Origin of the sequence: Rhizobium album (genome assembly GCF_003122325.1) — a bacterium.
Lineage (GTDB): Bacteria > Pseudomonadota > Alphaproteobacteria > Rhizobiales > Rhizobiaceae > Metarhizobium > Metarhizobium album.
Window position 1 is genome coordinate 110189 of sequence record NZ_QFBC01000004.1, and the last position, 55960, is coordinate 166148.

Here is a 55960-nt window from a genome sequence, read left to right on the forward strand (position 1 = left end):
CGTGCCCATGAAGATGATGCGAAGAGACATGCTATCCCCCCTGTTGACGATCAGCCGCCTTCAAACGGGTTTACGAGCCGAAGATCAAGCCCCTGGAAGTCTTTTGTGTTGCGCGTCGCCAGCGTGGCGTCGTTGACGAGGCAGATTGCGGCGATCATGGCGTCCTGGACGGAGATGGGGCGGCCCTGCACCTGACGCTCCGCCCGCACGCGCCCTGTTCTGAGGCCGAAGGATGATCGAAGCCCAGAATCCTGCCATGAAAACTGACGAGCAGTTGTGAGAGAATTTGCAGGTATCGATCCGAACGCGTCTGCCGCCAGAAACGTTCGGCCCCGAACGATTGCTCCATGACGACCACGTCGCACAGATAAAGATCCGTATGCGCATGATGCCGCATCCACATCACGACCTCGGGGATGACCCGCGGCTTTACAAGTTCGGAAACGACATTCGTGTCGAGCACGATCACTCGATATCCTCGAGCGGGCGGCCGAAATCACGTTTCCGCTCCGCTTCGATCTCATCCATGATGCGTGCATATTCTTCAGCTTCCGCCGGATCGATATCGGCCAGGATGGCGCGCATGGCCGTCCATGGCGACAGTTCCGGCTGCGGCTCCGGCCGCTTGCCCGCCATCGCCTCGCCGATCAGGGCCTTGGCTTCGTCGGACAGGCTGCGGCCGTTGGTCTGCGCCAGCTCGATGATGCCGCGCTTCAATGCCTCGTCGATGTTGCGGATCAGCAGGTCGCCCATCGCCACCTCCTCAGGATATCGGCGATATCATAGGCAGACGGCGACCGATTTTCAACAATCGGCCATCAGACGGCCTTGCCCTTGGCGGCCTTGGTGAACTTCTTCACCACCATTTCCCGCTTCAGCCGCGAGATGTGGTCGATGAACAGCACGCCGTTGAGATGATCGATCTCGTGCTGCAGGCAGGTGGCGAGCAGGCCGTCGGCCTTGACGGTCTTGTCCTTGCCATCACGGTCGAGATATTGGACCTCGATCTCCGCCGGACGCTCCACCTCCGCATAATAATCAGGAATGGAAAGGCAGCCTTCCTCATAGACCGAACGCGCATCGGAAGAGGACAGGATCTGCGGATTGATGAAGACCTGCGGCTGTTTTTCCTCGCCTTCCTTGGCAAGGTCGATCACCAGCAGGCGCCGCGGCACGCCGATCTGGATTGCGGCAAGGCCGATGCCCGGCGCATCGTACATGGTTTCCAGCATGTCGTCCGCAAGCTGCGTCAGTTCGGCATCGACGCGCTCCACCGGCGCGGAAACCTGTCGGAGAAGGGGATCGGGCAGGATGATGAGGGGCTTGATCGTCATGCGCCCTCCATAACCCATCTTGTTTCGCGAGGGAATTCTCCGCACGCGGCATCATGGCGTTTTTTTGACGACGCCGCCGCTGTCCCCGTTCTTCATCGGCATATTCAGGAAATGTTCACGATTTGATCTTCTCAATGGTTTTTGTTCTGGTAGGATCTTGGAATGGAGAGACCCCTGTTTTCGCACCCTGTTTTCGAAATTGTCACTTCGAGCGGCACGATCCCTGTCAGCCCGCTGGTGCTCGTTTCGGTCCTGCTCGTCATCGCGGCCGTGCTGGTCCTCCTGTTTCGGCGCCGTGGTGGCACCGATGCCGAGGCGCACGCCTTCGAAACGGAAACCCGGCTGGCCGAACTCCTGCGCATCCAGTCCGAGATGCAGGGACGCATGGCGGCGATGGCCGAGGTGTTCGGATCGCGGCAATCCGAGCTGAACCAGGCGATCAGCCAGCGGCTGGACGGCATGAGCCACCGGATCGGCGCGACGCTGACGGAGCAGTCGAAACACACGCATGAAAACCTGCGCCGCCTGCAGGAACGCCTGGCGGTGATCGACGCGGCGCAGAACAATATCCAGTCGCTGGCCAAGGACGTCGTCGGGCTGCAGGCGATCCTGTCCGACAAGCAGACCCGCGGCGCCTTCGGCCAGTCGCGCATGGAAACCATCATCGCCGACGGGCTGGCGCAGGGCGCCTACGCCTTCCAGCCGACGCTGTCCAACGGCGCGCGGCCGGACTGCACCATTCGCATGCCGAACGGCGTGCCGCCGCTTGTCATCGATGCCAAATTTCCGCTGGAGGCATGGAATGCCGCCCGCAAGGCGCAAACGCCGGAAGCCGCCAAGGCGGCGGCACAGCAATTCCGCCGCGATCTCGACGTCCATATACGCGACATTGCCGAAAAATACCTGATCGCCGGCGAAACCCAGGACATCGCCTTCCTGTTCGTGCCGTCGGAATCGATCTTTGCCGGCATTCACGAGCACCATGAGGCGATCGTGCAGAAGGCCCACCGGCTGCGGGTGGTGATCGTTTCGCCGTCGCTGCTGATGCTTTCCATCCAGGTCATCCAGTCGGTGCTGAAGGACCAGCGCATGCGCGAGCAGGCACATGTCATCCAGGGCGAGGTGGCGCACCTGCTCGACGACCTGCTGCGCCTCGACGAGCGGGTGGTGAAACTGCAGTCGCATTTTTCGGCGGCCCAGAAGGATGTGGAGATGATCGCGACATCGAGCGGCAAGATCGCCAGGCGTGGCGCAAAGATCGGTGCGCTCGACTTCACCGAGCCTGCTGAAGAACCCAGCCGCGCCGCTGAAACAGAAGTGCCGGTGCGTGCCGTCGAAAGTCGGACCGGCTTTCTGAAGCTCAGGGTGGTTGACGAGGATTGATGCGGTCGGGCAGTGTCGCGCAAAACCATCGGGAAACGGGAAACGACTTCACATGATCACGGTCTTCGGCTCCATCAACATGGATCTCATCGCCACGACGGAACGGCTGCCGAAGCCGGGTGAAACCGTGGCGGGCAACGGCTTTTCCACCGCCGCCGGCGGCAAGGGCGCCAACCAGGCGCTGGCCGCCCGGCGCGCCGGTTCGGTCGTGCGCATGGTCGGCGCCGTCGGGCGGGATGAATTTGCCGGGCCGGCGCTGGCGCTGCTCAAGGAGGCGGGAACGGATCTTTCGGGAGCCAAACCCGTCGACGGTCCGACCGGCATTGCCCTGATCCTCGTCGGCGGCGACGGCGAAAACGTCATTGCCGTCGTGCCCGGCGCCAACGGCACGTTGACGGCCGCGGATGCCGATGCCGCGCTGGCTCCGATGAAGGCCGGCGACATCCTGATGCTACAGTTCGAAATCCCGGTGCCGGCGGTCGAGCATGCCCTCCTAAGGGCAAAGGAGAAAGGCGTCGTCACAATCCTCAACATCGCCCCGCTGATTGCCGAGGCGCCCCGGCTCGGACGCCTCGCCGACGTCGTCATCGCCAACGAAACGGAATTCGAGCGCCTGGCCGGAGAGAACGGCATGGACGATGCGCGGCGCGAGGCGGCGATGCAGGCCCTGCATGCGCAAACGGGTCAGACGCTGATCGTCACGCTCGGCGCCGATGGTGTGATCGCCATCCGCGACGGCGCCGTTTCCCGCAGTGCCGGCCTGGTCATCGATCCGGTCGACACCGTCGGCGCCGGCGATACCTTCTGCGGTTATTTCGCCGCAGGGCTGGATGCCGGGCTGGATTTTGCCACCGCCCTGCGCAGAGCCGCGGTCGCAGGTTCGCTTGCCTGCCTGGAACCGGGCGCCCAGCCGTCCATTCCTGTCAGCGGCGAGGTCAGCCGTCGACTGTAACGATTCCGGATGCCGTGTAAGCCATGAAATTGCTGCAACGCAAGGAAAACGGGTAGATTTTTAGTCAAATTTAACCGGTTATTTCGTAGGGTTGGGCTCATACGCCGCGACGAACCGTCTCACCTGACGGAGCGATGGCGGTGCGCCCCATGATAGGGCAGTTCCCCATTCATCCCCCGGCGCCGGATCGGCTCCGGCCTTCCCTGCTTTGAGGCGACAATGTCTATTTTCCAAGTGAAGTCACTTGCGGCCAAGCTAATGGCGGTCAGCGGCTTGGCCATCGCACTGGTCCTGCTGGTTTCCAACCTCCTGTTGATCTCGCAATCGCGCGAGCGTGTGCAGACATTGACCATGGCCCAGGCGGATGCAGAAGCCAAGGCGATCGCCAACCAGATCGCCGCCAAGGTCGGCGAACTGTCGGGTGCAGCCCGCTCGATGGCCGGCGTCGTCGGCCGCGCCCACGAGGGCAAGGCACTGGAGCGGCAGGGCGTCATCAATATCCTGAAGGCGAATGTCGAAAAGAACGCCTTCGCCTTCGGCAGCTGGTTCTGCGAAGAGCCCACCGCCTTCGACGGCCGCAAGGACGAGGTCGCCAACAACACGGAGCTGGGTGCCAACAAGAACGGCATCTTTGCTCCGTACTGGACCAAGACGGCATCCGGCGGCTTCGAGTTCTCGACGTTCAACGACGATTACACCGCGCCCTGGTATGCGACCTCGGCGAAATCCATGAAGGGTGGCATGACCCCGCCCTACAAGGCGCAGGAGATCACCGTCCCCACCGCCATGACCTCGATCAGCTATCCGGTGGTATCGGACGGCAAGCTGATCGGCGTTTCCGGCATCGATATTTCGCTCGCAGCACTTTATGACGACCTCAAGGTCCTGCATCCCTTCGGTTCCGGCCGCGTCATGCTGCTGTCGCAGAACGCCCAATGGATCGTCGCGCCGACTATCGAGATGGTCATGACCGATTATGCCGATGCCGGCGGCGACGCGATCAAGAGCGCCCTTGCCACCAGCAAAGGCAGCGTGATCGAAGGCCTCAAGAATACCGACGGCGAAGGTTTCAGCCGCGTCGTCTATCCGTTCGCACTGCCCGACCTCAACACCAGCTGGGTCGTGATCGTCGACGTGCCGTATTCCGCCATTGCCGCTCCGGTACAGGCGCAGACCTACATGATGGTGATCGGCGGTATCCTCGTGCTGGCAGCCGTGATGCTGGCGCTGTATTTCGCCACCCGCTTCTTCATCCAGCTGCCGCTCAAGGCGCTGCTGCGCGATGTCACCCGTCTCAGCGAAAACAAGTATGACGAACCGGTCACCGGCCAGGATCGCGCCGACGAAATCGGCCTCGTCGCCAAGTCGCTGGAAGGCTTCCGCCACGCGCTTGCCGATACCCAGCGGCTGCAGGCCGATGCGGAAATGCAGCGCAGCGCCGCCGAAAACGAGCGCCAGCGCTCCGAGACGGAACGCAATGGTGCAGCCTCGCTGCAGCGCCACATCGTGTCGACCGTGGGTGAGGGCCTGGCGCAGCTGTCGAACGGCAACCTCGCCTACCGCATCGAGGAGGATTTCCCGGGCGACTACGCAGCCCTGAAGCGCGATTTCAACGCCGCCCTCTCCAGCATCGAAGAGACGAGCAACACGCTGAACAGCACGGTGCACAGCATCGGCGGCGGCACCGGCGAAATCAGCCGCAGCGCCTCCGACCTTGCCCGCCGCACCGAGCAGCAGGCGGCCAGCCTGGAAGAAACCGCAGCGGCGCTCAACGAGCTGACCGCACAGGTAAACTCCAGTGCCGACAACGCCCGCTCCGCCGCCGTCAGCGTCAACACCGCCTGTGAGGACGCCGAGCGGTCCGGTGAAGTGGTGCAGAAGGCCATCGCTTCGATGCGGGGCATCGAGCAGTCGTCTCAGGAAGTCTCGCGCATCATCGGCGTCATCGACGAGATCGCCTTCCAGACAAACCTTCTCGCCCTCAATGCCGGCGTCGAAGCCGCCCGCGCCGGGGAAGCCGGCAAGGGTTTCGCCGTCGTCGCCCAGGAAGTTCGCGAACTCGCCCAGCGCTCGGCCAACGCCGCCAAGGAGATCAAGACCCTGATCAACGCCTCGGCCGGCCAGGTGCAGGACGGTGTCGCCCTCGTCGGCCGCGCCGGCAACGCGCTGGACAAGATCGCCGGCCAGGTCATGGAGATCAACGGCCTGATCCGGCAGATTTCCGCCTCCGCCAGCGAGCAGGCTGTCGGGCTGAAGGAAATCAACTCGGCAATGAACCAGATGGACCAGGTGACGCAGCAGAACGCCGCGATGGTGGAAGAGCAGACCGCCGCCAGCATGACGCTGAAGGAAGAGGCCGACGTGCTGAAGTCGCTCGTCGCCCGCTTCCGCACCGGAGGCGTCAATCACGCCGCCGCCCTGCGCCAGACCGCCCAGGACATGCGTGCTCCGGCCCGCGCCCCCACGGCAGCCGCAAGGGCTCCCGCCCGCCGCAGCGTGCCACAGAGCCAGGGCTCGGCCGCCCTCGCCGCCAAGGACGACTGGGAAGAATTCTGAGAGGCGAATTCGACCGCTGAATGACAAGGCTGCCGGATACGCTCCGGCGGCCTTTTTCGTTCGAGCAGGGAAAAGCCTGCCGGCGTCAGAGACGGGCAAACCGTTCGGTCAGCAGGGCGAAGAAACCGTCGGCATCCACCTGGCGCATGACCTTGGCATTGTGCTTGCGATCGGTCACCTGCCACCAGTCGACGACGGTCATGCCCACCGTCAGCGGCGATTGCAGTTCGATCTCGACATTGCAGTCGCGACCGCCGAACAGCTCCGGCTTCAGCAGATAGGCGATGACGGTCGGATCGTGCAGCGGCCCGCCGTCGGAACCGTACTTCTCGACGTCGAACCGCTCGAAGAACTCCAGCATTTCCACCATGGCGATGGCCGGGCGGCTACCGATGGCGCGCATGCGCTCGACGCGGCTTTTCAGCGTCAGCAGCTGGTGCGTGACATCGAGCGGCATCATGACGATCGGGATGCCGGAAGCGAAGACGGCGGCAGCCGCTTCGGGATCGACATAGATATTGAACTCGGCGGCCGGTGTGATGTTGCCGCCTTCGAAGAAACCGCCGCCCATCATCACCAGCTCGCGAACGCGCGGCGCGATATCCGGCGCCTTCTCCAGGGCGAGTGCGATATTGGTCAGCGGGCCGAGGGTGCACAGCGTCACGCTGCCTTCCGGCTCGCGCCGAAGGGTTTCAATGATGAAATCGACGGCATGGCCGCTTTCGAGCGCCATCGTCGGCTCGGCCAGTTCCGGGCCGTCGAGACCGGTCTTGCCGTGCACGTGCTCGGCGGTGACCAGCGGTCGGCTGACCGGCTTGTCGGCGCCGGCGAAAATCTTGATGTCGCGTCGGTCGCAGAGTTCACAGATGATGCGGGCGTTGCGCGCCGTCAGTGCCAGCGGCACGTTGCCGGCAACGGTGGTGATGCCGAGCACCTCCAGCTCATCGGCGCTGCCGAGCGCCAGAAAGATGGCGGCGGCATCGTCCTGCCCCGGATCCGTGTCGATGATGATCTTGCGTGGCGCCATGTCTTGTTCCCCAGAAAATGTGACAAGGGTTGATGGGCGTCCGCCACCCGATTTGTCAAGCTGTGCCTGTCATGGTTTTGCCGGCTTTTCCGACCGTTGCGTCGGAGGGTTCTTGCGCTTGGACGGCCCGGCTCCCATATTAAGGCGCGCTGGATGCTTCAGGAGAAGGTCCGGCGAAGTCGCTTGACCTCGCAAGGACTGTGAAAATGAGCCGGATAACACCCTTCGCCAGCCCGCTGCTGCTGGGCTTCGACACGATGGAAAAGACGCTGGAGCGCATCGCCAAGGCGAGCGACGGCTATCCGCCCTACAATATCGAGCGCATCCGCGCCAATGTCGCCGCCGAGGCGCCGGAAAGGCTGAGGATAACGCTCGCCGTTGCCGGTTTCTCTGAAGAGGAACTGGATGTGACGGTGGAGGAAAACCAGCTGGTGATTCGCGGCCGTCAGGCAGATCCCGGCGAAAGGGACTATCTTTATCGCGGAATCGCCGCCCGGCAGTTCCAGCGCATGTTCGTTCTGGCCGAGGGAATGCATGTTCTTGGCGCCACCTTGAGGAACGGCCTGCTTTCCGTCGACCTTGTTCGCCCCGAACCCGAACGCATGGTGAAGAAAATTAACATTTCGGTCTCACAGTAGGACAACGGCAATGCTGCCGTGACTCCCTCAGTTGTGGAGAACTGCGAATGTTGATGAAAGAAGCCACCGCGCGTCTGACCCTTTCCGAACTCGCCCATCTGGGCGCCGGTGAAGTCGGTTATATCCGCAAGATGCGTTACGACGAGATCAATCGGTGCTTTCCCGAAGCCCCCGAAATCGATCCCAGCCTGGACCTCTGGGCGCTTTTCGGCGCCGACGGCACGCCGCTCTTGCTGACCGACAACCGCTCCAGCACCTTTTTCAAGGCTGCCGAAGACGAGCTCAGAACCGTCAGTCTTCATTAAAAAGGGCTTCACTGAAAACGGACGGGATCAGACCCGTCTGAACGTCAGATAGGCGGAAGACCGCCCCTCGCGCTTGGCCTTGGCTTCGTATCGTGTGCCGGGCCAGCCCGCGAAAGGGGTCAACCAGTCCGCGGCGTTTTTCGCCGTCCATTCGAAGCCGCCATGGTCGCGGCATTTGAGCAGCGTCCAGTTGACATAGGTGTCGATGTCGGATGCGAAGCAGAACAGGCCGCCGGGCTTCAGGACCCGATGGAAGCGATCGAGATTGACCCTCGAGACGAAGCGGCGCTTCCAGTGTTTTTTCTTCGGCCACGGATCGGGATACAAGAGGTCGATCTGGTCGACCGATGCGGCCGGCAGCCAGTCCAGCACCTGTGTGGCATCCTCGTCATAGACCCGCACATTGCTCAGGCCCAGTTCACCGACGCGCGACAACAGCTTCGCCATGGAATTGACGAAGGGCTCGACGCCGATGAAACCGGTCGAGGGCACTTCGCCGGCGCGGTGCAGCAGATGCTCGCCGCCGCCGAAACCGATCTCCAGCCGGATACGCCCGACCGACGATGAAAAGAGCTGCGCCAGATCTTCCGGCGCAGGCTCGGCGAGGTCGATCTTCAGAGAGGAAAGCCCCGTCTTCAACGCTTCCGCCTGCTGGCTTCGCAGAGTCTTGCCCTTGCGTCGTCCAAAAAAGGCTTCCGTGGCGCGGGCGCGGCGTTCCGTCTCCGTCATGGGATCGATCAGTCCTTCACTGCTTCTTTCAATGCCTTGGCAAGGTCGACCTTCTCCCAGGAGAAAGAGCCGTCGCGGCCGGCCTTGCGGCCGAAATGGCCATAGGCCGAGGTCTTGGCATAGATCGGCTTGTTGAGGTCGAGGTGGCGGCGGATGCCCGACGGCGACAGGTCCATGACCTTGCGGATGGCGTCTTCCACCTGGTCTTCCCTCACCTTGCCGGTGCCGTGCAGGTCGACATAGACCGACAGCGGCTGGGCGACGCCGATGGCGTAGGAAAGCTGGATGGTGCAACGGTCGGCGAGGCCGGCGGCAACGACGTTCTTGGCGAGATAACGGGCGGCGTAGGCGGCCGAACGGTCGACCTTGGTCGTGTCCTTGCCGGAAAAGGCGCCGCCGCCGTGCGGGGCAGCGCCGCCGTAGGTGTCGACGATGATCTTGCGGCCGGTGAGGCCGGCGTCGCCATCGGGGCCGCCGATGACGAATTTGCCGGTGGGATTGATGTACCAGTTGCAATCGTCGGCGATCTTGAGATCGGCCAGCGCTTCGCGGATGTAGGGTTCGACGACCGAGCGGACCTTGGCCGAATCCCAGCTTTCGTCGAGATGCTGGGTGGAGAGCACGATGGAGGTCGCTTCGGCCGGCTTGCCGTCGACGTAGCGCACGGTCACCTGGCTCTTGGCATCCGGGCCGAGCTTGCCGACATCGCCCTCGCCCTTCTTGCGGGCGGCGGCGAGCAGCGCCAGGATGCGGTGCGAATAATAGATCGGCGCCGGCATCAGTTCCGGGGTTTCGCGGCAGGCGTAGCCGAACATGATGCCCTGGTCGCCGGCCCCCTCGTCGCCCTGCTTGTCGGCGGCGCTGTCGACGCCCTGGGCGATGTCGGCCGACTGCGAATGCAGGAGCACGTCGATCTTGGCGGTCTTCCAGTGGAAACCGGCCTGTTCGTAGCCGATGTCGCGGATGGCCTTGCGCGCCGCGGACTTGAACTTGGAGGGGTTGATGACGCTGTTGCCGTCCTTATCGGCCTTGAGCAGGCTCGGCGGCAGGCGGACTTCACCGGCGATCACCACGCGGTTGGTGGTTGCCAGCGTTTCGCAGGCGATACGGACGCTCCACGGATCGACACCGGTCTTGGCAGCTTCACGGTAGACCAGATCGACGATCTCGTCGGAAATACGGTCACAAACCTTGTCCGGGTGACCTTCGGCAACAGACTCACTGGTGAACAGATAATTAGCGCGCATGCGGGATTCCCCTCAAAGAATAGGCCTTGCAGTTGTTAGTCAGTTCGACGTCGAAAGACAAGAACAGAAGGACATAAATATATCTTTATATGCGCTGAAATTTAGCAAAAAACCGCATAAAAACGCAAACAGCGGCCAAAATCGACCGCTGCGCGTCGGGACGGAAATTCGGCTTATTCGGAATCGGCTTCCGCGGCCAGGGTCTTGACCAGATCGACGAGCTTGCGGCGGATCTTCGGGTCGGCGATCTTGACGAAGGCGCGATTGAGCTGCAGCCCTTCCGAGGAGGACAGGAAATCGACCACGTAGTTCGGGCTCGACGCTTCCGCCAAGCCGCCCGGAGACGTCTGCTGCTCGCCGGGAGCATCCTCGAAGAAGAAGGCGACCGGCACGTTGAGGATGCTGGAAATGTTCTGCAGACGGCTCGCACCGACGCGGTTCGTGCCCTTTTCATATTTCTGGATCTGCTGGAAGGTGATGCCCAGGCTTTCACCCAGCTTCTCCTGGCTCATGCCCAGCATTGTGCGCCGGAGACGAATCCTGCTCCCGACATGGATATCAATCGGGTTCGGCTTCTTTTTATTCTCGATCATTAGATTTTCCTAAAAAAGTTCCCACGGCCAAAACTCCGGTCGCCCCCCAGGAGGCCCTAACGCCCGTCGCACATAGAATACAATCGCCTGCAGCACGCGATATCGATACCGGTCGCCGGCACTATGCAATTCTAGGGGTTTTTGGTCAATTCACTGCCCTTGATAAAACCTTGACGCGAGATTCCTGCAATCAAGGTAGCACCAAAGATTATCAACCAAAAGTTATTCTTTCTCGAACCGGCATCGAAGGAACTCGCCACCTTGCCACCCATGGTAGCTTCAATTGTGGCTTTTTGATTGAAGTCCAATCCGGCGACGATATGCCCCCGGGCATCGATGACGGCGGAAATTCCGCTGTTGGCGCTGCGAATCAACGGCACCCCTTCTTCCACCGCCCTGATCCGGGCCTGCTGGAAATGCTGGTAGGGGCCGGGCGTATCACCGAACCAGGCGTCGTTGGTGACATTGAGGATGGCGCTGGCCTTGCCGATCTCGGGGGTGATTTCTTCCGGGAAAATCGCCTCGTAGCAGATCAGCGGGTAAAAACTGAGGCCATCCGGCAGCGTCAGCAGCCTGCGGCGCGCGGCCGCCGAAAAGCCGCCAGGCATGTCCGCGATCGCCTTGTCGACGCCGAGACTGCGCCACAGATCCTCGAAGGGCAGGTATTCGCCGAAGGGAACCAGGTGCACCTTGTCGGATGCGCTGACGATCTGGCCCTTGTCATCGATGGCATAGACGGAATTGTAATAGCGTGGCTCGAGGCCCGGACCCATGTCTTCGGCGCGCACGGCGCCGGCAATCAGCACCTGTCCGTCCTGCAGCGTATCGGCGATCCGGGTCAGTGCATCCTCGTTTTCGGTGAGGATGAACGGCACGGAGGTTTCCGGCCAGACGATGATATCGGGGCGCTTCTCACCCTCCTTGAGCGGCGAGACCGACAGGGCCAGGTGTTCCTCGAAGATCGAATCGCGTTCGGTATCGTCGATCTTCTTCGCCTGGTCGATCATCGGCTGCACCAGGCGCACGGTGACCGCCGGCTCCGGGTTCTGCGGCTCCGGCTGGTTCAGCACATAGGCACCGTAACCGAAATGGGCGATAAACAGCAGGGCTGCGAGGCCGATGCCCGGCACAAGGCCGCGCCGCGTTCCCAAAAGCGCCGGTGCCGCAAAGACGAACACCGCCAGCGTCGAGACGCCGAAGAGCCCGATGACATGCACAGACTGCATCATCACCGGCACCGGCATCGCGCCATAACCCACCGCATTCCAGGGAAAACCGGTGGCCAGGAAGCTGCGCAGCCATTCGGCCAGGCCGAAACCGAGCGCCAGCGCCGCAATGCGCCCCATGCCGTCCGACCAGAGAATACGGGCGATGACGGCGGCCAGGCCGTAATAGAGCGCCAGGAAGGCGGGCAGGCCGAACACGGCGAGCGGCAGCGCCCAGGCAAACTCCTCCGCGTCGATCATCAGCGCATGGCCGAGCCACCAGAGACCGGCGACAAAATAGCCGAAGCCGAACAGCCAGCCGGTCCAGAAGGCCGAACGAAGCCGGCTGAAGATACTGCCCGCCGGATTGCCCGTCGCGCCGTCGATCAGCCAGACGAGCAGGGTGAAAGACACGAAGAGGGCGGCAAAGACATTGAATGGCGGCAATGCCAGCACGCCGAATGCCCCCGCCGCCAATGCCAGAAGGGCGCGCCTGACGCCCCAGAGAAGCATGATCCTGCCTGCCAGCCGCTGCACACTCTACCCCGAATTTGATTGTCCCGAATCAGTTCGCAGGCAGTCTTTCAAAATCCGGAGCTTTTGTCGTGAGGGCTGACGTCAATCCCGGATCTCTCAGAGCTCCGGGGGACGTGGTGTCGCCGCATGCGGATCGGCAATCGACGGTGGCGTGTCGAGGATGCCGCCGATGCCCTCCTCCTCGCCGACCTTTTCACGACGGCGGGCGGCGGCGCGCTTGCGGGTGATGCGGACGCGCTTGATGCGGCGCGGATCGGCATCCATGATGTGGAACTCGAAGCCGGGCACCGCCTGCACCACCTCGCCACGAACCGGGATGCGGCCGAGTTCGGAAAAGATCAGCCCGCCCAGCGTATCGACATCCTCGATCTGCTCGTGAACGTCGAAATCCGATCCGATCGCCTCGGCGATCTCTTCCAGTTCGATGCGGGCATCGGCAAGGAAAACGTCGTCGGAAAGGCGCGTGAAGCGCGCCTGCTCGTCGTCATGCTCGTCCTCGATGTCGCCGACCACCATTTCGACGATGTCCTCATGCGAGACGAGGCCGTCGGTGCCGCCGTATTCGTCGATGACCAGGGCCATCTGGGTGCGGTTGGCCTGCATGCGCTGCAGCAGTTCCGACGCCAGCATCGACGGCGGCACGAAGAGGATCTTGCGGATGATGCCTGCTTCCGCCACCGGCTTATCGAGATCGACGCGGCCGAGATCGAAAGCCGCCCTGGGTGTGCGTGCCGGCTTTTCGGCCTTCTCGGCCCCCGGAGGGGCGGCGCTGGCCACAGGACGGCCCGAGCGGCGCTTGTTGCGCGCCTGCTTGGCGACGTAAGACATCAGGTCACGGATATGCACCATGCCGCGCGGGTCGTCGAGCGTATCGGCATAGACCGGCATGCGCGAACGGCCGGATTCCTCGAAGAGGATCATCAGTTCGCCGATGGTGATCGTCTGGTCCACCGCCTCGATATCGGCCCGCGGCACCATGACGTCCTCGACGCGCACCTCGCGGAAGCGCAGGATATTGTGCAGCATCGCCCGCTCCTCGGGCGAAAACACGTCGTTGCTGACCGCGTCGGTCATCAACGCATCGGCGATGTCCTCGCGCAATCGCGAAGCCTGCGCCGGACGCAGCAGGCGCGCCGCACGCGCCCAGAAGGAGGTGGTTGTTTTCTGGCTCGTTTCCGCTCGCTGCGGACTGTGGCCTTCGTCAGACGAGGAGGCGTCCCCGTCATCTTTGGCCTCTCGGGCCGGTCTTATCGAAAAATCGCTCATCGTTCCAAACTGTCAAACCGGGTCCTGACCCGCATAGGGGTCAGATAGGCCCAGAGACGCCAAAATGCGAGTCTCCAGGGCTTCCATTGCTTCTGCTTCTTCCGTCTCCAGGTGGTCGTACCCGAAGAGATGCAGGAAACCGTGCACCAGCAGATGCGTCAGATGTTCCTCGAAACTCTTCTCCAGGTCAACTGCTTCCCGCTCGACGGTTTCACGGGCGACGACGATGTCGCCGAGCATCGGCCCCGGCCTGCCGCTGGGAACCAGCGGAAAAGCCGGGAAAGACAAGACGTTGGTCGGCTTGTCCTTGTCCCGCCATTCCGAATTGATTTCGCGGATGGCCGCATCATTGGTGAAGACGAGCGAGACTTCCGGCGGCATTTTCGGGAAGGGCTGCATCTCTTCCCGCGCCAAAAACTGCGCCGCAGCCCCCAGAACGCGGGCGCAGAGCGCTTCCAGCACGGCCTCATCAGGCCATGCCTCGTCTTCGATGCTGATCTGTATGTCGAGTTGCGGCATGGTGTCTGGAGCCGGCATCACCGCTCCATCTGCTCGCTCTCTTCGACGACGGCATATTCCGCGTCGTAGGCCTTGACGATGCGCGCCACCAGCGGATGGCGCACGACGTCGACGTCCTTGAAGCGGATCACCGAGACGCCTTCGACACCCTTGAGGATCTGCAGCGCCTCGACCAGGCCCGACTTGACGCCGCGCGGCAGGTCGATCTGGCTCGGATCGCCGGTGATGATCATCCGGCTGTTTTCGCCGAGACGCGTCAGGAACATCTTCATCTGCATCGACGTGGTGTTCTGCGCCTCGTCGAGGATGACCGCCGCATTCGCCAGCGTGCGGCCGCGCATGAAGGCGAGCGGCGCGATTTCGATGACGCCGGCGGTAATCGCCCGCTCCACCTTGTCGCCGGGCATCATGTCGTAGAGCGCGTCGTAGAGCGGCCGGAGGTAGGGATCGACCTTTTCCTTCATGTCGCCCGGCAGGAAGCCAAGACGCTCGCCAGCCTCGACGGCGGGACGCGACAGGATGATCTTTTCGACCGCGCCGCGCTCCAGCAACTGCGCGGCATGGGCGACCGCCAGATAGGTCTTGCCTGTGCCGGCCGGGCCGACGCCGAACACCAGCTCCAGCCGCTCCAGCGCCCGCATATAGGCATCCTGTGTCGGGGTGCGGGCGGAAATGGTCTTCTTGCGCGTCGAGATCTGCGCCATGGTGAGCTTGGCCTTGCGCTCCATCGTCGGCAGCGTCAGTTGGTCGTCGGCGGCCTGCGCCATGCGGATGGCGCCCTCGACATCGGACAATTCGACGGAGCCGCCATTCTGCAGCCGGTCATAGAGGAAATCGAGCGCCCGGCGCGCATGGTTGGTGGCGAGCACGTCACCGGAAATGGCGACGGAGTTGCCGCGGGCGGTAGCGGTGATCTGGAGTTTTGCTTCCAGGAGCTTCAGATTCTGGTCGAACTGACCGAAGAGCTCGCTGGCAAGCCGGTTGTTCTCGAACGTCAGGACGAAGTGATTGGCGTCTGTCGCGGGCGGGCGGGACTGGCGCGATGAAGAAGTAACCAATTCGTGTCCGTTCAAGCGGTACGGCTCCTTTGATCTCGGTTCCTGAAAGGTAGTCCTCGCCCGACCGTTTGTGAAGGTGTTGCAGCGCAATCCCCTCATATTTCGCCGTTGCGAGGCCCTTTCACCCCGCGACCAGTTCGGAAAACAAACTGTTCGGACCGGTCCCGGTGATTCGTACCTTGATAATGTCACCGATTTGCGATGCTTTTGCATCAACATTCACAGACTGCAGCCAGGGCGAACGACCGATGAGCTGTCCCGGCATGCGGCCGGGCTTTTCGAGCAGGATGTCGATCTCCTTGTCCATGCAGCCTTCGTTGAAGGCGCGCTGCTGCTCGAAAAGCAGCGCCTGCAGCCGCTCCAGCCGCTCGGTCTTGACCGCGTCGTCCACCTGGTCGCCTAGTTCGGCGCCGGGCGTGCCGGGACGCGTCGAATATTTGAACGAGAAGGCCTGGGCGTAGTGCACGGTCTTGATCAACGCCATGGTCGCCTCGAAATCGGCGTCGGTCTCGCCCGGGAAACCGACGATAAAATCGCCCGACATGGCGATATCGGGCCGCACGGCGCGGATGCGCTCGATCAGCGTCAGGTATTCCGCCGCGGTGTGCCTTCGGTTCATGGCCTTGAGGATGCGGTCGGAACCGGCCTGAACCGGCAAGTGCAGGTAAGGCATCAGCACGCGCAGGTCGCGATGCGCCTCGATCAGCCGGTCGTCCATGTCGCGCGGGTGGCTGGTGGTGTAGCGCAGCCGGGCGATGCCGGGAACGGTTGCCAGCTCGTAGAGCAGGTCGCCGAGTGTCAGGCTCTCGCCGTTGCGGCCCTGGCCATGCCAGGCATTGACGTTCTGGCCGAGCAGGGTGATTTCGCGCACGCCGCCGTCCGCCAGCTTCTTCGCCTCGTCGAGGATCTGCGCCAGCGGCCGCGACACTTCCGAGCCGCGGGTATAAGGCACGACGCAGAAGGTGCAGAACTTGTCGCAGCCTTCCTGGACGGTGAGGAAGGCCGTGACGCCGCGGGCGCGGATCTTCGCCTTGTCGGTCGCCGGCAGGTGCTCGAACTTGTCCTCGACGGCATAATCCGTCTCCACCACGCGGTCGCCGGCGCGGGCGCGCTTCAGCGCCTCCGGCAGGCGGTGATAGGTCTGCGGCCCGATGACGACATCCACCGCCGGCGCCCGGCGCAGGATCTCCTCGCCTTCCGCCTGGGCGACGCAGCCGGCGACGCCGATCATGAACTCCCGGCCTTCGGCCGCACGCTCCTTCTTCATGTCGCGCAGGCGCCCGAGGGCGGAATAGACCTTTTCCGCCGCCTTCTCGCGGATATGACAGGTGTTGAGCAGCACCAGGTCGGCATCCTGCATGTCTTCGGTCTGCACATAGCCGTCGCGGGCGAGTGCATCGGCCATGCGGCCGGAATCGTAGACGTTCATCTGACAGCCGTAGGTCTTGACGAAAACCTTGCGGCTGTTGCTGCCGTCACGGACGGGAAGGTCCGGGGCGTCGAGGGAGGCGATATCCTGGGTCATGGCCGCTATTTAGTGGCTTTTCTGCGAAGTGAAAACGAAAAAATGCCCGGAAACCGGCTGATCTGCGGCGTCACGCGCCCGGACGGCCACGCAGAGAGGCGGAGAGCATACGGCGGATGCGTTTTTCGACGGTTGCCGAGACATGCTTGCGATTGCTTTCGGCCGTGTAGTCGATGCTCTCGCCGAAGCTGACATCGACCTCGATCGCCGCAGCCTTCATCAGGTCGAGAAGGTGCGGCACCAGTTCCACATCACCCGGCCAGGCCGAAATCGGCCGGGAATAACGGCCCATCGGCATGCCGTGGATGCCGGTATAGGCAATGGCGACGGGCTGCACATGCACCATGCCGGTCGGAGAACCGGGCACGGCGGAGGCGGCCGCACCGAAAAGCGAGGACTTCACCTCGAGCAGCCGATTGCCGTCCGAGGTCGTGCCTTCCGGAAACAGCACGACGATTTCCCCGCCCGCCATGCGGTCGCCGATTTCCCTGGCCTGATCGCCGGTGCGGCGCTTGTCCTCGCGCACCACGAAGACGCTCTGCTGCCAGCGCGCCAAGGTGCCGAAGACCGGCCAGGACTTCACCTCGGACTTGGCGATGAAAACAACGTCGGCGATCGACGAGAGCACCAGGATATCCTGCCAGGAGGCATGGTTGGCGGCGAGCATCAGCGGCCGGCGACGGTCGATCCGGCCATGCACCCGCACGCGGATGCCGAGCACCCAGCAGGCGACCTTGTGCCAGATCCGCGGAATGCGGCGGCTGACCCTCCAGCCGAAACGGATGGCGAGGAGATGGACCGGCAGCAGCACCAGCGTGACAAGGCCGAGCACGAGGAGCGAAAACCCGATCCGCAGCCAGTTGATCAAGCCCGATTCCCGCATCCCGGCACCACGACCGTCACCGGTCGTCCTTCTTCAGCGGCACGCCGTAGAGTTCCAGCCGGTGATCGACGAGCTTGAAACCATGCTCGCGGGCGATACGCTCCTGCAGCGCCTCGATCTCCGGCGAGCGGAACTCGATGACGACGCCGGTCTTGAGGTCGATCAGGTGATCGTGATGTTCTTCCGGCACCGTCTCGTAGCGCGAGCGGCCGTCGCGAAAATCGTGCCTGGCGATGATGCCGGCATCCTCGAACAGCTTGACCGTGCGGTAGACCGTCGAGATCGAAATCTTCGCGTCCACCTGCACCGAGCGGCGGTACAGTTCCTCGACATCGGGATGATCTTCGGATTCTTCGAGAATCCGGGCAATCACCCGGCGCTGGTCGGTCATGCGCATGCCACGTTCGGCGCAAAGCTCTTCGAGCGATTTTGAGACGTCTGTCATGGCCTGGAGCCTTGCCTTATCCATCGATCCGAACACAGGCAGGGTTTTTCCGGTGAAAGCGGATCACCTCGAAAGCCCTATCTCTTTGTTTTTACGCAATTCCGGACGCAAGATCGCTCCGCGTTCCTGCTCGGATTGCTCTAGCGAAGATCGCGCTTCATGACAAGCGCCGTTGTCCGCACACCGTTCTTGTCGGTGTAATAGGCCGGCCGTTCGCCGACCTTCTGGAAACCCAGCTTGCGATAAAGGCCAAGGGCTGCATGATTGCCGTCATCGACTTCGAGAAAAAGGCTCTCGCCGCCGCGGGCGCGAACCTCGCGGATCGCCGCCTGCATCAGCCGCCAGCCGAGACCGAAGCGGGCGGCCTTGAGATGGACGGCAATGGTCAGGATTTCCGCCTCGCCGGCCACCTCGCGGGTCAATACGAAGCCGGCCAGCGGCGGCTTGAAGAAGCCGTTGAGCTGGCGCGCCACGAAACCGAAGACGTTCGGCTGCATCAGCAGGCTGTGGAATTCCCCGTCGTTCCACGGCCGCGGAAAACGCTCGCCATGCAACGTCGAGACGAGGCGACAATCCTCGCTTTCCATCTGGACGATTTCGAATTCGGGCTTGCGGGTGAGATAGGCTTCCAGCACGTCGTCTTACACTCGGGAAAGGGCAAATCCCGACTGCGGCTTGGCATCGGGAGCGCGGAGATAGAGCGGCCTTGGTCTTTCCGCCCCTGCGGGTATCTCTGCCGCGAGTCGCGCCACAAGAGCAATAGGAAAATTGTCCGGTTCTCCGCCAGCCGCCTCACCCCGAAGCAATGGCGCGCCGGAACCGGTGGTGTCCGCGCCGTATTTTCCAGGCAGGCCGGCGGCATCGGCGATCGCCAGTTCCGCAGCATCGGTCAGCGCACGGCCATCCGGCGCAAACACCTGGGCATAGACTTCGCCCCGCTTGGCATCCATGGCAACGACCACGTTTCGGCCAGGCGCCGCCTGCAGATGCCGGGCGGCAAGGGCGGCCAGCGTCGTCACACCGACAGCCTCGATGCCGAGCGAGAGGGCAAAGCCGCGCGCCGCGGCCACGCCGACCCGGATGCCGGTAAAGGAACCCGGACCGATGGTCACGGCGACGCGCTGCAACTGCTGCAGATCGAGGCCGGCGGCGGCTAGGGCATCATCAACGATCGCCATCAGGCGTTCGGCATGCCCCTTGCCGATGGTTTCGACCACCTCGGCCAGAACCGTCCCGGTCGTGCTGTCATAAATGGCGGCGGAGCAATTCACCCCCGCCGTATCGAGGGCGAGCACGATCATCCGCGCCGTTCCGGCAGAAACGGCATCAGACGGCTTCCACTTCCCGGACTTCCGGCACGAAATGGCGCAGCAGGTTCTGGACGCCGTGCTTCAGCGTCGCCGTCGAGGACGGGCAGCCGGCACAGGAACCCTTCATGTTGAGGAAAACGGTGCCATCGCGGAAGCCGCGGAAGGTGATGTCGCCGCCATCCTGGGCGACGGCCGGGCGGACCCGCGTTTCCAGAAGCTCCTTGATGGTCTCGACGATGGTCTCGTCGCCGTCGTCGAAAAACTCCTCGCCGTCGGCGAGATCGGCAGCGGCCTGCGCACCGGCACCCATGACCGGCGCGCCGGACATGAAGTGTTCCATGATCGTGCCGAGGATCGCCGGCTTCAGGTGCTGCCACTCGGCGCCGTCCTTGCTGACGGTGATGAAATCATAACCGAAGAACACGCCGGTGACGCCCGGAACGGCAAACAGCCGGGTTGCCAGTGGCGAGGCCACCGCATCGTTCGGATTGCGGAAATCCGCCGTGCCCTCGTCCATCACCACCTTGCCGGGCAGGAACTTGAGCGTCGAAGGATTTGGGGTCGCTTCGGTCTGAATGAACATTTTTCTCTCCATGCGGACCGGTTCAAGGCGCGGCCGCCGTGTTTTATGTGAAGCACGATCGTTTCGGCCTCGTTTCGCTCCGGCCGGATCGTGCTCTAGAATTCTTCAAAAATAAGACGTTCGGCATTTGGCTTCAAGCCCGCATCCGGCATTTGTGGCCGGCCTGCGTCAGCAAAGCGCGTCGATTTCCTCATTTGTCAGAGAATCCGGCAGGATCGTCACCGGAATGGGGAAAGCCGAACCACGCCCTGCAACCGACGAGACCAGCGGTCCCGGCCCTTCCTTGGCAGAACCGGCGGCGAGCACGAGGATGGCGATATCCCTGTCTTCCTCGATCAGGCCGACGATCTGCACCGCGGCGCTACCTTCACGGATGACCATTTCCGGCTCGATGCCGATGGTTTCGCGTACGGTCTGCGCCGCCTTGGCAAGGGTGGCTTCCGCTTCCTCGCGCGCCTCGGCGCGCATGATCTCCTCGACACCCAGCCATTGCTGGAAATCGCCCTCCGGGATCACGTAGAGGAGGATGAGACCGCCATTGGAATTCTTGGCGCGGCGCCCGGCATAATGCACCGCGCGCTGACATTCGGGCGTGCCGTCGATGACGGCCATGAACTTGCGCCTGTGACCTTCCAGACGCGAAAGACGTGTAGATACCATGCTGCAAACTTTGCCACCGGACGGGGGCGGATTGCAATATCCGATTTGGGCAGGCGCCGGCGGCCTGCCCAAACGGTTCGGACATTACTGCAGGAAGCCGATGATGTCGCGTACTTCCTTCATGGTTTTTTCGGCGCGGGCGCGGGCACGCTCGCCGCCGTCGCGCAGGATGGCATCGATATGCGAGGTATCGTCCATCAGGCGGCGCATCTCGCCGGTGATCGGCGACAGCACGTTGACCGCAAGGTCGATCAGCGCCGGCTTGAAGACGGAGAACTGCTGCCCGCCGAATTCGGCCAGCACATCCGCCTTCGACTTGTCGGCAAGCGCGGCATAGATGCCGACGAGGTTGTCGGCTTCCGGGCGGCCCTTCAGGCCTTCGGCTTCGCTCGGCAAGCCGTCCGGATCGGTCTTCGCCTTGCGGATCTTCTTCGAGATCGCGTCCTCGTCGTCCATCAGGTTGATGCGCGACAGGTCCGACGGGTCGGACTTCGACATCTTCTTGGTGCCGTCGCGCAGGCTCATGACGCGCGGCGCCGGACCGTCAATCAGCGGTTCGACCATCGGGAAATAGGCATGCACCGGCTCGTCGCCGACGGAGATATCCGTGCCGTAGCCGGCCTTGCGGATATGCGCCTGGTAGTCGAGGTTGAACTTCATGGCGATGTCGCGGGCAAGCTCCAGATGTTGCTTCTGGTCGTCGCCGACGGGCACGTGCGTGCCGCGATAGACGAGGATGTCGGCGGCCATCAGGCTGGGATAGGCGAGCAGGCCGAGCGAGGCGTTCTCGCGGTCCTTGCCGGCCTTGTCCTTGAACTGCGTCATGCGGTTCATCCAGCCGATGCGGGCGACGCAATTGAAGATCCAGGCGAGTTCTGCATGCTGCGGCACGGCCGACTGGTTGAAGACGATGTGCTTCACCGGATCGATGCCCGAGGCGATGAAGGCGGCGGCAATCGAGCGGATCTGGCCGGGCAGGTCCTCGTGGACGAGCTGCGCGGTGATCGAATGCAGGTCGACGACGCAATAGATGCAGTCGTTGCCGTCCTGCAGGGCGACGAACTTGCGGATCGCGCCGAGATAGTTGCCGAGATGGAGATTGCCGGTCGGTTGTACGCCGGAGAAGACGAGCTTCTGGAATTCACCCATGATCTAGATGTCCTCGATTAGGCTGGTGGAGGGCCTCTTACTGCGTCGCGCGTCCCCCGGACGCGCAAAGGACGCAGTAACACTCTTGAGACTGCGCACAAACCTTTCCGCAAGCCTCTTTCTTGCGGAAAGGTTTGTGCGCGGGCCAACGGCCCATGTTGCTAACGTGGCGGCTTATGCACGGCGGCACGTTAGCAATCAAGGGGCGGCACGGAGCCACTGGAAATAAAAGGGTTTGGCTTATTCCGCAGCGGCTGCAGGCTCGATCAGATCCCAGAGGTTGCCGTACGGATCGGCAAAGACGGCGACCGTGCCGTAGACTTCCTTTCGCGGCATTTCGCGAAATTCCACGCCTTTGGCGACCATCCTTGCATGGTCGCGGGCAAAATCCTGCGTTTCCAGAAAGAAGCCGACCCGGCCACCGGTCTGGTTGCCGATGGCCGCCTGTTGCCTGCCACCCTCGGCCTTAGCGAGCAATAACCCGGCGCCGGCAGCGCCCGGCGGGCGGACGACCACCCAGCGCTTGCCTTCCGGCTGCTCGGCATCGGCGACGCAATCGAAACCCAGCGCGCCGCAATAAAAGGCGAGTGCCCGGTCGTAGTCGTCGACCACGAGGCTGACAAGGAAAACGCCGGCAGGAGCCGAAGAGGTCTTATTCATCGCTGGCGGCCTCCGGTACCGGTTTTGCGCCCTTGCGCTTGAGGTTGCGGCGGACCATGCCGAGATTGGCGCCGCCGCTGGCAAAGGCGATGCCGAAATAGACGACCATGGCCGCCGCGATCAGCGCCGCAAGCGTGCCGGCACGAACCGAAAGGGGGGCTGCGCCGGACAACGGATAGGCCAGCCAGTCGATGGCGAAATGGATGGCCGCCGCCATCACCGCGGCCGCAAGTACCAGGCGGGGAATGCGGGTCAAAAGCGGAATATCCCGCCCCCAGTGGCCGCGCCAGACCAGCGTGCCAAACAGCAGCACCGCATTCACCCATCCGGCAACGACTTCGGCGATGGCGATGCCGGCGCCGCCCAGTCGCGGGAACAGGGTGAGCGCCAGGGTGACGTTGGCGGCAACGGAAATACCGGCAAAAATCATTGGCGTGCGGGTGTCTTCGCGGGCGAAGAAGCCGGGGATGAAGGCTTTGATCAGCACGAAAGCCGGCAAGCCGAGGCCGTATATGCCGAGGATATGCGAGACGATCATCGTCGATTCCGGCGTGAACCGGCCACGCTCGAAAACGAGGCGGACGATCGGCTCGGCCATCACCAGAAGGGCAGCGGCAGCCGGCAAAGTGAGGAACAGGGTGAATTCCACCGAGCGGTTCTGCAGATTGTCGGCTTCCTGGCGGTGGCCGCCGCGCAAGGCGCGTGCCAATTCCGGCAGGAGCACGGTCGCGACCGCGATGCCGACGACGCCGAGCGGCAGCTGGTAGATGCGGTCGGCATAGACCAGCGAGGAGACCGCTCCTTCCTTGCCGGAAGCGATGTTGGTGTTGATCAGGAGGTTGATCTGGGTGATGCCACCGGTGATCGCCGCCGGCAAGGCAAGCACCAGCAGGCGCCGGACGTTGGCGGTAAAGCGCGGCCGGCGGAAACCGATCTTGATGCCGGCATTGCGCACCGCGATCCAGACGATGGCCAGTTGCACGAAACCCGAGGCCATGACGCCCCAGGCCAGCGCATGGCCGACCGTGACGGCATCCATGCCGCGATACCAGGCATAAGCGAGCACGGCGATCAGGATGATGTTGAGGAAGACCGGTGCGATCGCCGCGGCGAAATAGCGGTGCAACGAGTTCAGCATGCCGCCCATCATCGAGGCCAGCGACATGCAGGCGAGATAGGGGAACATAATGGTGGCAAGCGACACCGTGTTCTCGAATTTCAGCGGATCGCTCAGGAAGCCCGGCGCGACGACGGTGCGCACCAGGAACGGCATGGACAGTTCCATGGCGATGGTCAGCACCATCAGCACCGTGAACAGGACGCCGAATACCTCTTCGGAGAAGCGCCGGGCACCATCCATACCCTGCTGCTCGATCTCCTTGGCGAAGAGCGGCACGAAGGCGGAATTGAAGGCACCTTCGGCAAACAGGCGCCGGAAGGTGTTGGGGAAGCGGAAGGCGGCGTTGAAGGCATCGGCCATCGGCCCGGTGCCCAGCGCCGCCGCCATCAGGCTTTCACGGACAAAACCGAAGATGCGACTGCCCAGCGTCGCGCCGCCGACGGTTGCGAATTTCTTGACCAGGCTCATGCGTCGGATTTCGCCTTCTTTGCCACGGGAGCGGACCGCACCACCGTCGGGGCGATGATGCCGGACGGCATACGTGCCCTCGCCTCGTCCTCCTGCTCGCTCATGACCGCTTTCAGGCGGGCGATGACGTTGGCCCGCTTGTTCTCGTTGACGATCTTCTGGCCGACGAGGTCGGTGACATAGAAGGTGTCGATGACCTTTTCACCAAAGGTCGTGATGCGGGCCGAATGGATGTCGAGCGACAGATCGGAGAGCACGGCGGTGATCTCCGACAGCAGGCCGGGCCTGTCCAGGCACTCCACCTCGACGACGGAAAACTTGTTCGACAGCGTGTTGGAGATGACCGCCGAGGGCGGGATGACGAAGGCACGGTTCTTCTTGCGGTTCCTGGTGCGGGTGGCGATGACTTCGGGCAGGCGCTTGGCGCCGGACAGCACGTCCTCGATCATCTTGCCGATGGTGGCGGCGCGGCGCATCTCGTCCTCGTCGTTGGGAAACTCACGGTTGATGAGGATGGTATCGAGGGCGCGGCCATCGGAGGTGGTGAAGATCTGCGCATCGGCGATGTTGGCGCCGGCCGCCGCACAAGCGCCGGCGATGACGGCGAGCAGACGTGGATGGTCGGGCGAAAGCACGGTGATTTCGGTGATCGCATGGAAGGAATGGGTGCGCACCATGGTCGCCAGCGCCTTGCCCGCCTTGTCGGCCTCGCGAATGAACTGCGCGTGGCGCACCTGGTCTTCCAGCGGCACCGAGAGCAAATATGGCTGGTAATGCAGCTTCGAATAGGTCTTGCGGTCCTTCTGGCTCCAGTCGCCCAGCGCATTGTAGAGGTCTTCGGCCGCCGCCTTGGCGCGCTCCTTGCGCGAGACTTCGGAGAAGCCGCCGGCGAGCAGCAGTTCGGTCTCGTAGTAGAGCGTGCGCAACAACTGGCCCTTCCAGCCGTTCCAGACGCCGGGCCCGACGGCGCGGATATCGCAGACGGTCAGCACCAGAAGCATCTTCAGCCGATCCAGCGATTGCACCCGTTCGGCGAAATCGGTGATCGTCTTGCGGTCGTTCAGGTCGCGGGTCTGCGCCACCATCGACATGGTCAGGTGTTCCTCGACCAGCCAGACCACCATTTCCGTCTGCTTCGGGTTGAGGCCGAAGCGCGGCGCGAGCTTGCGGCAGACACGGGCGCCGGCTATCGAATGATCCTCCTGCCGGCCCTTGGCGATGTCGTGCAGCAGCACCGCGACATACAGCGTCTCGCGGTCCTCGATGCCCGGCATCAGCTTGGTGATCAGCGGATGGATGTCATCCGCCCTGCCCTTCTCGATCTCCGACAGCACCTCGACGGTGCGCAGCAGGTGCTCGTCCACCGTATAGTGATGATACATGTTAAACTGCATCATCGAGACGATCTTGCCGAATTCCGGGATGAAGCGGCCGAGCACGCCCGCCTCGTTCATCCGCCGCAGGATCAATGCCGGGTCGCGCGGCGACGTCAGGATCGACAGGAACAGCCGGTTGGCCTCCTCGTTCTCGCGCAATGCATTGTCGATCAGCGAGAAGGAGCGGGTGAGCCGCCGCAGCGCATCCGGATGGAACTCCAGACCGTGGATATCGGCGACATGGAACAGCCGGATGATGCTGACCGGGTCCTTCTTGAAGACATCCGGATTGGCAAGCGCGATGCGGCCGCGATCCTCGACGAACTCGAGGGTGCCGGGGATCTTGCGGCTGCGGTGGGCAAAGCGGCTGATCATGCCGGTCAGCCCCGGCGTCGCCTTCGCCTGCTGCTCTTCGAGAGCGGCGCAGAAGATGCGGGTGAGATCGCCGACGTCCTTGGCGACCAGGAAATAGTGCTTCATGAAGCGCTCGACGGCCGAAAGGCCGGGGCGCGAATGATAACCCAGCGCCTCGGCAATCTCCCGCTGGATGTCGAAGGACAGGCGCTCCTCCGATTTGCCGGTGAGGAAATGCATGTGGCAGCGCACCGCCCAGAGGAAATCCTCCGACTTGAGGAACAGCGACAATTCCTGCTTCGACAGCACGCCCAGCTTCACGAGGTCGGCGGCATCACGCACGTGGTAATAATATTTGGCGATCCAGAACAGCGTGTGCAGGTCGCGCAGGCCGCCCTTGCCTTCCTTGACATTCGGCTCGACGAGATAGCGGGTGTCGCCGGCCTTGCGATGACGGGCATCGCGTTCGGCCAGCTTGGCAGCGATGAATTCCGGGCCGGTGCCGGCGGTGACTTCCTTGTCGAAGCGGGTTTCGAGTTCCTTCACCAGCGCCGCCGCGCCGCAGATATAGCGGGTCTCGAGGATCGCCGTGCGGATCGTCATGTCTTCCTTGGACAGCCGGATGCATTCCTCGATGGTGCGCGAGGAATGGCCGACCTTGAAGCCCATGTCCCAGAGAATGTAGAGCATGAACTCCACCGCCTTGCGCATCGCATCGGTGGGTTTCGGCGGGAAGAGGAACAGGAGGTCGATGTCGGAGCCCGGCGCCAGCGTATCGCGGCCATAACCGCCGACGGCGCTGACGGCGATGTCATCGGCCTTCAGCGGCTGGATGTGGGTGATGACGAAGCCGTAAAGGATGGAAATCAACTGGTCCTGCAGCCAGGAAATGCGATAGGCGCAGTTGAGGCCGCTGCCCTCCTGCAGGAAAAACTGCTTGGCCTTTTCCCGCCCCTCGGTGCTCGCCTTCTTCAGCGTCGAAAGCAGTGCCGAACGCAAGGCATCCGATTTCGGCGGATGTTTTTGCGTCAGCGCTTCACATTCGGCCCTGAGCGCCTCGACGTCGAGAATGGCGGGCCGGCCGGCCTCCTGATTGCCGATCGCAGCCAGGACCTGGCGCGAGGTACGTTGCGTCTGCATGCTGATAGCGCCTCATTGTGGCTGTTGGCGGGCTCGCCCCGAGGATAGTGCGCAAGCCTTGCCAACTCGTTTCCTATATAGGCCGCGCCGCTGCCTTATCACAACCGCTTGCCGCTTGCACGCCACTGGCGCGGGCTGACACCGGTGACGCGCCGGAATTCGCGGTTGAAGTTGGATTTGGTGCCGAAACCGGCGGCGAACATGATGTCCGTCATCGGCGACGACGTGTCCCGCAGCAGCCGGCAAGCCTCCGCAACACGCCGGTTGTTGACGAATTGCGAGACGTTGATGCCCGCCGCGCGATTGATGACGGCGGAAACATCGCGCGACGGCATGCCGGCCCGGCGGGCAAGCTTGGCGAGGCTGAGGTTTTCGTCCTTGTAGAGATCGCTTTCATCCAGCGCCGCCGCGACACGCGCCAGCAGCATCTGGTCGGCATCGCTGACATGGTCCACGGGTGCCGGGACGGGCGTGGCCGGCGGGAGGAATTCGCCGGAAAGATAATAGACCAGCAGCCCGGCGACGACGGCGAGGTTGATCAGCCCCACGGCGGCGGGCACGTCGCTGTTGCCGTAACGGACGGTGTAAAGCGCCAGGCCGGCATCGCTGACGGCAAAGAACAGCATCAGGCCTGCCGTCAGCCGCGCCGCCCGCAGCACCGGAGCGGCCCGATGGAAAGGCGCCGCCACCATGGCGCCGTCGGCAACCAGCGTCAGGCGAAGGAGCGAAATGCCGTAGAAGGAAAAGAGGACAAGCAGCAGCAGGTCCACCCAGTTGGTGTTGACCGCCAGGGCAAGCACCAACGCCAGCGGCCCGATCACATGCAGCCATGGCTTTTGCGGCGGTGGTTCGGCCAGCGCCCGGAAGGCGAGAAAGGCGAGCGGCGGCATGATCGACGCCGTGACCGGCTGCACCGGCTCCAGCACATGGATGCCGTAGCCGAAACGCAGTCCGACGATCATGCCCTGCAGCGCATAGAGCAACAGGAAGGCGGTGAAATAGGCACGCGAGCCCGGCGCCTCGACACCCTTCAGGCTGCGATAGAGCGTCAGCGCCACGGCAAGGCCGACGATGAAGGGCAAGGGAACGGAAAGCACGCAAGGAACCCGCAAAAAGGACGACCGACATCATGATCCGGGAGACCTCTATCACGTTCGAGGTCGAAAAAACTGCCAGCGCGGCATTTTCTCGCGGACATCTTCAACCGCACAAGGTACCACGCAATGCTCCATACCCTCGTCATCTCGGTGTTTACCGCCGCCACGACGCTGATCGATGCCTTGACCCCGGCCGCCGCCTTCGAGGCCGGCACGCAGTGGATCACCATCACCCCGCCCCATCGTTCAGCCACCGAAGCCGTGCTGATCACCTACCCCGCCAAGGCAGACGGCGATGCCTATACGCTCGGTGCCGACGACCTCTGGACCGGCGTGCCGGCCCGGCGCAACGCAACGCCGGTGGCCGAGAAATTTCCGCTGGTGATCCTCAGCCATGGCTCCGGCGGCAACGCCGCTTCGCTTGGCTGGCTGACGACCGAGCTTGCCCGCAACGGCTTCATCGTTGCCGCACCCAACCACCTGCACAGCACGTCGGGCGATTCCATTCCGGTGGAAAGTTTCAAGATCTGGGAGCGGCCGCAGGATATCTCCGCCCTGATCGATAGGCTGCTTGCCGATCCGGACTGGTCCAGGATAATCGACAAGGACCGCATCGGCGGCATCGGCTTTTCGCTCGGCGGCACCAGCATGATGCTGGCGGCCGGCGCCCAGACCTCGCTCGGTGCCTTCGACGACTATTGCCAGGCGGCGGACGGCAAGGATGGCGGCTGTAACTGGTTCCTGCGCGGCGGCGTCGATCTCTCGAAGGTGGACCGCACGGCGTTCGAGGGCAGCTACCGAGACCCGCGCCTTTCCGCCCTCGTCGCCGTCGACCCCGGCTTCGCCATGGCCTACCAGCCCGACAGCCTGAAGGCGATGGCCCTGCCGACGCTCGTGATCAATCTCGGCGAAGGCGACGGTATCCTGCCGGGCGTTCGTTCCGATGCTTTGGTGAAGCAGATTCCGGGCGCCGGATACGCGGCCATTCCCGCCGCCACGCACTTCACCTTCCTCGGTGTGTGCAATCCGAACGGCGCCGAGGTGCTGAAGCGCTACGGCGAGGAGGAGCCGATATGCGAGGACGGCGGCGATGTTTCGCGCGTCGAACTGCACAAGCAGATCTTCTTCCAAGCCGCCGTCTTCCTGCGCAAGGCGCTGGTGGAGAAATAAAAGATAGCAGTTCAAGATAGTTGAGTGAGAGACCTCTCATCCCCTGCCGGCACTGTCTCCCTTTTTGGCCAGGGTTATCGCAGAGGGGCCGCAGGCCGCAGCGGGATGAGGAGATGTCACACGGCAAAACCTGCACTCCTGGCTCCCCCTCATCCGACCCTTCGGGCCACCTTCTGCCCGCCGGGGAGAAGGGGAAAAGGCGACGTCACGCCAAAAGCGACGGCACTGCCGTTTTGACGGGGAGAGTCAGGGTGAGGGGCAAGCACCGGAGCGTTACTACCGCTTCTCCGTATCGAGCTGCTTCTTCAGGTCATACAGCGCATCCAGCGCCTCACGTGGCGTCATGTCGTCGAGTGCCAGGTCCTTCAACGCCTCCTCGACCTTCGAGGGGCCGGCGCGTTTCTGTTCCTCGCGGCGCACGGCCACCTGGAACAGCGGCAGGTCGTCGATCAGCTGGCTGGCCGGGTTCTTGCGGTCGGCATCCTCCAGCTTGGTCAGCACGTCGCGGGCACGCGCCACGACCGAGGCCGGCAGGCCGGCGAGGCGGGCTACCTGGATGCCGTAGGAGCGATCCGCCGCCCCCGGCCCGACCTCGTGCAGGAAAATGACGTCGCCATGCCATTCCTTCACCCGCATCGTCGCATTCGAGAGGCGCGAGAGCTTTTCCGACAGCACGGTCAGCTCGTGGAAATGCGTGGCGAACAGGCCACGGCAGCGGTTGATCTCGTGCAGGTGCTCCACCGCCGCCCAGGCGATCGACAGGCCGTCGAAGGTGGCGGTACCTCTACCGATCTCGTCGAGGATGACCAGCGAGCGCTCGGTCGCCTGGTTGAGGATCGCCGCCGTCTCGACCATCTCGACCATGAAGGTCGAGCGGCCGCGGGCAAGATCGTCGGAAGCGCCGACGCGGGAAAACAGCCGGTCGACGACGCCGATATGCGCCGAGGCCGCCGGCACGAAGGACCCCATCTGCGCCAGGATGGCGATCAGCGCGTTCTGGCGCAGGAAGGTCGATTTACCGCCCATGTTCGGGCCGGTCAGCAGCCAGATGGCGCCCAGCGCCTCGCCGTGTTTCGGTGAAAGGTCGCAATTGTTTGCGACGAAAGGATTGGCCGATTGACGTCTCAGCGCCTGCTCGACCACCGGATGGCGCCCGCCCGAGATGGCGAACATCGTCGAGGCATCGACCACGGGACGGCAATAATTCTGCTCTTCGGCCAGCAGCGCCAGCCCTGCGCCGACATCGATGACGGCCAGCGCCCGGGCACCGGCCTTGATCCTCTCCGCCTCGCCGACGACGGCTTTGACCATCTCGTCGAAGGCGGCCAGCTCGATCGTCAGCGCCCGGTCGGCGGCGTTGGCGATACGGCTTTCCAGGTCGGCAAGCTCGGTGGTGGTGAAACGCATGGCGCTTGCCATCGTCTGGCGATGGATGAAGCGGGCCTTGGCCTCCGGCGTATCGGTCATCGTGCCGGCATTGCCGGCAGTGACCTCGATGAAATAACCGAGCACGTTGTTGTGCTTGATCTTCAGCGACTTGATGCCGGTCTCTTCGGCATATTGCAGTTGCAGGCCAGCGATGACGCGGCGGGATTCGTCGCGCAACGCCCGCACCTCGTCGAGTTCCGGATTGGCGCCCTTGGCGAGAAAACCGCCGTCACGCTTCAAAAGCGGCAACTCTTCGGCCAGCATACCGCCCAGCCAGGCTTCGAGCCCGGCCGGCAAGGCGGCAAGGCCGGCCAGCGCCTGCTGCAACTCTTCCGGCAGCAGCCGTTCGCCGAGGAACCGCGCCACCTGCGCGGCGGCGCCAAGCCCGTAGCGGATGGCGCCGAGATCGCGCGGGCCGCCGCGGTCGAGCGCCAGCCGCGACAAGGCACGCGGCATGTCCGGCACATGTTTCAGCGCATCGCGCAGGTCGCTGCAGAGCGAAGGTTCGCTCATCAGGAAGCCGATGGAATCCAGCCTCTGGCCGATCGCTTCCGCATCGGTGAGCGGCGACATCAGCCGTTCGGCGAGCAGACGCGCCCCGCCGCCGGTCACCGTCCGGTCGATCGCCTTCAGGAGCGAGCCGTTGCGGTCGCCGGCAAGCGTGCGGGTCAGCTCCAGGTTGGCGCGGGTGGCCGGGTCGATGAACAGGGTGGAGGCGGCACTTTCGCGCTCCGGCCGGCCGAGCGGCGGGCGCTCGGCGATCTGAGTCTTCTCCACGTAAGCGACGGCCGCCGCCGCCGCCGCATGTTCGGCGCGTGAAAAACTGCCGAAACCGTCGAGCGTGCCGACATTGTAATAGCGGGCGATGCGGGTTTCCGCCGTGGCGCTGTCGAAGAGCACGGCCGGTTGCGGCACGACGACGCGGCCGAGCACGTCGAAGGCGGGTTTCAGCTCAAGATCGTGGAACAGCGTGTCGGCGACGATCAGTTCGCGCGGATCGATGCGCAGGATATCGGCGAGCAGGCGGCTTGGCTCCGTCTCCGCCAAGCGGAAGACGCCGGTGGAAATGTCGATCCAGGCCAGCGCCATCACCGCGCCGCTGCCGCCGCGGATGCGGGCCAGCGCCATCAGGTAATTGGATTCCGAGGGCGAAAGCAGCTTCTCCTCGGTGATCGTGCCCGGCGTCACCAGCCGCACGACATCGCGGCGGACGACGGATTTCGAGCCGCGTTTCTTCGCTTCGGCCGGATCTTCCACCTGCTCGCAGACGGCGACGCGAAAACCGAGCGAAATCAGCTTCTGCAGGTAGTCGTCGGCGGCATGCACCGGCACGCCGCACATCGGAATGTCCTGGCCGAGATGCTGCCCCCTCTTGGTCAGCGTGATGCCGAGCGCCCGCGAGGCATCGACCGCATCCTCGAAGAACAGCTCGTAGAAATCACCCATCCGGTAGAACAGCAGCGAGCCGGGATTGTTGGCCTTGATCTCGATATACTGCTCCATCATCGGCGTCGCCGATGCCCGGCTTTCGTCGGAGGCGAGCGTCGTTGCCGTCAACGGCTCCGCAATGGGGGAAAAACTGTTTGTCACGATCTAGCTGTTTTCATGTCGGGAAAGTCATGCAACATAACGGCCCGAGCGGAACGAACACAATAAGAAGGACGGCCGATCAAGCGGCTGCCCACAGTTAGGTAGAGGAAATATGTCGGAAGCAGACAAGGGCCGGCGGACACGCGCCATCGTGACGGAACAGGAAGCTCTGGATTTTCATTCCCAGGGTCGGCCCGGCAAACTGGAGATAACGCCCACCAAGCCGATGGCGACGCAGCGCGACCTGTCGCTCGCCTATTCCCCCGGCGTCGCCGTTCCGGTCAAGGCGATCGCCGCCGATCCGGCCACCGCCTACGACTACACGACGCGCGGCAACATGGTGGCCGTCATTTCCAACGGCACGGCGATCCTCGGCCTCGGCAATCTCGGCGCGCTCGCCTCCAAGCCGGTGATGGAGGGCAAATCCGTGCTCTTCAAGCGCTTTGCCGACGTCGATTCCATCGACCTCGAAGTCGACACGGAAAATGTCGACGAGTTCATCAACTGCGTGCGTTACCTCGGCCCCTCCTTCGGCGGCATCAACCTCGAGGATATCAAGGCGCCGGAATGTTTCATCATCGAGACCCGCCTGCGCGAGCTGATGGACATCCCGGTCTTCCATGACGACCAGCACGGCACCGCGATCATCGCCGCCGCCGGCCTGATCAACGCGCTGGAGCTGACCGGCCGCGACCTGAAGACCACACGGCTCGTCTGCAACGGCGCGGGTGCCGCGGCCATCGCCTGCGTCGAACTGATCAAGTCGATGGGCTTCAACCCGGAAAACATCATCCTCTGCGACACCAAGGGCGTCATCTACCAGGGCCGCACCGAGGGCATGAACCAGTGGAAATCGGCGCATGCGGTGAAGACCGACCGCCGCTCGCTGGAAGAAGCGATGAACGGCGCCGACGTCGTCTTCGGCCTGTCGCAGAAGGGCGCCTTCACCGAAGACATGATACGCTCCATGGCACCGAGGCCGATCATTTTCGCCATGGCCAATCCCGATCCGGAAATCACCCCCGAGGAAGTGTCGCGTATCCGCGACGACGCGATCATGGCGACCGGCCGTTCGGACTATCCGAACCAGGTCAACAACGTGCTCGGCTTCCCCTATATCTTCCGCGGCGCGCTGGACGTGCGCGCCTCGACGATCAACGACGCGATGAAGATCGCCGCCGCCCGGGCCTTGGCGAGCCTTGCCCGCGAAGACGTGCCGGACGATGTCGCCGCCGCCTACCAGGGCGTGCGCCCGCGTTTCGGGCCGCAATACATCATCCCCGTGCCGTTCGATCCGCGGCTGATTTCGGCGATCCCGGTCGCCGTGGCGAAAGCGGCCATCGACAGCGGCGTTGCGCGCCGGGATATTCCGAGCCTGGAGGGTTATGCCCGCGAACTCTCCGCAAGGCGCGATCCGATCGCCTCGACGCTGCAGCGTCTCTATGAGCGCGTGCGCCGCCATCCCAAGCGTGTCGTCTTCGCCGAGGCGGAGGAGGAACAGGTCATGCGTGCGGCCGTGTCCTACGCCAACCAGCAGCTCGGCACCGCCGTCCTGCTCGGTCGCGAGGACCTGATCCGCGCCACCGCGGAACGGGCCGGCATCGAGCTCGACCGTCCGGGCCTCGAAATCGTCAACGCCCGTATCTCGACGCGGGTCGAGGCCTATACGGACTATCTTTATGCCCGGCTTCAACGAAAGGGCTACCTGCACCGCGACGTGCAGCGGCTGATCAAGACCGACCGCAACCACTTCGCCGCCTGCATGGTGGCGCTCGGCGATGCCGACGCCATGGTGACCGGCACGACGCGCAACTATTCCACCGCTCTGGAAGAAGTGCGCCGTTGTATCGACGCCAAGCCGGGGCACCGGGTGATCGGCGTTTCGCTGGCGTTGACCCGCGGACGCACGGTCTTCGTCGCCGATACCGCGGTTCACGACATGCCGTCTGCGGAAGAACTGGCCGACATCGCCGAAGAGGCCGCCGGCATCGCACGGCGCATGGGTTACGAGCCGCGCGTGGCGATGCTTGCCTATTCCACCTTCGGCCATCCGACAGGCGAGCGCTCGGAACGCGTCCGCGAAGCCGTCAAGATCCTCGACCGCCGGCGGGTGGACTTCGAATATGACGGCGAAATGGCTGCCGACGTGGCGCTGAACGGCAAGGTGATGGAGCAATATCCGTTCTGCCGGCTCTCCGGCACGGCCAACGTGCTCGTCATGCCCGCCTTCCACTCCGCCTCGATCTCGACGAAGATGCTGCAGGAACTGGGCGGCTCCACCGTCATCGGCCCGCTGCTCGTCGGCCTCGACAAGTCGGTCCAGATCACCTCGATGGGGGCGAAAGACAGCGACATCGTCAACATGGCCGCCATCGCCGCCTACAATGCCGGGACGTGATCGTTCTTGAGACATCCCGTCAAAACCGCTGTACGGTTTTGACGGGATGGCAGAAAAGTAAAAGATGGAGAATGCCGCCGTTCAGACGACGGCGGCTTTTCAATCTCAGCTCGCAAACCGGCCGGCGTCGGCGCCGTAATAATTGATGTAGCGGTCCGAGATCGAGGCGATCGGCAGGACGATCAGCACGTCGGTGGTGTTGAAGGCGTGGTCGATGACCGCTCCTTGGCCGACCATGGCGCCGAGGCGCAGATATCCCTTGATCAGCGGCGGCATGGCCGCCAGCGCCTTGCGGCCATTGATGCCTTCGGTCGGCATCAGGTCCATGTTGTGGTAGAGTTCCGGACGCGCCCTGACGGCCCATTCATCGCGGGCGGCGACATTGTGGTGCAGGAAGGAGAGCGCCAGCGCATGCTCTTCCGGAAACACGCCGTGGAAGGAGGCGCAGCCGAACATGGCGCTCATGCCATGCTTCAGCGCATAGGCCCAGTTGCCCTGCCACAAAAGCTCCACCGTGCGCTTGGTGCGGTAGTCCGGCAGCACGCAGGAGCGGCCAAGTTCCATGAACCGCTTGTCGGGATGGTTTTCGATCAGCTGATCGATCATGAATTCCGATGCGGAATAAAAACCGCCCTTGGCCAGCGCTATTTCCTGGCGCAGCAGGCGATAGGTGCCGACGATCTGGTCCTCGATGTCGCCTTCGATGGCGTTGTCGACCACCAGCAGATGGTCGCAGATCAGATCCCAACCGTCGAAATCGCGGCGCAGACGCATGGCATCGGGGGACAGCGTGGCGTTCATCTCCTCGACGAACACCTTGTAACGGATCCGCTGGGCAGCCTCGATTTCACGATCGTTGCGGGCAAGACGCGTCTCAAGGGTGCCAATGCGGCCGAAGACATCCGCGCCTGCCGGTTTTCCGGCGGTGCCAGCCTGGGCTTGATCGGCCGGTATGTCGCGGTTCAAAAGCTCTAGGGTCATGGCGATTCATCCGCTACCATTTCATTCAGCGTCATAAACCACTTCTATGCGACAATAAAGTGACATCCGGTCGCAAAGCGACCGGCTCCGTCATTTCGCCTCGGTCCAGACCGTGCGCATCGGGCCGAGCGCCTGCACCTCGTCCAGCAGGCGAACCGGGTCGATCGGCTTAGTGAACATCCGGTTGGCGCCGTTGAGCAAGGCCAGGCGCCGCACCTCCTCGCGCCCGTCCGCCGAGAGCACGATGACCGGAACGGCACCATGGCCCTGCTGGCGTTCGGCGGCGCGGATGCGCGCCAGCGCCTCCATGCCGTCGCCGCCCGGCATGTTGAGATCGGTGATGATCAGATCAGGAAATTCCGCTTCGCCGACGGCTTCGAGCAGGCTTGGAAAATCCTGCACCAGCCGGACCGTGTGGCCGCCCTTTTCCAGGGTCGCCCGCACCAGCATGGCGTTGATCGGATCGTCTTCTGCCAGCAGGATCGACAGGCCGGGCGCCGGCTTCTGCACCACCGGCAGCCCGAAGCCAGGCTGGTTGTCGTTCAGCGCGTCGCGCTTTTCCATGCCCCGCATGCGGCCGCGCAGGACATCGACCAGCGAACGCTCGCGTAGCGGCCGGATGAGCCAGGCATCGAAAACGCCCTGCGGCTGGGAATTGCGCTCCTCCGGATTGACCAGGAAGATCGACCGCAGGCGTGCCACATCGGCGCGGCCGGAAACATGGTCGTAGAAAACGGTCGCCAGGCGATGGTCGACGATGACATCGGTAAAGGGCGCGCCGGATTGCTCCGCCTGCAGCAGGGCTTCTTCCGTGGCGGCCAGGCCTGAAGCCAGGACCACCCGTCCGCCGAGCGCTTCGACGGTCGTCACGATCGCGCGGCTGGCGGGGCCGGTCGGCGCCATGACCAGGACGGCGTTGCCGCGCAATTCGCTCTCGCGGATCGAGCGGTTGCGGTTTTCGCCCTTGAGCTGGTGCGGCAGGCGGATGCTGAATGTGCTGCCCCTGCCCTTTTCGCTGACGGCGCTGAGCGAGCCGCCGAATTCGCGCATGATGCGGGCCGAAATCGACAGGCCGAGGCCGGTTCCGGCGCTCTTGTCGCTGGCGTTGCCGGCCTGTTCGAATTCGCCGAAGATGCGGGCCTGTTCTTCCGCCGTCATGCCGGCGCCGGTGTCTTCGACGGTGATCACCAGGTGCCGGCCGTCGAGGGCAGCCGTGACGAGCACGCCGCCGGCATGGGTAAACTTCACGGCGTTGCCGATGACGTTAAACAGCACCTGCCGCAGTCGGGCCGGATCGAAATTCAGGACGTCGGGAATATCGGGCGAGACCGCCGAGGCGATCTCGATTTCCTTTTCGTGGGCACGGTGCGACAACATCTCGACAACACCCTCGATCAGGTGGCGCACCGATTCCGCCCGCGGATGCAGATGGAAGCGGCCGACCTCGATGGTCGAGAAATCGAGCAGGTCCTGTACGAGTTGCGACAGCGCCTGGCCGGATTCGCGGATGCCGTTCAAATAATTCGCCTGCTCGGCGGTCAGCTTGGTCTGGCCAAGCAGATGGCCCATGCCGAGAATACCGCTGAGCGGCGTGCGGATCTCGTGGCTGACGGTGGCGAGGAGACGGGATTTTGCAGCCGAGGTGTTTTCCGCCTTGATACGGGCAGCCTCGCGGGTCTTCGATGCCTGCCGCTCCTCGGTGACATCGCGGGCGATGCTGCGGATCTTGAGCTGGCCGGTGGAAGCATCGCGGGCGATGACGTCGTGCCAGACGAAAATGCGCTGGCCGAAGGGCGTGGCGATCTCGACATCGAAACGATAGGGCTCCGCCTCGGGGCGGAAGGCGAGGCCGATTTCTTCGCAACTGCGCCCTTCGGGCACGGCGCAGCCGGTCAGCGCGCGGAACGTGTCGTTGGCATAGATGATGCGGCGGCTCATGTCGCGCACCACGGCGATATCGCCGAGCGCATCATGGATAGCGCCGAGCAGGCCGACATTTTCGTCCTGTTCCCAGCGCTGGTCCTGCCAGATTTCTTCCTGGCGCTTCGTCGCAGCCGCGGCGGCCGGCTTTTCAGCCCAGGGGACGATGACGGGCGACGGGCGCTGCAGAACATAGATCAGTGCCGAGCCGAACAGGACAGCGCCAAGCGCGCCGCACAAGGTGTAAAAGCCGGTTCCCAGCCCCATGGCCAGGATGAATGCCGCCACCAGCATGCCGCCGCCGCCGAGCCAGAGACGGGCCACCCCGTCGCCATCGCCTTCGGCGACCGCCGGTGTCACGGGATCGGCTTCGGCCGCATGCACTTCGTCATAGCGGGCGAAGGCCGAGGAGATGGCCGCGTCTTCGTGGGTGGAGGAAACATGCGAAGCGGCAGCGGGCCCGAAGGCCGCAGCAAGGCGTTTTTGAAGCTGTGCCAGGTTGCTCATGCATCCTGGCTAACATGCCTCTCGTTCCCATAGGCTTCAGGAGAATGGTAAAATTTTAGTTTTTCTTCGCTTTTGGCCGTACGAATTCGTCGATGACCACCAGGCAGGCGCCGATGGTGATGAAACTGTCGGCGAGATTGAAGACGGCGAAAGACCACGATCCGGTGTGGAACAGCACATAATCGATGACATGGCCATAGAGAAACCGGTCGAGCAGATTGCCGAGCGCGCCGGCGATGATCATGGCAAAACCGGTATGCGCAAACCGGTGGTCGGCGGGCGTGCGCCGCCACAGCCAGACGACAAAGACGACGATGAGCATGCGCATGCCGACGATGAACCAGCCGTCCATGCCCGACAGCATCGAAAAGGCGACACCGAGATTGTAGGTGCGGTAGAGGTACAGGAACGGCACGACCGGCACCGCCTCCTGCATCGGCAGATAGGTATCGACCGCGATCTTGATCGCCTGATCGAGCACGACGGCGATCAGGATGAAGATGAGGATCGGCAGGGGGCGGGCAAACAGGAAGGGTTTCGATCCATTCATGCCGGCGCATCCAGCGTCAGGAGGTGGCGCCGGGCCTCGAAGATCATCACCGCCGTTGCGACAGCGAGATTGAGCGAATCGGCGCGGCCGGCCTGCGGAATGCGGGCAAGCGCATCCGCCTCCTTCGCCAGCGCCTCCGGCAGGCCCGATTGCTCGTTGCCCATCAGAAGCACCACCGGTTTCTTCTTGTAGTTGATCGTGCGGTAATCGACCGCACCGGCCAGATGCGTGCCCACGACCTGCGCGCCCGAGGTCTTCTTCCAGCTCAGGAATTCTTCCGGAGTGGCACGGGCGAGCGGGACGGCGAAAACCGACCCCATGGTGGCGCGCACCGTTTCCAGCGAGAAGGGATCGGTGCTTTCGCCGACGAGGATGACACCGGAGGCGCCGGAGGCATCGGCCGTGCGAATGATCGTGCCGAGATTGCCGGGATCGCGGACGCGGTCCAGCGCCACGTAGGTTTCGCCGTCCTGCGGCCTGATCGCCTTCAGCGCCGTCCAGCGCTGTTCGAAGATGCCGACGACCATCTGCGGGTTGTCGCGGCGCGTCACGGAAGACAAAACCTTTTCCGAGACTTCCAGCACCAGGCCGCCGGAAGCGACGGTTTTCACCGCGACCTGTTCGACCGCCGGCTTGCCCTTGGCCGCCTTGGAATAGATCAGCGTGCGGATCGTCCAGCCGAGCTCCAGCGCGTCGATAACCAGCTTCAGGCCCTCGGCCATGAAGGATTTCGTCTCGTCGCGGCTCTTTTTCTGGGAAAGCGCCTTGATGTCCTTGATGATCGGATTGGAAAGGCTGGTGACTTCCTTCACCTGTCCGACGCGGCGCACGCCGCCGTCACGAAAATCATTGTTCATTTCGGCACCCAGCGGCTGAAGAGCGATGTGGAAAGCGCGCGGCCGGGCGTCTTGCCGTCGAGCCCCGCCTCGCGGATGACGAGTTCGCCCGATTCCACCACACCGCCGCGGCCGCGCATGGTTTCGCGCATCAGCTCGTGGATGGAATAGAAACTCGCCCGGATGGAATAGGCGGTCAGCACCAGGCCGTGCGCCTTCGGCGACAGGATCTCGCGGCAGATGTCAAGCATCAGCGGCAGGTGCTCGAACAGGTGCCAGACCTCGCCATTCGGCCCGCGGCCGAATTTCGGCGGATCGGTGAGGATGATGTCGTAGCGGTTGCCGCGGCGTTCCTCGCGCTGGATGAACTTCATCGCATCCTCGCAGATCCAGCGGATCGGCAGCTTGTCGAGCCGGCCGAGCGACTGGTTTTCGCGCGCCCAGCCGATCGCCTTCTTCGAGGCATCGACATGCGTCACCTCGGCACCGGCGGCGGCGGCCACCAGCGAGGCGACACCGGTGTAACCGAACAGGTTGAGCACCTTCAAAGGCCGACCGGCGGCCTCCACCTGCTGCTTCACCCAGCTCCAGTGGACGATCTGCTCGGGAAAGACGCCGACATGGCGAAAGGAGGTTAAACGGCCGAGGAAATCGATGCCGAGCAGGCTGAGCGGCCAGGTCTCGCCAAGCGCCTCGCGGGGAAACCGCCAGCGGCCCATGCCGTCCTCGTCGGTATCGCCGGTGAAAATGGCATCCGCCTTTTCCCAGACATGCGCCGGCAGGCCCTTCGGCCACAGCGCCTGCGCTTCCGGACGGACGATGCGGTAAGGCCCGTACTGTTCCAGCTTCTCGCCGTTGCCGCTGTCGATCAGGTGGAAATCGCCGGCACCCGTCGATTCCAGGATGACCGGCACCCGTTCGGGCGGCCGTTCGCCGGTGCGCACGATCAGCGGACGCTGCTCGGCTTCCGGCGCCTCGGCGGCCCTGGTTACGGACCGTGCCTCGCCGCCAGTCGCGCTTCGGGCCGGCCGGGATTCCTGGCGCGGCGACGTGTTCTTGTGCTTCGGCGCGCCGCCATGGGCGGGCTTTCCAGCCGTGCCGGCCGTTCTTTTCGGTCCTGGCCGCCGTTCTTTGTTCTTCACGGGCTTTTCCGTCTCAATCTCAATACAGAGGCAGCAAATAGCATTCCGCCGCCGCTTGGCAAAGCGGTTTCCGATCTGCATAGTTTGCCGGAAATGGAGGAGGCCAGACGCCATGGACATGACCGGTGAAGAACGGATCGCCGCGCCGCGCGATGCGGTATGGGCAGCACTCAACGATCCCGAGATTCTCAAGCAATGCATTCCAGGCTGTCAAAGCCTGGAAATGAAGTCTCCGACGGAGCTTTCCGCCGTGGTCAAGATCAGGATCGGCCCCGTCTCCGCCTCCTTTACGGGCGACGTCATTCTTTCCAATATCAATGCGCCGGAGAGCTACACGATCTCGGGCGAAGGCAAAGGCGGCATCGCCGGTTTCGCCAAGGGCGGGGCCGATGTTACCTTGAAAGACGAGGGCGCGGAGACGCTGCTCGTTTACGACGTCAAGGCGCAGATCGGCGGCAAGCTGGCGCAGCTCGGTGCCCGCCTGATCGATTCGACCTCGAAAAAGCTGGCGCAGCAATTCTTTACGGATTTTACCGCCGCGGTGCAGGCCAGGGCCAACGGCGCGGCGTGAGCCGCCCTCGCCTTATTTCGCCGGCAGCTGCCCGTAGCCCGTGGCTTGCGCCGCGAGCTGCTCGGCGCGCTTCTTGTGCGTTTCGGCTTCGCCCTGCAGCTTGAGCGCCACCTTGGCCTCGTTGCGCGCCCGCTTGCGATACCGTCCCTGCGACATCCAGGTGGCGCAGGAGCCGACCAGCAGGCCGAGGATCAGGGCGGCGAAGAGGAAGACGAAGAACGGCGCGGTGATGCCGAGCACCTGGTCTTCCGGCCGGAACGGATTGAGCGCCATCGTGACGCTCTGGCGGTTGGCGACCGAGAGGACGACGAGAAGGATGCCGAGCGGCAGAAGGATGATGAGATTGATGATTTTTTTCGTCATGGCCTTCTGTCCTTACAGCGCTTCCGTGGCGGCAGCGGGGCGAAAATCTAGATAGGGCTGCCGGCCGCAGCGATCAATCCTCGTCGTCGACGTCGGCGCTGCCCGGGTTGAGGCGCTCGCGCAATTCCTTGCCGGTCTTGAAGAACGGCACCCACTTTTCCTCGACGAAGACGGCATCGCCGGTGCGCGGGTTGCGACCGGAGCGCGACGGGCGATTCTTCACCGAGAAGGCGCCGAATCCACGCAGTTCGACACGATTTCCGGCGGCGAGCGCATCGGTGATCTCGTCGAGCACCGCGTTGACGATGTTTTCCACGTCGCGGTGATAGAGATGGGGATTGCGCGCGGCCACAATCTGCACCAATTCCGACTTGATCACGACAGCCCCCTCAAATAATTAGTTTTTTCAATGGCGCCCAACCTGCCAAACTGAAATAAGACCGTCAAGAAACAACTTGTCCGTCGCGACAGTACCGAGGTTGATGTCGCCGTAGCCGAACAGGTTCAGCACCGTGGAAATCGCGCTGGCGAAACCGAAGGCCGAGCCCGTGCGGGGCGCCTCCCATTTGACGATCTTGAGATCCTTGTCAATGCCGCGGCCGGTGAGATAGGTGCGGATCGACTCCTCGCCGCCGAGCGTATCGATCAGCCTGGCCTTCAGGGCCTGGCGGCCGGTGAAGATGCTGCCGTCGGCAAGACGCAGCACCTCGTCGCGCGAAAGCTTGCGGCGGTCGGCGACCAGATCGACGAACCAGTCGTAGCTGTCCATCACCATGGCGCGAATCATCGCCTTGGCTTCTTCGCTGGCATCGTGGAAAGGCGACGGCTCGGCCTTCAGAGGCGCCGACTTGATCTCCTCCAGCGACACGCCGATCTTGTCCAGCAACTGCTTGGTCTGCGGATACTGAAAGATGACGCCGATGGACCCGGTGATCGAGGTTTCGCCGGCAATGATGGTATCGCCGGCCGTGGCGATCATGTAGCCGGCAGAAGCCGCCAGCGTCCGGACGTCGGAAACCACCGGTTTTTTCTCGGCCACGGCGCGGATCGCCTTGAAGATCCGCTCGCCGCCATAGGTGGTGCCGCCGGGCGAGGAGATGGAAACGACCAGCGCCTTGACCCGGTCGCTGTCGCCGATCTTCTTCAGCCGGCCCAGAAGCTCCTCGTCATCCTGGATCAGGCCGGAAATCTCGATGTGGGCGATATGCGGCGAACCGCTGCCCGCCGCCATGTCGCCCCCGGCGAGCCGGAAGGCGGCGATGCCGAGGCCGATGACCAGAACCGCCGCTGCAATCCGCCAGAAGCCGAGCTTGCGGCGCAGCCGGCGCCGGTCCGCTATCGCCGATTGATCCATTACGTCCATCCTTTGCGAAAATCAGGTGGTGTCATTCATAGTCCGCCGGCACCGCCGATCAACGGCACGCTCACGGATTTTTTCACCTTTTATTGTTTGTTGCAAAAAAATCTCCATATTGGCAAGCGGTCGCAGCGCGCATACGGAACGGCGCAGGCACCCGCGGGATGTGAACGAGAATGAGAAAATGCTGAACACGCTGAACAATTCGGGACTTGCCGATGCCGGCTCGCGACCGGTTCGCGACGCCTATGCTCTGGCGCTGCATCATTCCGCCCGTGTTCGCCGCCTGAAGATCCTGCTGCCGATCGCCGCCGTCGTCATTTCTTTCGTCTTCATCGGCGTCTCGCTCATCCGCGCCTATTTGCCCGACAATATCACCATCGAATCGGCCAAGATCGAAAACGGCAAGGTCGTGATGGAAAAACCGGCGATTTCCGGCCGCAACGGCGACGGCATCAGCTATTCCATGGCGGCGCTCAGGGCATTGCAGGATATCCGCAACCCCGCGATGATCACGCTGGAGACGATCAAGGCCGCCGTGCCGGTGAACGACAAGATCATTGCCCGCGTTGCCGCCGCCGAAGGGGTCTACAATCGCGACAGCGACCGGCTCGAAATGACGAAACCCTTTACCATTACCCTCAACACCGGCCTCGAAGCCAAGTTCGAATCCGCCCACCTGGATATCAAGGCCGGCAAGATGAGCAGCGACGCCCCTGTTTCCATTCACTACAAGCAGGCTTCGATTCTTGCGCAGCGACTGGATATGTCGGATAAGGGGCGCATTATCACCTTCGAAGGCAACGTTCGGGTGAACGTCGACCCGTCCACCATTCGCAACCAGGGCAATTGAGAGCTGCGTCCATGACAGCATATTGCATATTTACCCGTTATACTGCAGCGGCTGTTTTTGCTGCTCTCTCCCTCGCCCCTGCTTTCGATACGCTTGCGCAGCAGACGACGGGTTCGATGAACAACCTGAAGCTTTCCAACGACAAGCCGATCCAGATCGAAAGCGACAAGCTGGAGATCAAGGAACAGGAGAACCTGGCGCTGTTCACCGGCAACGTGAAGGTGGTGCAGGGCGAAATGACCCTGCAGGCCGGCACGATGACCGTCTATTACCGCAAGAACGGCGGTTCCGACACGTCGGTCGCCTCGGGCAATGCGGATATCGACAAGATCAATGTGAAGGACAAGGTGTTCCTCAGCTCCGGCACCCAGCAGGCGACCGCCGATTCCGGCGTCTTCGACATGGCGAGCCAGACCTTCGTGCTCGAAGGCAAGCGCGTGGTATTGTCCGAAGGCGCCAACGTCTTCACCGGCTGTAAGTTGACGGTGCTCATGGACACCGGCCGGGCGACGCTCGACAGCTGTGGCGGCCGCGTCAACATCCAGCTCGACCCGAAGTCGCGGCAGAAGAAACAGTAACCGGCAGGCCGTGACCATCTCTCCCCTTTCAAAATTGTTCGGCAAGTCCGGATCGCCGCCGGCAGCGGCCGATGCGGCATCGCCCACCGACAAGGCGCGCTACGAAGGCACGCTGATCGCCCGCGGTTTGACGAAGACCTACAATACACGGCGCGTCGTCAATGGCGCCTCGCTGGTGGTCCGCCGCGGCGAGGCCGTCGGCCTGCTGGGGCCGAACGGCGCCGGCAAGACCACCTGTTTCTACATGATCACCGGCCTGGTGCCGGTCGACGAGGGTTCGATCGAGATCAACGGCAATGATGTGACCTCCATGCCGATGTATCGCCGCGCCCGCCTCGGCGTCGGCTACCTGCCGCAGGAAGCCTCGATCTTCCGCGGGCTGACGGTGGAGGAAAACATCCGCGCCGTCCTGGAGGTGCACGATTCCAACAAGCAGCGCCGCGAGCAGAAGCTCGACTCCCTGCTCGAGGAATTCCATATCCAGAAGCTGCGGAAGTCGATGGCGGTGGCGCTGTCGGGCGGCGAACGCCGGCGTCTTGAAATCGCCCGCGCGCTGGCGACCGATCCGACCTTCATGCTGCTCGACGAACCTTTTGCCGGCGTCGATCCGATCTCGGTCTCCGACATCCAGAACCTGGTGCGGCACCTGACGGCCCGCGGCATCGGCGTGCTGATCACCGACCACAACGTCCGCGAGACGCTGGGCCTGATCGACCGTGCCTATATCATCCATGCGGGCGAAGTGCTGACGCATGGCCGGGCCAACGACATCGTCAACAACCCGGAAGTCCGCCGCCTCTATCTCGGCGACAAGTTCAGCCTCTAGCCCGTCCTTCATGACGGAAATTCGACAGGCGCCCCACTCCTTGCTTGACCAAACCCAATAAAAAAGCAATTTTTGGGCCAGTTGCAATTCCGCGCGGATTTATGCGGGATTGCGACCGAGCCGAAGGGGAGTTTCGCGTCCGTCATGGCATTGTCCGCCAGTCTCTTCCTGCGCCAGAGCCAGTCGCTGGTGATGACCCCGCAACTGATGCAGTCGATCCAGCTGCTTCAGATGACGCATTTCGAGCTCAACCAGTTCATCGCCCAGGAAGTCGAAAAGAATCCGCTGCTCGATTTCGCGCCATCCGATGGCGAATTCGGCGGCACGCGGGACGATGACGGCCCCTTTTCCGGCAGCGACGAGCCGGCCGGCAGCGACCCGGTCGAGACGCGCGGCAGCGATCTCGCCTCCGACTGGTATGAAAGCGAACACACCGGCACGGCCGATCGTCTGAGCAGCCAGCTCGACACCAATTTCGACAGCGGTTTTTCCGACGAAGGCATGGCGCCGCGCCCCGATGCCCCCGAGTTGATGAGCCAGTGGAAGTCGATGCCGGGCAGCCAAGGCGGCGAAAGCGCCGATCTCGACGATTTCGTCGCCGGTCAGACGACGCTGCGCGATCACCTCAACCAGCAGATTCCCTTCACCCTGGCAACGGCTGCCGACCATCTGACCGCCCAGCTTCTGATCGACCAGCTCGACGAAGCCGGTTACCTGCAGGCGGATCTGCGGGAGGTCGCCTTGCGGCTCGGCCGCAGCGTAACCGACGTCGAGACGGTGCTAGAGGCGCTGCAGACGCTGGATCCACCAGGTGTCTTTGCCCGTTCGCTCAGCGAATGCCTGGCGATCCAGCTCAGGCAGCGCGACCGGTTGGACCCGGCAATGGCCGCGCTGGTCGACCATCTCGAACTTCTGGCCCGGCGCGACTTCCTGTCGCTGAAACGGATCTGCGGCGTCGACGAGGAAGACCTGCTCGACATGCTGACCGAGATTCGCAAGCTCAACCCCAAACCCGGCAGCAGCTTCGAAACCGCGGTTTCGGAAGCGATCGTGCCCGACGTGGTGGTGCGGACGGCTGCAAACGGCAGCTGGCTGGTGGAGCTCAATCCCGACACCCTGCCGCGTGTGCTCGTCAACCAGTCCTATTATGCCGAGGTTGCCAAGCACAGGCACCGGCCGGGCGAAGACCATGCCTTCATGTCCGAATGCCTGCAGACCGCCAACTGGCTGACCCGCAGCCTCGACCAGCGGGCAAAGACGATCATGAAGGTAGCGACCGAAATCGTCCGCCAGCAGGACGCCTTCCTCGTCCACGGCGTCGACCAGCTTCGCCCGCTCAACCTCAAGACGGTGGCCGAGGCGATCAAGATGCACGAATCCACCGTCAGCCGCGTCACCTCCAACAAATACATGCTGACGCCGCGCGGCCTGTTCGAACTCAAATATTTCTTCACCGTGTCGATCGGCTCGGCCGGGGGCGGCGACACCCATTCGGCCGAGGCGGTGCGCCATCGCATCCGCGCGCTGATCAACCAGGAGACGCCGGAGGCGGTGTTGTCCGACGACGACATCGTCGATCTGCTCAAGCGGGCCGGCATCGATCTCGCCCGCCGGACGGTGGCCAAGTATCGCGAGGCGATGAACATTCCCTCCTCGGTACAACGGAGACGGGAAAAGCGGGCGCTTTCGAAGGTTTCCGCTTTCTGAGGCGACGTCCCTGTGGATCCGTTAAAAATTCCCTGACGGCCCTTGACTCTCGGGGCACCGGGCGCTAGAAGCGCGCCGCAATTGGAACAGGAAAACCTAGCTCCCGATCATTTCCCCACTTCACGGTTAAGTTTAGCGGCGCAAAACAATGTTCGCCGCGTGAAACGCTTGGATGAGCGAGTGCCTTGGCGTAAACTGATACTCGCAAATCACGACAAGAAGGAAAATTCCATGAGTGTGCGTGTATCCGGGAAACATATGGAGATTGGTGAAACGTTCCGTTCGCGGATCGAGGACCACATCGGCGAGGCCGTAACCAAATACTTCGACGGGGGGTATTCAAGTCAGGTTACAGTTGAAAAGTCCGGTTCGCGTTTTGCAGCGGATTGCAAGATTCACCTGGACAGCGGGGTCAGCCTGCATGCCACGGGTGAAGCGAACGATCCGCAGGCGGCGTTCGATGGCGCAGCCCAGCGTATCGAGAAGCGTCTGCGGCGCTACAAGCGGAAGCTGAAGGACCATCACAGCGGCCTTAACGGCAATGGTGCGGAAATTGCCTATACGGTCATGGATGCCATTCCCGACGAGCAGGAGGAAATCTCGGAGGACTATGCGCCGACGATCGTCGCCGAAAGCAGCAAGTCGCTGAGGACGATGTCGGTCGCCAGCGCCGTGATGGCGCTCGACATGACGGACGAGCCGGTCTTCATGTTCCGCAGTGCCGGCAAGGAAGAACTGAATATTGTTTACCGTCGCCGCGACGGTAATATCGGCTGGATCGATGCCGCCAGTGTAAAGAGCTGAGAATGAACACGGGGGATGCCCGGTCGATACCGGCCGGGCATCCCGACCCCTTTTTCTCGGCACATGAAGGACAAAGAGAATGGCGTTGGCAGATCTCCTGCGACAAGATGCGATTATTCCTGCCCTGAAGGTGAATTCCAAAAAGCAGCTGCTCCAGGAGCTTGCGGCCAGGGCCGCAAAGCTCACCGGACTGCCGGAACGGGAAGTCTTCGACGTAATCCTGCAGCGCGAGCGTCTCGGCTCCACCGGCGTCGGTAACGGCATCGCCATACCGCACGGCAAGCTGAACGCCATCCATTCCATCACCGGCATTTTTGCCCGCCTGGACCAGCCGGTCGATTTCGAGGCGCTGGACGACCAGCCCGTCGATCTGGTGTTCCTGCTGCTGGCGCCCGAAGGTGCCGGTGCGGACCATCTCAAGGCCCTGTCGCGGATCGCCCGCGTGCTGCGCGACCAGGATCTGGTCGCCAAACTGCGCGCCACGGATTCCGCCTCGGCGATCTATGCCTTCCTCAATCAGGAAGAAACGTCCAACGCCGCCTGAGGCGCATGCTCCGGCCGGCGACCGCCGGAGCCATCGTCAGTGTCATCGGCTGCAAACACTCGCGGCCTTTTCGCTTTTCCTCGACAAAGGCCGCAAGGCGCAGTCACCGGGACCGCCCGGCGGCAGGAGAGCCGATGGCTCTCCGCCGTTTCACGCCTCAGGCGTCGCCTTCATTGATGCCGGCCGTGCCCGGTTCGGACGGCTGGGCTTCCGCCTTGGCGCCGCCCTTGGCGACACCGACCATGGCCGGGCGCAGGACGCGGTCGCCGATCGTGTAGCCGGCCTGCACCACCTGCACGACGGTGTTGTTCGGTACATCGGGATTGGGGATTTCGAACATCGCCTGATGGAAGTTCGGATCGAACTTCTGGCCTTCCGGCTCCAGCTTGCGCACGCCATGGCGTTCGAACGCTGAAAGCATGGACCGCTCGGTCATCTCGACGCCTTCGATCAGGGCATTGAGACCGCTTTCGGCTGCGGCCCGCTGGTCGGCCGGAATGGCGTCGAGGGCGCGGCGCAGGTTGTCGGAAACGCCGAGCATGTCGCGGGCAAAAGCGGTGACGGCATAGGCCTTGGCATCCTTCACGTCGCGTTCGGTGCGGCGGCGAAGGTTGTCCATCTCAGCGGCGAGACGGAGGAACTTGTCGCGCAGGTCGGCATTTTCAGCCTTCAGCGCCTCGGTCGGATCGAAGGTGCCGGCCGCCTCCGCAGCGGCGGTTTCGGCGGGACCGGCCTCGGTGTGGTTCACGGCGGCGTCGGGGCCATTCGTAGGGGTCTCGTCGGTCATGACGTATCTCCAGTCACTGTTTTGGGATTTGAGCCCGATATCGAGGTTTGGCGGGAAAAAATCAAGGGTTTACCCGAAGTTTCGGCCGCAACCGCGCCCGTCCGCCGTCGCTACAGCAGCGTCCGTGCCATGCGGCCGACGATCTGGGCGGTGTAATCGACCATCGGCACGATGCGCGAATAGTTGAGCCGCGTCGGGCCGATGACGCCGACGGCGCCGACGATGCGATCCTCGCCGTCCCGGTAGGGCGCGACGATCAGCGACGAACCAGAAAGCGAGAACAGCTTGTTTTCCGAACCGATGAAAATGCGCACGCCCGGACCGCTTTCGGCGAGATTGAGGATCTCGATCAGGCTGTCCTTCTTCTCCAGGTCGTCGAACAGCATCCGCAGCCGGTCGATGTCTTCCGTACCGGCGACGCCTTCCAACAGATTGGCGCGGCCGCGGACGATCAGCCGTGTCGGCTTGTCGTCGTCCTGGCCGCCGGACCACACCGCCAGGCCACGCTCGACCAGGTCCTGGGACAGGCTGTCCAGTTCCTGCCGCACCTGGTTCTTCAGGACCTGCAGTTGCTTGCGCAGATCCGGCAGCGTCTGGCCGATCATGTGAGCGTTGAGGAAATTGGCGGCTTCGGTGAGTTGTGACGAGGTGACGCCGGCCGGCAGTTCGATGATGCGATTTTCCACCTGGTCATGGTCGCCAACCAGCACCGCCAGCGCCTTGGTCGGCTCCAGCCGGATGAACTCGACATGCTTGAGCACCTGGTCAGACTTGGCGGTGACCACCAGGCCGGCGCCGCGAGACATGCCGGACAGCATGCGGCTCGCCTCGTTCATCAGGCCTTCCACCGTCTGGCCGCGCTGCACGGGACCCATCTGGCGATCCATGCTGGCGCGATCTTCCTGCGAAAGCGCGCTGACCTGCATGAAGGCATCGACGAAAAAGCGCAGGCCCATCTGCGTGGGAAGCCGGCCGGCACTGATATGGGGAGAATAGATCAGGCCGAGCTCTTCGAGATCGCCCATGACATTGCGCACCGAAGCCGGGGAAAGCGACATCGGCAACAGGCGGGAGAGGTTGCGGGAACCCAGCGGCTCGCCGTTTTCGAGATACTCCTCCACTATTCGCCGGAAGATTTCCCTTGAGCGATCGTCCAGCGCTGCGCTCACATCCCTGTCCGGCGTCTGCCCTAAACCCATCTTTCCCGTAAAAACCGTATCGTTGATCCTGAAGGGAATATAGGCATGCCGACGCCGATCCACAAAGGGAAATGTGAAAAACGCGTGGGGATGCGTCAGACCTTAGTCGCCACCCGCCACCAGGCCGTCTCCGGCGGCTCGAAGGAGTGCGACAGCGGCTTCAGGCTCTCGGCTTCCTTGTCGTCGAAGCTGCCGAGCACCAGCGCAATCACCGGCGCATCATCGACGGCGCCGAGCGTGCTGCCGCAGCGCGGACAGAAGGCCCGGCTGGAATAATCGGACGAGCGGTAGAGACTGGGCGCCCCACCCTCACCCACCCAGCTGACCGCCTCGCTCGGAAACTCCACCCAGCACAACGTCAAGCCGCCCGAATGCCGCTGGCAGACATCGCAGGAACAGCTGTGCGGATTGCCCGGCCGGCCTTTTGCAGTAAAACGGATATGGCCGCACAGGCACCCACCCTCGTGTGTTTCGCTCATCGACATCCTCGAAGCCATTGGTTCACGCGCCGAGGCTGGCATGGTCAAAGCGTGGCAGCAAGCTTGAAACGGTTGTATTACGGTGCTTCCGGCGGCGGATTCCCGCAGGCGACAGCGCCTTTTCCTTTGCAAAAGGCGTCGGCCAGCCGTAGAAGGCGTCTCACAACAGCAGGAGTTTCACATGCGGCCTTCAGGCAGAAAAACGGACCAGATGCGCAAGGTTTCCTTCGAGCGCGGTTTTTCCAAACATGCAGAGGGTTCCTGTCTCGTCAAATTCGGCGACACCCATGTGCTTTGCACCGCAAGTCTTGAGGACAAGACGCCGCCGTGGCTGCGCAACAGCGGCAAGGGCTGGGTGACGGCCGAATACGGCATGCTGCCGCGCGCCACCGGCGAACGCATGAAGCGCGAAGCCGCCACCGGCAAGCAGGGCGGCCGCACCCAGGAAATCCAGCGGCTGATCGGCCGCTCGCTGCGCGCCATCGTCGACCTCGAAGCGCTCGGCGAACGGCAGATCACCATCGATTGCGACGTCATCCAGGCCGATGGCGGCACCCGCACCGCCTCGATCACCGGGGCATGGATTGCCCTCTACGACTGCCTGAAGTGGATGGAAGGCCGCAACATGGTGAAGGTCGAGCGTGTCCTGAAGGATCACGTTGCCGCCATTTCTTGCGGCATCTTCGCCAACCAGCCGGTCATCGACCTCGACTATCTGGAAGACTCAGCCGCCGAGACCGACGCCAACTTCGTCATGACCGGCGCCGGCGGCATCGTCGAGATCCAAGGCACTGCCGAAGGCAAGCCGTTCACGGAAGAAGAATTTTCGACGCTGATGCAGCTTGCCCGCAACGGTATCGCCGAACTGGTGACGCTGCAGAAGCAAGCGGTGGCGTGAGGAAGAAACGGGCGTAACGCCATGAGCCAGCCGTTGATCGAAGCCATGCTCGAGACCGCGCTTTATGCGCCGGACCTGGATGCGGCGGAGCGATTTTACGGCGGCATTCTCCGCCTTGAGACGATCGCCCGCGTCGGCAACCGGCATGTGTTTTATCGCTGCGGTTCCGGCGTGCTTTTGATCTTCAACCCGCTGGAAACGGTAAAGCCGCCGGAAGACGGCGCCGCCCTGCCGGTGCCGCCGCACGGCACGAGCGGCGCAGGCCATGCCTGCTTCCGGCTGGCAGCGGAGAATTTCGCGGCGATGATCGCAGCGCTGAAAACTGCCGGTGTCGCCATCGAAGCGGATTTTACCTGGCCGAATGGCGGCCGTTCCCTCTATTTCCGCGACCCGGCCGGCAACAGCCTGGAATGCGCCGAGGCCCGCATCTGGGGAATCGAATAGGAAAGACCATGCGCAAGCTCGATACCAAGACCATCGTCGTCGCCAGCCACAATGCCGGCAAGATCCGCGAGATCGCCGATCTCATCGGCCCTTTCGGCTTTTCCGCCAACTCTGCGGCGGAACTGAAGTTCGAAGAGCCTGACGAGACCGGCACGACCTTCGAAGAAAATGCCGCCATCAAGGCCCTGGCCTCTGCCAAGGCGTCCGGCCTTCCGGCGCTTTCGGACGATTCCGGCATCGTTATCGATGCTTTGGGTGGTGCGCCCGGTGTCTACACCGCCAATTGGGCCGAACGCGAGGACGGCAGCCGCGATTTCGCCATGGCAATGGAAAAGGTGGAGCAGGCGTTGCAAAAGGCCGGCGCCACGCATTTCGAAAGCCGCACCGCCCGTTTCGTCAGCGTGCTCTGCCTCGCCTGGCCGGACGGTCATGTCGAGATGTTCCGCGGCGAGGTGGAAGGCCATGTCGCCTGGCCGCCGCGCGGCACGCAGGGTTTTGGCTACGATCCGGTGTTCCAGCCCGTCGGCTACGATCTCACCTTCGGGGAAATGAGCGCCGAAGAAAAGCACGGCTGGAAACCCGGCGATGCCCAGGCGCTGTCGCACCGCGCCCGCGCCTTCAAGCTTTTTGTCGAGACCTGCCTTGAAGCCTGATCAGCCTTCCATCGGTTATGGCGACTTGCTGCCCGATACCGGCGAGCCCGGTTTCGGCGTCTATGTGCATTGGCCCTTCTGTGCCGCCAAATGCCCCTATTGCGATTTCAACAGCCATGTGCGCCACCAACCGGTGGACCAGCCGCGTTTTGCCGCCGCCTTCCTGCGCGAGATGGAGTGGATGCGCAAGCTGAGCGGCCCGAAGACGGTGACCAGCATCTTCCTCGGCGGCGGCACGCCGTCGCTGATGGCGCCGGAGACGGTCGAGGCCATCCTCGACGGCATCGCCCGCCACTGGCATGTGCCAGATGGGATCGAGATCACCATGGAGGCCAACCCCTCCAGCGTCGAGGCGACCCGCTTCCGCGGCTACCGCGCCGCCGGTGTCAACCGCGTATCGCTCGGTGTGCAGGCGCTCAACGATGCGGACCTGAAATTTCTCGGCCGGCTGCACAATGTCGAGGACGCGCTGAAGGCGATCGGGCTGGCCCGCGACATTTTTCCGCGCATGTCCTTCGATCTTATCTATGCCCGGCCGCACCAGACGGTGGAGGCTTGGGAGGCGGAGCTGCGACAGGCGATTTCTTATGCCGTCGATCACCTGTCGCTTTACCAGTTGACCATCGAGGAAGGCACGCCCTTCTTCGGCCTGCACAAGGCCGGAAAATTCATCGTACCCGACGGCGACCAGTCGGCGCTGCTTTACGAAGCGACGCAGGAGATCACTGCCCGGGAAGGCCTGCCGGCCTATGAGGTTTCCAACCATGCCCGGCCGGGCGCCGAAAGCCGCCACAACCTCACCTACTGGCGTTACGGCGATTACGCCGGCATCGGCCCCGGCGCCCATGGCCGGCTGACGCGCGGCCGCGACAAGCTGGCGACCGCGACCGAACGCCGGCCGGAGACCTGGGTGGACCAAGTCGAGAAGAACGGCCACGGCATGGTCGATGAAGAATTGCTTGGATATGACGAGCAGGCCGATGAGTTGCTGCTCATGGGCCTGCGCCTGAAGGAAGGCGTCGATCTCGCCCGCTGGCAGCAATTGTCCGGCCGGGATCCCGATCCGAACCGCGAGCAGGCGCTTCTCGACCACGGCTTTATCGAGCGGCTCGGCAATTCCCGCCTGCGCTGCACGCCGTCCGGCATGCTGATCCTCGATTCCGTGGTCGCCGATCTCGCCTGCTGACCACCTTTCCGGTCATGGCGACGCAGTCTTGCCTTTCCAGGCCTGGGCGATGCGCCCGTCGATCGCAGCAAGGCCGATGGCGATCATCGCCATGCCGGCAAAATGTTTCGGCAGAAGCTGTTCGCCGAGCACGAGGGCGCCGAGCAGGATGGCGCTGACCGGGATCAGGAAGGTCACCAGCATCAGATTGGTGGCGCCGGCCGTCGCCAGGATGCGAAAGAACAGCACATAGGCAATGGCGGTCGACAACAAGGCGAGGCCGGCCAGTGCCGCCAGCGTTTCCGTGCCGGGCATACCGAGCGTCCACGGCCGATCGACGATCAGCGCCACCGGCACAAGCATGATTGCCGAAGCTGTCACCTGTCCTGCCGCCGGCAGCATCGGCGCCATGCCCATGCGCTTGAAACGACGGCCGAAAATGCCGGCGACGGAATAGGACAGCGCCCCGCCGAGCACGGCAAGCTGCGCCAGCGTATTGTCGCCGAGGCCATTGAGGGCGGCTGGCCCGATCATCAGCGCCACCCCGGCAAAACCGGTGAGCACGCCCACAAGCCGTCCTGCAGTTATCTTTTCATCCTGGGTGAGCAGATGCGCGACGATGACGGCAAAAAGCGGCGTCGTGGCATTGAGGATGGAGGCAAGGCCGCTGACAATGTGTGTCTGGCCCCAGACGATCAGCGAGAAGGGGATGACATTGTTGAGCAACCCCATGCCGAAGAACGCCGCCCAGGACTTGCTGTCGCGCGGCATCGCCTGGCCGCTGATGCGCAGGATCAGATGCAGCGCCAGGGCAGCCAGCGCAACACGCGCCGCGACGATGGTGAAGGGCGGCCAGACCTTGACCAGGATGCCGTTGAACAGGAAGGACCCGCCCCAGAGGATGGAAAGGACGATGAGCATCAACCACTCGATCGTACCCATGGATTTTTGCCGAGACATGAAATTTCTCTCCTTGAATTGAGTTTTACTCAGCTGTGCGCAGCCATAGGCTTCTTTGCAAACCGTCAAATTTTGTTCATTATCCCTTGAAATCTGGCGGCCTGACAAAGGAGATTTTTCCGCCTCATGAACGAGTTATTCTAAATCATGGGCGATCTGCTCCCCTCCCTCTCGTCCCTGCGCGCCTTCGAGGCGACGGCACGGCATCTGAGCATGAAGCTGGCCGCGGAGGAGTTGCACGTCACGCCCGGCGCCGTCAGCCTGCAGGTGCGTGAACTCGAGACGACGCTGGATATCCAGCTCTTCACGCGCCGGCCGCGCAGCCTGGCGCTGACGGCCGAAGGCGCCGATTATTTCGCGACGCTGCGCACCGCCTTCCGGCTGGTGCGTGAGGCGACGGCGGCCGTGCGGGCGCGGGCCCGCGGCTCGGTGCTGACGGTCACCTGTACGGCGACCTTCGCGATGCAATGGCTGGTGCCGCGCATCGGCCGGTTCGAGGCGCAGCATCCCGGCATCGACGTACGCATCAGCCCCTCCTACCGGATCATGGATTTTGCCCGCGACGGCGTGGATATCGCCGTGCGGCATGGCCTTGGCGCTTACGAAGGCCTCGTCAGCCAGCGGCTGATCGACGACGACCTGATCCCCGTCGCCACGCCGGCACTGGTCGCCCGCCTAGGAGCCTCACCGGCGCCGGAAGCACTTGCCGGCATGACGCTGATCCACGACGTCTATCGCCGCGACTGGGAATTGTGGCTGGAGGCTGCCGGTGTCGATCCGGCGCCGGCAGCCCACGGCCCGATCTTCGCCGACGGCAACGGCGCCGTGGAAGCCGCCAAGGCCGGCCTGGGGTTTGCGCTGGTCCGCGGCTCCTTTATCGAGAGGGAGTTGGCGGAGGGGCAGCTTGCCGCCCCCTTCCCGCTCGGGCTGGCAAGCCGGCTTGCCTATCACCTCGTTTATCCGGCCGTGGCCCTGGAGCGGCCGGCCGTCGCCGCCTTCCGGCGCTGGCTACTCGCAGAAGCGGCAGGCGCGCCAGCATAAGAAAACCCGGAGAACAGCATTCCATGGAGACGATCTACACCGATCCGGCACTGACGGCGCTCTACGACGCGCTGAACCCTGCGGGCGACG

Annotated in this window: 56 protein-coding genes and 1 pseudogene (2 of these 57 cut by a window edge); 20 read left to right on the plus strand and 37 right to left on the minus strand. The window is 63.4% G+C overall.

The features are described from left to right. From fmt to def, 4 genes and pseudogenes are all read right to left on the minus strand, one after another. Positions 1–30 carry the beginning of a methionyl-tRNA formyltransferase gene (gene fmt, locus DEM27_RS11185; RefSeq protein ID WP_109458322.1) on the minus strand. 906 nt of this gene lie to the left of the window's left edge, so 30 of the gene's 936 nt are visible here — the first part of the coding sequence; the start codon lies at positions 28–30; its stop codon lies beyond the left edge, outside the window. A gap of 20 nt (positions 31–50) precedes the next feature. Further along, positions 51–469: pseudogene (locus tag DEM27_RS11190) on the minus strand (PIN domain-containing protein). Continuing rightward, a complete protein-coding gene (locus tag DEM27_RS11195) occupies positions 466–753 on the minus strand; it encodes a FitA-like ribbon-helix-helix domain-containing protein (RefSeq protein WP_109458323.1) in 288 nt (95 codons plus the stop codon). The pseudogene DEM27_RS11190 and the gene DEM27_RS11195 overlap by 4 nt, the downstream one beginning before the upstream one ends. A 65-nt stretch (positions 754–818) precedes the next feature. Continuing rightward, the gene (gene def, locus DEM27_RS11200) at positions 819–1334 is read right to left on the minus strand and encodes a peptide deformylase (protein WP_109458653.1); all 516 of its coding nucleotides are present in this window, start codon (positions 1332–1334) and stop codon (positions 819–821) included. 162 nt (positions 1335–1496) lie between these two features. Here def and DEM27_RS11205 point away from each other — a divergent pair, with 162 nt between their 5' ends. From DEM27_RS11205 to DEM27_RS11215, 3 genes are all read left to right on the plus strand, one after another. Continuing rightward, positions 1497–2717 carry a DNA recombination protein RmuC gene (locus tag DEM27_RS11205; RefSeq protein ID WP_109458324.1) on the plus strand — a complete coding sequence of 407 codons (1221 nt, stop codon included), beginning with the start codon at positions 1497–1499 and terminating at the stop codon, positions 2715–2717. Between the two features lie 52 nt (positions 2718–2769). Further along, positions 2770–3669: a ribokinase gene (locus DEM27_RS11210; RefSeq protein ID WP_109458325.1), complete on the plus strand. Its 900-nt coding sequence runs from the start codon at positions 2770–2772 to the stop codon at positions 3667–3669. Positions 3670–3888: 219 nt separating this feature from the next. Next, positions 3889–6225: a methyl-accepting chemotaxis protein gene (locus DEM27_RS11215; protein ID WP_109458326.1), complete on the plus strand. Its 2337-nt coding sequence runs from the start codon at positions 3889–3891 to the stop codon at positions 6223–6225. Positions 6226–6310: 85 nt separating this feature from the next. Here DEM27_RS11215 and DEM27_RS11220 read toward each other — a convergent pair whose 3' ends face one another. After that, positions 6311–7252 (minus strand): nucleoside hydrolase, encoded by a 942-nt coding sequence (locus DEM27_RS11220; RefSeq protein ID WP_109458327.1) that lies wholly within the window; start codon positions 7250–7252, stop codon positions 6311–6313. A 206-nt stretch (positions 7253–7458) separates the two neighbouring features. Between DEM27_RS11220 and DEM27_RS11225 the strand changes: the two genes are divergently transcribed. Together DEM27_RS11225 and DEM27_RS11230 are read left to right on the plus strand one after the other, a co-directional pair. Beyond that, on the plus strand, positions 7459–7890 hold the full coding sequence (locus DEM27_RS11225; RefSeq protein ID WP_109458328.1) for an Hsp20 family protein: 432 nt from the start codon (positions 7459–7461) through the stop codon (positions 7888–7890). Positions 7891–7937: 47 nt separating this feature from the next. Continuing rightward, entirely contained in the window at positions 7938–8195 is a 258-nt protein-coding gene (locus tag DEM27_RS11230; protein ID WP_109458329.1) for a BQ00720 family protein, read from the plus strand. A gap of 27 nt (positions 8196–8222) precedes the next feature. Here DEM27_RS11230 and trmB read toward each other — a convergent pair whose 3' ends face one another. From trmB to DEM27_RS11325, 19 genes are all read right to left on the minus strand, one after another. After that, entirely contained in the window at positions 8223–8924 is a 702-nt protein-coding gene (gene trmB / locus DEM27_RS11235; protein ID WP_109458330.1) for a tRNA (guanine(46)-N(7))-methyltransferase TrmB, read from the minus strand. Positions 8925–8932: 8 nt separating this feature from the next. Continuing rightward, positions 8933–10171, minus strand: coding sequence for a methionine adenosyltransferase (gene metK / locus DEM27_RS11240; protein WP_109458331.1), 1239 nt, complete (start codon positions 10169–10171; stop codon positions 8933–8935). Between the two features lie 173 nt (positions 10172–10344). Beyond that, positions 10345–10764 carry a helix-turn-helix domain-containing protein gene (locus tag DEM27_RS11245; protein ID WP_109458332.1) on the minus strand — a complete coding sequence of 140 codons (420 nt, stop codon included), beginning with the start codon at positions 10762–10764 and terminating at the stop codon, positions 10345–10347. A 131-nt stretch (positions 10765–10895) separates the two neighbouring features. Beyond that, positions 10896–12506, minus strand: coding sequence for an apolipoprotein N-acyltransferase (lnt, locus tag DEM27_RS11250; RefSeq protein ID WP_109458333.1), 1611 nt, complete (start codon positions 12504–12506; stop codon positions 10896–10898). Between the two features lie 96 nt (positions 12507–12602). Continuing rightward, on the minus strand, positions 12603–13772 hold the full coding sequence (locus tag DEM27_RS11255; RefSeq protein WP_109458334.1) for a hemolysin family protein: 1170 nt from the start codon (positions 13770–13772) through the stop codon (positions 12603–12605). Between the two features lie 12 nt (positions 13773–13784). Then, positions 13785–14291 carry an rRNA maturation RNase YbeY gene (gene ybeY, locus DEM27_RS11260; protein WP_109458654.1) on the minus strand — a complete coding sequence of 169 codons (507 nt, stop codon included), beginning with the start codon at positions 14289–14291 and terminating at the stop codon, positions 13785–13787. 17 nt (positions 14292–14308) lie between these two features. Continuing rightward, entirely contained in the window at positions 14309–15364 is a 1056-nt protein-coding gene (locus DEM27_RS11265; protein ID WP_109458335.1) for a PhoH family protein, read from the minus strand. 106 nt (positions 15365–15470) lie between these two features. Then, positions 15471–16874, minus strand: coding sequence for a tRNA (N6-isopentenyl adenosine(37)-C2)-methylthiotransferase MiaB (miaB, locus tag DEM27_RS11270; protein ID WP_109458336.1), 1404 nt, complete (start codon positions 16872–16874; stop codon positions 15471–15473). A gap of 70 nt (positions 16875–16944) precedes the next feature. Next, a complete protein-coding gene (olsA, locus tag DEM27_RS11275; protein WP_109458655.1) occupies positions 16945–17742 on the minus strand; it encodes a lyso-ornithine lipid O-acyltransferase in 798 nt (265 codons plus the stop codon). A 31-nt stretch (positions 17743–17773) separates the two neighbouring features. After that, positions 17774–18202, minus strand: coding sequence for a Fur family transcriptional regulator (locus DEM27_RS11280; RefSeq protein ID WP_109458656.1), 429 nt, complete (start codon positions 18200–18202; stop codon positions 17774–17776). A 140-nt stretch (positions 18203–18342) separates the two neighbouring features. Next, the gene (locus DEM27_RS11285; RefSeq protein WP_109458337.1) at positions 18343–18837 is read right to left on the minus strand and encodes a GNAT family N-acetyltransferase; all 495 of its coding nucleotides are present in this window, start codon (positions 18835–18837) and stop codon (positions 18343–18345) included. 6 nt (positions 18838–18843) lie between these two features. Then, positions 18844–19503, minus strand: a complete 660-nt coding sequence (tsaB, locus tag DEM27_RS11290; RefSeq protein WP_109458338.1) for a tRNA (adenosine(37)-N6)-threonylcarbamoyltransferase complex dimerization subunit type 1 TsaB — start codon at positions 19501–19503, stop codon at positions 18844–18846. A gap of 25 nt (positions 19504–19528) precedes the next feature. After that, complete coding sequence (locus DEM27_RS11295) at positions 19529–20095, minus strand: NifU family protein (RefSeq protein ID WP_109458339.1); 567 nt, start codon at positions 20093–20095, stop codon at positions 19529–19531. Positions 20096–20263: 168 nt separating this feature from the next. After that, the gene (locus tag DEM27_RS11300; protein ID WP_109458340.1) at positions 20264–20755 is read right to left on the minus strand and encodes a universal stress protein; all 492 of its coding nucleotides are present in this window, start codon (positions 20753–20755) and stop codon (positions 20264–20266) included. Positions 20756–20839: 84 nt separating this feature from the next. Beyond that, positions 20840–21904, minus strand: coding sequence for a tryptophan--tRNA ligase (gene trpS, locus DEM27_RS11305; protein WP_109458341.1), 1065 nt, complete (start codon positions 21902–21904; stop codon positions 20840–20842). Between the two features lie 240 nt (positions 21905–22144). Next, positions 22145–22564, minus strand: a complete 420-nt coding sequence (locus tag DEM27_RS11310; protein WP_109458342.1) for a VOC family protein — start codon at positions 22562–22564, stop codon at positions 22145–22147. Next, complete coding sequence (murJ, locus tag DEM27_RS11315; RefSeq protein WP_109458343.1) at positions 22557–24152, minus strand: murein biosynthesis integral membrane protein MurJ; 1596 nt, start codon at positions 24150–24152, stop codon at positions 22557–22559. Before murJ ends, DEM27_RS11310 begins: the two co-directional genes overlap by 8 nt. After that, positions 24149–27022, minus strand: coding sequence for a [protein-PII] uridylyltransferase (locus DEM27_RS11320; protein ID WP_109458344.1), 2874 nt, complete (start codon positions 27020–27022; stop codon positions 24149–24151). Before DEM27_RS11320 ends, murJ begins: the two co-directional genes overlap by 4 nt. A 98-nt stretch (positions 27023–27120) precedes the next feature. Beyond that, positions 27121–28119, minus strand: a complete 999-nt coding sequence (locus DEM27_RS11325) for a helix-turn-helix domain-containing protein (RefSeq protein WP_109458345.1) — start codon at positions 28117–28119, stop codon at positions 27121–27123. Between the two features lie 126 nt (positions 28120–28245). Between DEM27_RS11325 and DEM27_RS11330 the strand changes: the two genes are divergently transcribed. Continuing rightward, positions 28246–29289: an alpha/beta hydrolase family protein gene (locus DEM27_RS11330; RefSeq protein ID WP_109458346.1), complete on the plus strand. Its 1044-nt coding sequence runs from the start codon at positions 28246–28248 to the stop codon at positions 29287–29289. 276 nt (positions 29290–29565) lie between these two features. Here DEM27_RS11330 and mutS read toward each other — a convergent pair whose 3' ends face one another. Then, positions 29566–32223, minus strand: coding sequence for a DNA mismatch repair protein MutS (mutS, locus tag DEM27_RS11335; RefSeq protein WP_109458657.1), 2658 nt, complete (start codon positions 32221–32223; stop codon positions 29566–29568). 196 nt (positions 32224–32419) lie between these two features. On the opposite strand from mutS, the gene DEM27_RS11340 reads away from it, so the two are divergent. After that, positions 32420–34705, plus strand: coding sequence for an NADP-dependent malic enzyme (locus DEM27_RS11340; RefSeq protein ID WP_109458347.1), 2286 nt, complete (start codon positions 32420–32422; stop codon positions 34703–34705). Between the two features lie 105 nt (positions 34706–34810). On the opposite strand, the gene olsB is transcribed toward DEM27_RS11340, so the two are convergent. The 5 genes from olsB to DEM27_RS11365 form a co-directional block, all read right to left on the minus strand. Then, positions 34811–35686: a l-ornithine N(alpha)-acyltransferase gene (gene olsB / locus DEM27_RS11345; RefSeq protein WP_109458348.1), complete on the minus strand. Its 876-nt coding sequence runs from the start codon at positions 35684–35686 to the stop codon at positions 34811–34813. A 90-nt stretch (positions 35687–35776) separates the two neighbouring features. Continuing rightward, entirely contained in the window at positions 35777–38113 is a 2337-nt protein-coding gene (locus tag DEM27_RS11350) for a hybrid sensor histidine kinase/response regulator (RefSeq protein WP_109458349.1), read from the minus strand. A gap of 55 nt (positions 38114–38168) precedes the next feature. Beyond that, positions 38169–38663: a signal peptidase II gene (gene lspA / locus DEM27_RS11355; protein WP_109458350.1), complete on the minus strand. Its 495-nt coding sequence runs from the start codon at positions 38661–38663 to the stop codon at positions 38169–38171. Beyond that, positions 38660–39520 carry a TrmH family RNA methyltransferase gene (locus DEM27_RS11360; RefSeq protein ID WP_109458351.1) on the minus strand — a complete coding sequence of 287 codons (861 nt, stop codon included), beginning with the start codon at positions 39518–39520 and terminating at the stop codon, positions 38660–38662. Before DEM27_RS11360 ends, lspA begins: the two co-directional genes overlap by 4 nt. Then, on the minus strand, positions 39517–40641 hold the full coding sequence (locus tag DEM27_RS11365) for a class I SAM-dependent methyltransferase (protein ID WP_109458658.1): 1125 nt from the start codon (positions 40639–40641) through the stop codon (positions 39517–39519). The genes DEM27_RS11360 and DEM27_RS11365 overlap by 4 nt, the downstream gene beginning before the upstream one ends. A 112-nt stretch (positions 40642–40753) precedes the next feature. Between DEM27_RS11365 and DEM27_RS11370 the strand changes: the two genes are divergently transcribed. After that, entirely contained in the window at positions 40754–41212 is a 459-nt protein-coding gene (locus tag DEM27_RS11370; RefSeq protein WP_109458352.1) for an SRPBCC family protein, read from the plus strand. A 12-nt stretch (positions 41213–41224) separates the two neighbouring features. Here the strand turns inward: DEM27_RS11370 and DEM27_RS11375 are convergent, their stop codons facing one another. From DEM27_RS11375 to sppA, 3 genes are all read right to left on the minus strand, one after another. Next, a complete protein-coding gene (locus DEM27_RS11375; RefSeq protein ID WP_109458353.1) occupies positions 41225–41575 on the minus strand; it encodes a LapA family protein in 351 nt (116 codons plus the stop codon). Between the two features lie 73 nt (positions 41576–41648). Further along, positions 41649–41954 (minus strand): integration host factor subunit beta, encoded by a 306-nt coding sequence (locus DEM27_RS11380; protein WP_109458354.1) that lies wholly within the window; start codon positions 41952–41954, stop codon positions 41649–41651. 27 nt (positions 41955–41981) lie between these two features. Beyond that, positions 41982–42929, minus strand: coding sequence for a signal peptide peptidase SppA (gene sppA / locus DEM27_RS11385; RefSeq protein ID WP_109458355.1), 948 nt, complete (start codon positions 42927–42929; stop codon positions 41982–41984). A 187-nt stretch (positions 42930–43116) separates the two neighbouring features. Between sppA and lptC the strand changes: the two genes are divergently transcribed. The 6 genes from lptC to ptsN all read left to right on the plus strand — a co-directional run bounded on the left by lptC (position 43117) and on the right by ptsN (position 48244). Then, positions 43117–43785: an LPS export ABC transporter periplasmic protein LptC gene (gene lptC / locus DEM27_RS11390; RefSeq protein ID WP_109458356.1), complete on the plus strand. Its 669-nt coding sequence runs from the start codon at positions 43117–43119 to the stop codon at positions 43783–43785. A gap of 11 nt (positions 43786–43796) precedes the next feature. After that, positions 43797–44363 carry an LptA/OstA family protein gene (locus DEM27_RS11395; RefSeq protein ID WP_109458357.1) on the plus strand — a complete coding sequence of 189 codons (567 nt, stop codon included), beginning with the start codon at positions 43797–43799 and terminating at the stop codon, positions 44361–44363. A gap of 34 nt (positions 44364–44397) precedes the next feature. Then, the gene (gene lptB, locus DEM27_RS11400) at positions 44398–45189 is read left to right on the plus strand and encodes an LPS export ABC transporter ATP-binding protein (protein WP_109458358.1); all 792 of its coding nucleotides are present in this window, start codon (positions 44398–44400) and stop codon (positions 45187–45189) included. A 144-nt stretch (positions 45190–45333) separates the two neighbouring features. Next, positions 45334–46896 (plus strand): RNA polymerase factor sigma-54, encoded by a 1563-nt coding sequence (gene rpoN / locus DEM27_RS11405; protein ID WP_109458359.1) that lies wholly within the window; start codon positions 45334–45336, stop codon positions 46894–46896. Positions 46897–47127: 231 nt separating this feature from the next. Beyond that, a complete protein-coding gene (hpf, locus tag DEM27_RS11410; RefSeq protein WP_109458360.1) occupies positions 47128–47700 on the plus strand; it encodes a ribosome hibernation-promoting factor, HPF/YfiA family in 573 nt (190 codons plus the stop codon). A 79-nt stretch (positions 47701–47779) separates the two neighbouring features. Beyond that, complete coding sequence (gene ptsN, locus DEM27_RS11415; protein ID WP_109458361.1) at positions 47780–48244, plus strand: PTS IIA-like nitrogen regulatory protein PtsN; 465 nt, start codon at positions 47780–47782, stop codon at positions 48242–48244. A 157-nt stretch (positions 48245–48401) separates the two neighbouring features. Here the strand turns inward: ptsN and grpE are convergent, their stop codons facing one another. The 3 genes from grpE to DEM27_RS11430 form a co-directional block, all read right to left on the minus strand. Then, positions 48402–49031, minus strand: coding sequence for a nucleotide exchange factor GrpE (gene grpE / locus DEM27_RS11420; RefSeq protein ID WP_109458362.1), 630 nt, complete (start codon positions 49029–49031; stop codon positions 48402–48404). 110 nt (positions 49032–49141) lie between these two features. After that, positions 49142–50230 carry a heat-inducible transcriptional repressor HrcA gene (gene hrcA / locus DEM27_RS11425; RefSeq protein WP_109458363.1) on the minus strand — a complete coding sequence of 363 codons (1089 nt, stop codon included), beginning with the start codon at positions 50228–50230 and terminating at the stop codon, positions 49142–49144. A gap of 95 nt (positions 50231–50325) precedes the next feature. Beyond that, positions 50326–50709: a GFA family protein gene (locus DEM27_RS11430; RefSeq protein ID WP_109458364.1), complete on the minus strand. Its 384-nt coding sequence runs from the start codon at positions 50707–50709 to the stop codon at positions 50326–50328. A 181-nt stretch (positions 50710–50890) separates the two neighbouring features. On the opposite strand from DEM27_RS11430, the gene rph reads away from it, so the two are divergent. From rph to hemW, 4 genes are read left to right on the plus strand one after another with little or no spacing between them, the layout of a single operon-like run. Then, positions 50891–51607 (plus strand): ribonuclease PH, encoded by a 717-nt coding sequence (gene rph, locus DEM27_RS11435; RefSeq protein ID WP_109458365.1) that lies wholly within the window; start codon positions 50891–50893, stop codon positions 51605–51607. A 21-nt stretch (positions 51608–51628) separates the two neighbouring features. Further along, positions 51629–52051, plus strand: coding sequence for a VOC family protein (locus tag DEM27_RS11440; RefSeq protein ID WP_109458366.1), 423 nt, complete (start codon positions 51629–51631; stop codon positions 52049–52051). Between the two features lie 8 nt (positions 52052–52059). Then, positions 52060–52704 (plus strand): RdgB/HAM1 family non-canonical purine NTP pyrophosphatase, encoded by a 645-nt coding sequence (gene rdgB, locus DEM27_RS11445; protein WP_109458659.1) that lies wholly within the window; start codon positions 52060–52062, stop codon positions 52702–52704. Then, complete coding sequence (hemW, locus tag DEM27_RS11450) at positions 52694–53890, plus strand: radical SAM family heme chaperone HemW (protein ID WP_245445791.1); 1197 nt, start codon at positions 52694–52696, stop codon at positions 53888–53890. The genes rdgB and hemW overlap by 11 nt, the downstream gene beginning before the upstream one ends. A 12-nt stretch (positions 53891–53902) precedes the next feature. Here the strand turns inward: hemW and DEM27_RS11455 are convergent, their stop codons facing one another. Next, positions 53903–54829: a DMT family transporter gene (locus tag DEM27_RS11455; protein ID WP_109458368.1), complete on the minus strand. Its 927-nt coding sequence runs from the start codon at positions 54827–54829 to the stop codon at positions 53903–53905. 147 nt (positions 54830–54976) lie between these two features. On the opposite strand from DEM27_RS11455, the gene gcvA reads away from it, so the two are divergent. Continuing rightward, complete coding sequence (gcvA, locus tag DEM27_RS11460) at positions 54977–55870, plus strand: transcriptional regulator GcvA (RefSeq protein ID WP_109458369.1); 894 nt, start codon at positions 54977–54979, stop codon at positions 55868–55870. Between the two features lie 23 nt (positions 55871–55893). Continuing rightward, a protein-coding gene (locus DEM27_RS11465; RefSeq protein WP_109458370.1) for a class I SAM-dependent methyltransferase crosses the window boundary here: on the plus strand, positions 55894–55960 show its start. It continues 665 nt past the right edge of the window; 67 of the gene's 732 nt are visible here — the first part of the coding sequence; the start codon lies at positions 55894–55896; its stop codon lies beyond the right edge, outside the window.

Excerpts from the sequence above, each read along its gene's own strand:
- DEM27_RS11195 (WP_109458323.1), bottom strand. The coding sequence starts at position 753 with ATGGGCGACCTGCTGATCCGCAACATCGACGAGGCATTGAAGCGCGGC.
- def (WP_109458653.1), bottom strand. The coding sequence starts at position 1,334 with ATGACGATCAAGCCCCTCATCATCCTGCCCGATCCCCTTCTCCGACAG.
- DEM27_RS11205 (WP_109458324.1), top strand. The coding sequence starts at position 1,497 with ATGGAGAGACCCCTGTTTTCGCACCCTGTTTTCGAAATTGTCACTTCG.
- DEM27_RS11210 (WP_109458325.1), top strand. The coding sequence starts at position 2,770 with ATGATCACGGTCTTCGGCTCCATCAACATGGATCTCATCGCCACGACG.
- DEM27_RS11215 (WP_109458326.1), top strand. The coding sequence starts at position 3,889 with ATGTCTATTTTCCAAGTGAAGTCACTTGCGGCCAAGCTAATGGCGGTC.
- DEM27_RS11220 (WP_109458327.1), bottom strand. The coding sequence starts at position 7,252 with ATGGCGCCACGCAAGATCATCATCGACACGGATCCGGGGCAGGACGAT.
- DEM27_RS11225 (WP_109458328.1), top strand. The coding sequence starts at position 7,459 with ATGAGCCGGATAACACCCTTCGCCAGCCCGCTGCTGCTGGGCTTCGAC.
- DEM27_RS11230 (WP_109458329.1), top strand. The coding sequence starts at position 7,938 with ATGTTGATGAAAGAAGCCACCGCGCGTCTGACCCTTTCCGAACTCGCC.
- trmB (WP_109458330.1), bottom strand. The coding sequence starts at position 8,924 with ATGACGGAGACGGAACGCCGCGCCCGCGCCACGGAAGCCTTTTTTGGA.
- metK (WP_109458331.1), bottom strand. The coding sequence starts at position 10,171 with ATGCGCGCTAATTATCTGTTCACCAGTGAGTCTGTTGCCGAAGGTCAC.
- DEM27_RS11245 (WP_109458332.1), bottom strand. The coding sequence starts at position 10,764 with ATGATCGAGAATAAAAAGAAGCCGAACCCGATTGATATCCATGTCGGG.
- DEM27_RS11255 (WP_109458334.1), bottom strand. The coding sequence starts at position 13,772 with ATGAGCGATTTTTCGATAAGACCGGCCCGAGAGGCCAAAGATGACGGG.
- ybeY (WP_109458654.1), bottom strand. The coding sequence starts at position 14,291 with ATGCCGCAACTCGACATACAGATCAGCATCGAAGACGAGGCATGGCCT.
- miaB (WP_109458336.1), bottom strand. The coding sequence starts at position 16,874 with ATGACCCAGGATATCGCCTCCCTCGACGCCCCGGACCTTCCCGTCCGT.
- DEM27_RS11280 (WP_109458656.1), bottom strand. The coding sequence starts at position 18,202 with ATGACAGACGTCTCAAAATCGCTCGAAGAGCTTTGCGCCGAACGTGGC.
- tsaB (WP_109458338.1), bottom strand. The coding sequence starts at position 19,503 with ATGATCGTGCTCGCCCTCGATACGGCGGGGGTGAATTGCTCCGCCGCC.
- DEM27_RS11295 (WP_109458339.1), bottom strand. The coding sequence starts at position 20,095 with ATGTTCATTCAGACCGAAGCGACCCCAAATCCTTCGACGCTCAAGTTC.
- DEM27_RS11300 (WP_109458340.1), bottom strand. The coding sequence starts at position 20,755 with ATGGTATCTACACGTCTTTCGCGTCTGGAAGGTCACAGGCGCAAGTTC.
- trpS (WP_109458341.1), bottom strand. The coding sequence starts at position 21,904 with ATGGGTGAATTCCAGAAGCTCGTCTTCTCCGGCGTACAACCGACCGGC.
- DEM27_RS11310 (WP_109458342.1), bottom strand. The coding sequence starts at position 22,564 with ATGAATAAGACCTCTTCGGCTCCTGCCGGCGTTTTCCTTGTCAGCCTC.
- murJ (WP_109458343.1), bottom strand. The coding sequence starts at position 24,152 with ATGAGCCTGGTCAAGAAATTCGCAACCGTCGGCGGCGCGACGCTGGGC.
- DEM27_RS11320 (WP_109458344.1), bottom strand. The coding sequence starts at position 27,022 with ATGCAGACGCAACGTACCTCGCGCCAGGTCCTGGCTGCGATCGGCAAT.
- DEM27_RS11330 (WP_109458346.1), top strand. The coding sequence starts at position 28,246 with ATGCTCCATACCCTCGTCATCTCGGTGTTTACCGCCGCCACGACGCTG.
- mutS (WP_109458657.1), bottom strand. The coding sequence starts at position 32,223 with ATGATGGAGCAGTATATCGAGATCAAGGCCAACAATCCCGGCTCGCTG.
- DEM27_RS11340 (WP_109458347.1), top strand. The coding sequence starts at position 32,420 with ATGTCGGAAGCAGACAAGGGCCGGCGGACACGCGCCATCGTGACGGAA.
- olsB (WP_109458348.1), bottom strand. The coding sequence starts at position 35,686 with ATGACCCTAGAGCTTTTGAACCGCGACATACCGGCCGATCAAGCCCAG.
- DEM27_RS11350 (WP_109458349.1), bottom strand. The coding sequence starts at position 38,113 with ATGAGCAACCTGGCACAGCTTCAAAAACGCCTTGCTGCGGCCTTCGGG.
- lspA (WP_109458350.1), bottom strand. The coding sequence starts at position 38,663 with ATGAATGGATCGAAACCCTTCCTGTTTGCCCGCCCCCTGCCGATCCTC.
- DEM27_RS11360 (WP_109458351.1), bottom strand. The coding sequence starts at position 39,520 with ATGAACAATGATTTTCGTGACGGCGGCGTGCGCCGCGTCGGACAGGTG.
- DEM27_RS11370 (WP_109458352.1), top strand. The coding sequence starts at position 40,754 with ATGGACATGACCGGTGAAGAACGGATCGCCGCGCCGCGCGATGCGGTA.
- DEM27_RS11375 (WP_109458353.1), bottom strand. The coding sequence starts at position 41,575 with ATGACGAAAAAAATCATCAATCTCATCATCCTTCTGCCGCTCGGCATC.
- sppA (WP_109458355.1), bottom strand. The coding sequence starts at position 42,929 with ATGGATCAATCGGCGATAGCGGACCGGCGCCGGCTGCGCCGCAAGCTC.
- lptC (WP_109458356.1), top strand. The coding sequence starts at position 43,117 with ATGCTGAACACGCTGAACAATTCGGGACTTGCCGATGCCGGCTCGCGA.
- DEM27_RS11395 (WP_109458357.1), top strand. The coding sequence starts at position 43,797 with ATGACAGCATATTGCATATTTACCCGTTATACTGCAGCGGCTGTTTTT.
- rpoN (WP_109458359.1), top strand. The coding sequence starts at position 45,334 with ATGGCATTGTCCGCCAGTCTCTTCCTGCGCCAGAGCCAGTCGCTGGTG.
- hpf (WP_109458360.1), top strand. The coding sequence starts at position 47,128 with ATGAGTGTGCGTGTATCCGGGAAACATATGGAGATTGGTGAAACGTTC.
- ptsN (WP_109458361.1), top strand. The coding sequence starts at position 47,780 with ATGGCGTTGGCAGATCTCCTGCGACAAGATGCGATTATTCCTGCCCTG.
- grpE (WP_109458362.1), bottom strand. The coding sequence starts at position 49,031 with ATGACCGACGAGACCCCTACGAATGGCCCCGACGCCGCCGTGAACCAC.
- hrcA (WP_109458363.1), bottom strand. The coding sequence starts at position 50,230 with ATGGGTTTAGGGCAGACGCCGGACAGGGATGTGAGCGCAGCGCTGGAC.
- DEM27_RS11430 (WP_109458364.1), bottom strand. The coding sequence starts at position 50,709 with ATGAGCGAAACACACGAGGGTGGGTGCCTGTGCGGCCATATCCGTTTT.
- rph (WP_109458365.1), top strand. The coding sequence starts at position 50,891 with ATGCGGCCTTCAGGCAGAAAAACGGACCAGATGCGCAAGGTTTCCTTC.
- DEM27_RS11440 (WP_109458366.1), top strand. The coding sequence starts at position 51,629 with ATGAGCCAGCCGTTGATCGAAGCCATGCTCGAGACCGCGCTTTATGCG.
- rdgB (WP_109458659.1), top strand. The coding sequence starts at position 52,060 with ATGCGCAAGCTCGATACCAAGACCATCGTCGTCGCCAGCCACAATGCC.
- DEM27_RS11455 (WP_109458368.1), bottom strand. The coding sequence starts at position 54,829 with ATGTCTCGGCAAAAATCCATGGGTACGATCGAGTGGTTGATGCTCATC.
- gcvA (WP_109458369.1), top strand. The coding sequence starts at position 54,977 with ATGGGCGATCTGCTCCCCTCCCTCTCGTCCCTGCGCGCCTTCGAGGCG.